General features: G+C 66.3%; 45 protein-coding genes (1 of these 45 running past the window's edge). 26 read left to right on the top strand and 19 right to left on the bottom strand.

What is annotated here, in order from left to right:
- On the top strand, window positions 1-265 hold the end of the coding sequence (locus KRR55_RS09145) for an acyl-CoA dehydrogenase family protein (protein ID WP_217388785.1). It extends 974 nt beyond the left edge of the window; only the last 265 of its 1,239 coding nucleotides appear in the window; its start codon lies off the left edge, out of view; its stop codon occupies window positions 263-265.
- Between the two features lie 22 nt (window positions 266-287).
- On the opposite strand, the gene KRR55_RS09140 is transcribed toward KRR55_RS09145, so the two are convergent.
- Window positions 288-1,085 carry a GNAT family N-acetyltransferase gene (locus KRR55_RS09140; RefSeq protein WP_217388784.1) on the bottom strand — a complete coding sequence of 266 codons (798 nt, stop codon included), beginning with the start codon at window positions 1,083-1,085 and terminating at the stop codon, window positions 288-290.
- Window positions 1,086-1,355: 270 nt separating this feature from the next.
- Between KRR55_RS09140 and KRR55_RS09135 the strand changes: the two genes are divergently transcribed.
- The 9 genes from KRR55_RS09135 (at window position 1,356) to KRR55_RS09095 (ending at window position 13,694) form a co-directional block, all read left to right on the top strand.
- Window positions 1,356-2,729, top strand: coding sequence for a helix-turn-helix domain-containing protein (locus KRR55_RS09135; RefSeq protein WP_418888832.1), 1,374 nt, complete (start codon window positions 1,356-1,358; stop codon window positions 2,727-2,729).
- A 105-nt stretch (window positions 2,730-2,834) separates the two neighbouring features.
- A complete protein-coding gene (locus KRR55_RS09130) occupies window positions 2,835-3,731 on the top strand; it encodes a universal stress protein (protein WP_217388782.1) in 897 nt (298 codons plus the stop codon).
- A 58-nt stretch (window positions 3,732-3,789) separates the two neighbouring features.
- On the top strand, window positions 3,790-5,253 hold the full coding sequence (pdxR, locus tag KRR55_RS09125) for a MocR-like pyridoxine biosynthesis transcription factor PdxR (protein ID WP_336245075.1): 1,464 nt from the start codon (window positions 3,790-3,792) through the stop codon (window positions 5,251-5,253).
- 142 nt (window positions 5,254-5,395) lie between these two features.
- Entirely contained in the window at window positions 5,396-6,577 is a 1,182-nt protein-coding gene (gene alr / locus KRR55_RS09120) for an alanine racemase (RefSeq protein WP_217388780.1), read from the top strand.
- Between the two features lie 165 nt (window positions 6,578-6,742).
- Window positions 6,743-8,137 (top strand): aspartate aminotransferase family protein, encoded by a 1,395-nt coding sequence (locus KRR55_RS09115; RefSeq protein ID WP_217388779.1) that lies wholly within the window; start codon window positions 6,743-6,745, stop codon window positions 8,135-8,137.
- 22 nt (window positions 8,138-8,159) lie between these two features.
- On the top strand, window positions 8,160-9,173 hold the full coding sequence (locus KRR55_RS09110; protein WP_217388778.1) for a phosphotransacetylase: 1,014 nt from the start codon (window positions 8,160-8,162) through the stop codon (window positions 9,171-9,173).
- An 81-nt stretch (window positions 9,174-9,254) separates the two neighbouring features.
- Window positions 9,255-10,811 carry an APC family permease gene (locus tag KRR55_RS09105; RefSeq protein ID WP_217388777.1) on the top strand — a complete coding sequence of 519 codons (1,557 nt, stop codon included), beginning with the start codon at window positions 9,255-9,257 and terminating at the stop codon, window positions 10,809-10,811.
- A 123-nt stretch (window positions 10,812-10,934) separates the two neighbouring features.
- A complete protein-coding gene (locus KRR55_RS09100; protein WP_217388776.1) occupies window positions 10,935-12,017 on the top strand; it encodes a YeiH family protein in 1,083 nt (360 codons plus the stop codon).
- 213 nt (window positions 12,018-12,230) lie between these two features.
- On the top strand, window positions 12,231-13,694 hold the full coding sequence (locus KRR55_RS09095; protein WP_217388775.1) for a protein adenylyltransferase SelO: 1,464 nt from the start codon (window positions 12,231-12,233) through the stop codon (window positions 13,692-13,694).
- 70 nt (window positions 13,695-13,764) lie between these two features.
- Here KRR55_RS09095 and KRR55_RS09090 read toward each other — a convergent pair whose 3' ends face one another.
- The 5 genes from KRR55_RS09090 to KRR55_RS09070 all read right to left on the bottom strand — a co-directional run bounded on the left by KRR55_RS09090 (window position 13,765) and on the right by KRR55_RS09070 (window position 18,481).
- On the bottom strand, window positions 13,765-14,232 hold the full coding sequence (locus KRR55_RS09090; protein ID WP_217388774.1) for a 2'-5' RNA ligase family protein: 468 nt from the start codon (window positions 14,230-14,232) through the stop codon (window positions 13,765-13,767).
- A gap of 98 nt (window positions 14,233-14,330) precedes the next feature.
- Complete coding sequence (locus KRR55_RS09085) at window positions 14,331-14,753, bottom strand: DUF1801 domain-containing protein (RefSeq protein WP_217388773.1); 423 nt, start codon at window positions 14,751-14,753, stop codon at window positions 14,331-14,333.
- 160 nt (window positions 14,754-14,913) lie between these two features.
- Complete coding sequence (locus tag KRR55_RS20650) at window positions 14,914-16,632, bottom strand: cobaltochelatase CobT-related protein (protein WP_217388772.1); 1,719 nt, start codon at window positions 16,630-16,632, stop codon at window positions 14,914-14,916.
- Between the two features lie 17 nt (window positions 16,633-16,649).
- Complete coding sequence (locus KRR55_RS09075; protein ID WP_217388771.1) at window positions 16,650-17,636, bottom strand: AAA family ATPase; 987 nt, start codon at window positions 17,634-17,636, stop codon at window positions 16,650-16,652.
- 5 nt (window positions 17,637-17,641) lie between these two features.
- The gene (locus KRR55_RS09070; RefSeq protein WP_217388770.1) at window positions 17,642-18,481 is read right to left on the bottom strand and encodes an IclR family transcriptional regulator; all 840 of its coding nucleotides are present in this window, start codon (window positions 18,479-18,481) and stop codon (window positions 17,642-17,644) included.
- 191 nt (window positions 18,482-18,672) lie between these two features.
- Between KRR55_RS09070 and xsc the strand changes: the two genes are divergently transcribed.
- Together xsc and KRR55_RS09060 are read left to right on the top strand one after the other, a co-directional pair.
- Window positions 18,673-20,478: a sulfoacetaldehyde acetyltransferase gene (gene xsc, locus KRR55_RS09065; protein WP_217388769.1), complete on the top strand. Its 1,806-nt coding sequence runs from the start codon at window positions 18,673-18,675 to the stop codon at window positions 20,476-20,478.
- 179 nt (window positions 20,479-20,657) lie between these two features.
- On the top strand, window positions 20,658-21,995 hold the full coding sequence (locus KRR55_RS09060) for an NAD(P)/FAD-dependent oxidoreductase (RefSeq protein WP_217388768.1): 1,338 nt from the start codon (window positions 20,658-20,660) through the stop codon (window positions 21,993-21,995).
- Between the two features lie 76 nt (window positions 21,996-22,071).
- On the opposite strand, the gene KRR55_RS09055 is transcribed toward KRR55_RS09060, so the two are convergent.
- The 3 genes from KRR55_RS09055 to KRR55_RS09045 all read right to left on the bottom strand — a co-directional run bounded on the left by KRR55_RS09055 (window position 22,072) and on the right by KRR55_RS09045 (window position 27,645).
- Window positions 22,072-24,537, bottom strand: coding sequence for a TOTE conflict system archaeo-eukaryotic primase domain-containing protein (locus tag KRR55_RS09055; protein ID WP_336245074.1), 2,466 nt, complete (start codon window positions 24,535-24,537; stop codon window positions 22,072-22,074).
- Between the two features lie 60 nt (window positions 24,538-24,597).
- A complete protein-coding gene (locus KRR55_RS09050; RefSeq protein ID WP_217388767.1) occupies window positions 24,598-26,388 on the bottom strand; it encodes an NAD(P)-binding domain-containing protein in 1,791 nt (596 codons plus the stop codon).
- A gap of 96 nt (window positions 26,389-26,484) precedes the next feature.
- Window positions 26,485-27,645: a GAF domain-containing protein gene (locus KRR55_RS09045; RefSeq protein ID WP_254456040.1), complete on the bottom strand. Its 1,161-nt coding sequence runs from the start codon at window positions 27,643-27,645 to the stop codon at window positions 26,485-26,487.
- A gap of 162 nt (window positions 27,646-27,807) precedes the next feature.
- Between KRR55_RS09045 and KRR55_RS09040 the strand changes: the two genes are divergently transcribed.
- On the top strand, window positions 27,808-28,377 hold the full coding sequence (locus KRR55_RS09040) for a histidine phosphatase family protein (protein WP_217388766.1): 570 nt from the start codon (window positions 27,808-27,810) through the stop codon (window positions 28,375-28,377).
- 139 nt (window positions 28,378-28,516) lie between these two features.
- Entirely contained in the window at window positions 28,517-29,716 is a 1,200-nt protein-coding gene (gene lhgO / locus KRR55_RS09035; protein WP_217388765.1) for an L-2-hydroxyglutarate oxidase, read from the top strand.
- A 98-nt stretch (window positions 29,717-29,814) separates the two neighbouring features.
- Here lhgO and KRR55_RS09030 read toward each other — a convergent pair whose 3' ends face one another.
- Window positions 29,815-31,059, bottom strand: coding sequence for a hypothetical protein (locus KRR55_RS09030; protein ID WP_217388764.1), 1,245 nt, complete (start codon window positions 31,057-31,059; stop codon window positions 29,815-29,817).
- Window positions 31,060-31,181: 122 nt separating this feature from the next.
- The gene (locus KRR55_RS09025) at window positions 31,182-32,429 is read right to left on the bottom strand and encodes an exonuclease domain-containing protein (RefSeq protein WP_217388763.1); all 1,248 of its coding nucleotides are present in this window, start codon (window positions 32,427-32,429) and stop codon (window positions 31,182-31,184) included.
- A gap of 218 nt (window positions 32,430-32,647) precedes the next feature.
- Here KRR55_RS09025 and KRR55_RS09020 point away from each other — a divergent pair, with 218 nt between their 5' ends.
- On the top strand, window positions 32,648-33,901 hold the full coding sequence (locus tag KRR55_RS09020) for an APC family permease (protein WP_217388762.1): 1,254 nt from the start codon (window positions 32,648-32,650) through the stop codon (window positions 33,899-33,901).
- A 262-nt stretch (window positions 33,902-34,163) separates the two neighbouring features.
- Here KRR55_RS09020 and KRR55_RS09015 read toward each other — a convergent pair whose 3' ends face one another.
- The 3 genes from KRR55_RS09015 to KRR55_RS09005 form a co-directional block, all read right to left on the bottom strand.
- Window positions 34,164-35,945, bottom strand: coding sequence for a BCCT family transporter (locus tag KRR55_RS09015; protein ID WP_217388761.1), 1,782 nt, complete (start codon window positions 35,943-35,945; stop codon window positions 34,164-34,166).
- 273 nt (window positions 35,946-36,218) lie between these two features.
- The gene (locus KRR55_RS09010; protein WP_217388760.1) at window positions 36,219-36,890 is read right to left on the bottom strand and encodes a response regulator; all 672 of its coding nucleotides are present in this window, start codon (window positions 36,888-36,890) and stop codon (window positions 36,219-36,221) included.
- Between the two features lie 10 nt (window positions 36,891-36,900).
- Window positions 36,901-37,158, bottom strand: coding sequence for a hypothetical protein (locus KRR55_RS09005; protein WP_217388759.1), 258 nt, complete (start codon window positions 37,156-37,158; stop codon window positions 36,901-36,903).
- Between the two features lie 215 nt (window positions 37,159-37,373).
- On the opposite strand from KRR55_RS09005, the gene KRR55_RS09000 reads away from it, so the two are divergent.
- The gene (locus KRR55_RS09000; RefSeq protein ID WP_217388758.1) at window positions 37,374-38,510 is read left to right on the top strand and encodes a sensor histidine kinase; all 1,137 of its coding nucleotides are present in this window, start codon (window positions 37,374-37,376) and stop codon (window positions 38,508-38,510) included.
- Window positions 38,511-38,956: 446 nt separating this feature from the next.
- On the top strand, window positions 38,957-39,580 hold the full coding sequence (locus tag KRR55_RS08995) for a malonic semialdehyde reductase (protein WP_217388757.1): 624 nt from the start codon (window positions 38,957-38,959) through the stop codon (window positions 39,578-39,580).
- An 86-nt stretch (window positions 39,581-39,666) separates the two neighbouring features.
- Here KRR55_RS08995 and KRR55_RS08990 read toward each other — a convergent pair whose 3' ends face one another.
- Together KRR55_RS08990 and KRR55_RS08985 are read right to left on the bottom strand one after the other, a co-directional pair.
- Window positions 39,667-40,746, bottom strand: a complete 1,080-nt coding sequence (locus tag KRR55_RS08990; RefSeq protein ID WP_217388756.1) for a hypothetical protein — start codon at window positions 40,744-40,746, stop codon at window positions 39,667-39,669.
- 161 nt (window positions 40,747-40,907) lie between these two features.
- Window positions 40,908-44,285 (bottom strand): DEAD/DEAH box helicase, encoded by a 3,378-nt coding sequence (locus KRR55_RS08985; RefSeq protein WP_217388755.1) that lies wholly within the window; start codon window positions 44,283-44,285, stop codon window positions 40,908-40,910.
- 138 nt (window positions 44,286-44,423) lie between these two features.
- On the opposite strand from KRR55_RS08985, the gene KRR55_RS08980 reads away from it, so the two are divergent.
- Both KRR55_RS08980 and KRR55_RS08975 read left to right on the top strand, forming a co-directional pair.
- Window positions 44,424-44,843, top strand: a complete 420-nt coding sequence (locus KRR55_RS08980; RefSeq protein WP_217388754.1) for a hypothetical protein — start codon at window positions 44,424-44,426, stop codon at window positions 44,841-44,843.
- A 386-nt stretch (window positions 44,844-45,229) separates the two neighbouring features.
- Window positions 45,230-46,507 (top strand): NAD(P)/FAD-dependent oxidoreductase, encoded by a 1,278-nt coding sequence (locus tag KRR55_RS08975; RefSeq protein WP_217388753.1) that lies wholly within the window; start codon window positions 45,230-45,232, stop codon window positions 46,505-46,507.
- 381 nt (window positions 46,508-46,888) lie between these two features.
- On the opposite strand, the gene KRR55_RS08970 is transcribed toward KRR55_RS08975, so the two are convergent.
- On the bottom strand, window positions 46,889-47,743 hold the full coding sequence (locus KRR55_RS08970; RefSeq protein WP_217388752.1) for an SDR family oxidoreductase: 855 nt from the start codon (window positions 47,741-47,743) through the stop codon (window positions 46,889-46,891).
- A complete protein-coding gene (locus tag KRR55_RS08965) occupies window positions 47,740-48,369 on the bottom strand; it encodes a uracil-DNA glycosylase family protein (protein ID WP_217388751.1) in 630 nt (209 codons plus the stop codon). The genes KRR55_RS08970 and KRR55_RS08965 overlap by 4 nt, the downstream gene beginning before the upstream one ends.
- A 113-nt stretch (window positions 48,370-48,482) precedes the next feature.
- On the opposite strand from KRR55_RS08965, the gene KRR55_RS08960 reads away from it, so the two are divergent.
- The 7 genes from KRR55_RS08960 to KRR55_RS08930 all read left to right on the top strand — a co-directional run bounded on the left by KRR55_RS08960 (window position 48,483) and on the right by KRR55_RS08930 (window position 56,941).
- A complete protein-coding gene (locus KRR55_RS08960; protein WP_217388750.1) occupies window positions 48,483-49,034 on the top strand; it encodes a nucleoside deaminase in 552 nt (183 codons plus the stop codon).
- 108 nt (window positions 49,035-49,142) lie between these two features.
- On the top strand, window positions 49,143-50,732 hold the full coding sequence (locus KRR55_RS08955) for an AMP-binding protein (protein WP_217388749.1): 1,590 nt from the start codon (window positions 49,143-49,145) through the stop codon (window positions 50,730-50,732).
- A gap of 196 nt (window positions 50,733-50,928) precedes the next feature.
- Window positions 50,929-52,767: an SH3 domain-containing protein gene (locus tag KRR55_RS08950; RefSeq protein WP_217388748.1), complete on the top strand. Its 1,839-nt coding sequence runs from the start codon at window positions 50,929-50,931 to the stop codon at window positions 52,765-52,767.
- Between the two features lie 279 nt (window positions 52,768-53,046).
- On the top strand, window positions 53,047-53,784 hold the full coding sequence (locus tag KRR55_RS08945) for a DsbA family protein (RefSeq protein WP_217388747.1): 738 nt from the start codon (window positions 53,047-53,049) through the stop codon (window positions 53,782-53,784).
- A gap of 18 nt (window positions 53,785-53,802) precedes the next feature.
- Window positions 53,803-54,696, top strand: coding sequence for a cytochrome c biogenesis CcdA family protein (locus KRR55_RS08940; protein ID WP_217388746.1), 894 nt, complete (start codon window positions 53,803-53,805; stop codon window positions 54,694-54,696).
- Between the two features lie 146 nt (window positions 54,697-54,842).
- Window positions 54,843-55,190 carry a LexA family protein gene (locus tag KRR55_RS08935; protein ID WP_254456049.1) on the top strand — a complete coding sequence of 116 codons (348 nt, stop codon included), beginning with the start codon at window positions 54,843-54,845 and terminating at the stop codon, window positions 55,188-55,190.
- A 476-nt stretch (window positions 55,191-55,666) separates the two neighbouring features.
- Window positions 55,667-56,941: a Y-family DNA polymerase gene (locus tag KRR55_RS08930; RefSeq protein ID WP_217388744.1), complete on the top strand. Its 1,275-nt coding sequence runs from the start codon at window positions 55,667-55,669 to the stop codon at window positions 56,939-56,941.
- Here the strand turns inward: KRR55_RS08930 and KRR55_RS08925 are convergent.
- A complete protein-coding gene (locus tag KRR55_RS08925; RefSeq protein ID WP_217388743.1) occupies window positions 56,938-57,219 on the bottom strand; it encodes a hypothetical protein in 282 nt (93 codons plus the stop codon). The two genes, KRR55_RS08930 and KRR55_RS08925, sit on opposite strands and share 4 nt — an antisense overlap.
- Between the last annotated feature and the right edge of the window lie 452 nt (window positions 57,220-57,671).

The raw sequence follows: 57,671 nt of genomic DNA, 5'->3' as shown, positions 1-57,671 counted from the left end.
AGCCAACGATGCCGCGGAATTGGCCTCGGCCCAGGCGCAGGTGGCGCTCACCCCGTTGGTGCTCAACGCGGTGACCCACGCCTTTGACGCCCTGGCCGCCTCGGCCACCAGCACCACCAAGAACCTGGACCGCCACTGGCGCAACGCCCGCACCGCCGGCAACCACAACCCCTGGGTCTACAAGGCCCGGCTGGTGGGCGACAGCGCCGTCAACGGCGTGGCCCTGCCGCGGGTCTGGGCCATCGGGGCCTCGAAAAAGGCGTAGTCGGGAGCAGTGGCCTGCCGGCTCAGCGTGACCAGTTATAGGGGGTGGTTGTCGAGACCTTGAGCAGGCCGGAGCGTTCGAGGATGGGCCGCGAGTACTCCGTCGAGTCGCTGTGGACCAGCGTCTTGCCCTGGGCCAGCGCCGACCGCGCCCGTGCCGCGGTCAGGGCGCGGTAGATGCCGCGCCCGCGGTAGGCCGCGAGGGTGGCGCCGCCCCAGACGCCCACGAAGTCGGTGTCCGGGACGGGCTCGAGCCTGCCTGCGCCGACCATGCGCCCATCGGTCTCGGCCACCCACAGCTCCATGCCGTCGTTGCGTGCCAGGCGGTTAAGAAGGGCATCGGCAAGCCGGGTGTTGGCGGGGTTGCCGAATGCCGCCTCGACCATCGTGCACATGGCGCGAACATCAGCTTCGCCGGTGATCCGCCGCAGTCCCACCCCGGCCGGGGTCGGGACGTCGGCACATAACCCCTCCAGGGCCCCGATCATGATCGATTCGGTTTCCCCGGGCAGGAATCCATGGGCCAGCAGCGCCTCGTGCAACCCCGGCGCATGGTCGTGTCCCCGGCTCTTCCACTCGACGCCGGCGATTTTCGGATCCTTGCGGTAATGGTCCAGCGCCCGGCCAACGAGTGTGGCGACCCCGTCTTCGTCAAGGGATCCCAGATCCCGGTACGTGATGAAGCCGCGCCCGCCGGCGAATGTCACCAGCCGCAGGGTCTCCAGCCTCGCGACCCGGATAGCGCTGGGCGTTTCGGCGTCGGTGCGGAGCTGGTCGTCGTAGGCCTTGAGGTACTTCGCGTGGTCGGTCACCGGTTTCATGCTGTCAGCGGCGTGTATTCGGCGCAACCCCGGGCGAAGACCACGAACCTGAAAATTGCCCAAAGCGCATGTTTGGCGTTTCCGGATCCTTCTGATCGGACATAGTGCTGGGAAGATCTTTACTTCTTCGCGTACCCTGAAAACGTGAGCACCCCCACATGGAGCCGGCCCGCTACGCCGGAAAAGAGCGCACTGTCGCCGGAGGACGCCGAGCAGCTGGACATCATTTCCCTCGGCCGGCGGATCCGCCACCTGCGCAAGGCCAAGTCGATGACCCTCGATGACCTCTCCGAGGCCGTCGGGACCGCGCCCAGCCAGCTGTCGCTGATGGAAAACGGCAAGCGCGAGCCCAAGCTCAGCATGCTCAAGTCCCTGGCCGCGATCTTCGGGGTCGGGCTGGACGAGCTGCTCGGCGCCGCGCCGCCCACCCGGCGCGCGGCCCTGGAAATCGAGCTGGAACGCGCCCAGCGCGGTCCGCTCTACCAATCCCTCGGACTGCCCAAGGTGCGCATCTCCTCCCGCCTGCCCATGGACGTGCTCGAATCCCTGGTCGGGTTGCAGGGCGAGCTGGAGCGGCGGCTCAACGAGCAGTCGGCCACGCCCGAAGAGGCCCGCCGCGCCAACGCGGAACTGCGCGGCGAGATGAAGGCGCGCAACAACTACTTCCCGGCGATCGAGAAGGAGGCCGCGCGCGTGCTCAAGGCCATCGGCCATGCGTCCGGCCCGCTCTCGCACCACCAGGTCGCCGACATCGCCTCGCACCTGGGCTTTTCCCTGCACAACGTCTCGGACCTGCCGCACTCCACCCGCTCGGTCACCGACCTGAAGAACATGCGGGTCTACCTCACCCAGTCCCAGCGCTCGGAACATTCCACCCGCTCGGTGCTGCTCCAGGCCTTCGGCCACCACGTGCTGGGCCATGCCACCCCGGGCGACTACGCCGAGTTCCTGCGCCAACGCGTGGCCACCAACTACTTTGCCGCCTCCCTGATGATGCCGGAAAAGGCCACGGTGGAATTCCTGCAGCGCGCCAAGAGCGCCCGCGAGCTGGCCGTCGAGGACATCCGGGACGCCTTCGCCGTCTCCTACGAGACCGCCGCGCACCGCTTCACCAACCTGGCCACCGAGCACCTGGGCATCACCGTGCATTTCCAGAAGGTCCACGAATCGGGCATCATCCACAAGGCCTACGAGAACGACGGCGTGAACTTCCCGATGGACCACATGGGCGCCATCGAGGGCCAGTCGGTGTGCAGGTACTGGACCAGCCGCGAGGTCTTCGACGTGGCCGACCAGTTCAGCGCCTACAACCAGTACACCGACACGGTCGCCGGCACTTTCTGGTGCACCGCGCGGACCGAGCGTTCAAACACCGGCAAGTTCTCGCTGAGCATCGGGGTTCCCTACGTGCACGTGAAGTGGTTCCGCGGGCGCGACACCACCGAGCGCTCGACCTCCACCTGCCCGGACGAATCGTGCTGCCGCCGCCCGCCGCTGGAGCTGCAACGGCAGTGGGCGGGGCAGGCATGGCCCAGTGCCCGTGCCCAGACGCACCTGTTGGCCGCCATGCCGCAGGGGGCGTTCCCGGGCGTGGACGAGACCGAAGTGTATTCCTTCCTGGCGCAGCACTCGATGGACAAATAGTGTGCCGCGTCACAGGGGCGTCATTCTTTCTGCCCCCGCCGCGCGAACTGGTAGTCATGAGGTGAACATCCCGCACCGACTCCCAGTAAAGGGGGAACCCACGCCATGAGGTATGTCGTTGGATGCACCGAGGACAAGCGCGGCCGCGAGGCCATCTCGCTGGCCCTGGCGCTCTCCCGGTCCTTGGCCGCACCCCTGGGCGCCGAGATCGAGCTGGTCCACATCATCCCCGGCGTCCCGCCTGCCCAGGCCGTCACCCGCAACGAGCGCGTGTACCAGGAGTTTCTCCAGCAGGCCGCCCAAAAATGGATGGACCGGGCGTTGGCGCTCGTGCCCTCCAGCATGGTGGCGCGGACCCACATCCGCTTTGCCGCCTCGATGGCCGAGGGCCTGCTCGAGGCGGTGGCAGCGTTCAAGGCGGACCTGGTGGTGGTGGGTGCCGCCAGCACCGGGCCGCTGCGCCGGTTCACCGTGGGCTCCGTGGCCAACGCCCTGCTGCATTCCTCGCCGGTTCCGGTGGCCTTGGCGCCCTCGGGCTACCTCCCGCCCCGGGAAATCACCCGCATCACCTGTGCCCTGGGCACCCGCGCCGGGGCGGATTCGGTGCTGGAGGCAGCAGTGGATTCCGCCGCCATCCGCCACGTTCCGCTGCGGCTGGTCTCCCTGGTGGCCATGGACGGCGAGAAGCACCACGGCGACCGCATCGAGGCGGCGCGCGCCCACGCCCGGCAAACACTGGAGACGGCCGTCGCGGGCGTGCGGAACCGGACGATCGTCACCGCCGACGTCGCCCAGGGCCGCTCGACCGAAGCCGCCGTCGACGCCCTCGACTGGGACGAGTCCGAGATCGTCCTGCTTGGCTCCAGCCGGCTGGCGGAGCGGAGCCGGATCTTCCTGGGATCCACCGCGAACAAGATGCTGCGCGCCCTGCCGGTGCCCATCGTGGTCGTCCCGCGCTTCCATATCCAGGTCCCGGCGGGCGCCAACCATGGGCACGTCTAGGGCCCGGCCCCCCGCGAACCGGGAAACCCGGCGGCCTCGGCCGGAAGCGCGCGACGGGGTGCGGGCGCCCATTGCGGTCTCCACGGAGTCCGGCGAACCGCTCTACCGGCAGCTGCGGCAGGCGCTGGAGCACCAGATCCTCGTCGGCACCCTGGTGCCCGAGCAGCCGCTGCCCTCCTCGCGCGAGATGGCCCGCGAACTGGGGCTCTCGCGCAACACCGTCAACTCCGCGTACCAGGAACTGCTCGCCTCGGGCATGATCGAGTCCCGCTCGCGGCGCGGCTACTTCATCAACACCCGGATGCTGCACAACCGCGCACTCGACGGCGCCGCCGCCACGGCCGAGGGGACGTCCGTCGACTGGTCCCGGCACATCCGCCCGCGCGAGGACGCCGGCATGCCCGAGATCACCAAGGTCCGCAACTGGTCCACCTACCCCTACCCGTTTGTGGCAGGGCAGGTCGACGAGCGCGATTTCCCGCGCCTGGCCTGGTCGCGGGCGCTGCGCGACGCCCTGGATCCACCGCACCTGTTCTATTCGCTGCGCGACTCGGTGGACGAGGACGACCCGTACCTGGTCGAGGTGCTGTGCAAGCGGGTCCTGCCGGCCCGCGGCATCCAGGCGGGGCCGGAAAACATCCTGATCACCGCCGGTTCCCAGCAGGGCCTGGACCTGTTGGCGCAGACCATGATGGGCCGCGACACCGTGGTCGGGGTCGAGAACCCGGGGTACGTCGATGCCCGGCACACCTTCGCGCGCACCGGGGCCACGCTGCGTCCGCTGGCGGTTGACGACCACGGGCTGGTGCCTCCGGAGCGGTTCGGGGACCTGGACCTGCTCTACCTCACGCCCAGCCACCACAGCCCCACCAACGTCACCCTCTCGGGCAGCCGGCGCCAGCAGATCCTGGCCGGGACCCGCGAGGCCGGCGCACTGGTCATCGAGGACGACTACGATTCCGAGTTCCGCTACCGCGGCAAGCCCACCCCGGCGCTGAAGGCCCTGCCGAACTCCGGGCACGTGATCTACCTGGGGTCCTTCACCAAGTTCCTGGCCCCCGGGCTGCGCATGGGCTACCTGGTCGCGGAGGCGGAGCTGATCACCGAGTTGCGCAACCAGCGGCGCTACAAGATCCGGCACATCCCCGGCCATCCGCAGCGCGCCATGGCGCTGCTGATCGAATCGGGCCAGTACCACCGCACGATCTCGCGGCGCCGCACCCAACTGCAGCGCAAGTGGCAGGTGCTCACCGAGGCGCTGGAGGAATTCGTGCCCTGGAAGGTCGTGGCGCCCCCGGGCGGGGTCAGCATCTGGATCACCGGACCCGCGGACCTGGACTGCGTGCAGTTGGCGGCCCGGGCGCTGGAGGCCGGGGTCGTCATCGAGCGCGGGGACGTCTTCTTCGATGACCCCGGCGCCAACCGCAACCACTTCCGCCTGGGCTTTGCCGCCATCAAGCTCGAGGCCATCCGCCCGGGCATCAAGGAGCTGGGCCGCGTCATCGCCAGGCTCGCCGGCTAGCGCCGTCCCCCTCCAGCCCGGCCGGTGGACCCATTGAACCCCACCCGATCTGGATCTGTGCCCCGCAGCGTCCCTGCACAACAGTAGAACCTAACGCGGGCACCTCGCCGCGCGCACCCATCCCCACGACAAGGAAGTCGCCATGAATCTCTCCGGCACGCTCGAAAACAACCACGCACCGGGCCCGCTGGCCGCACCCGGGACGGTGCCGCAACGGGCCGCCTACATTGAAACCGCTGCCATCTCCGCCAACGTGCGGGCGCTGCGCAAGGTCGCCGACGGCGCCAGGCTGCTGGCGGTGCTCAAGGCCGACGGCTACGGCCACGGCATCGTGCCCGCTGCCCGCGCGGCCCTGGCCGGGGGAGCGGACTACCTCGGCACCGCGGTGCTCGAGGAAGCCTTCGCGCTGCGCGCCGCGGGAATCAGCGCCCCGCTCTTTTCCTGGCTGGCCGCCCCCGGCGCCCCCTATGCCCGGGCCATCGCCGAGGACATCGAGCTTGCCGCGTATTCGGTGGCGCAGCTGCGGGAGATCGCCGCCGCCGCGCAGGACGCCGGGGCGGCGGCCCGGATCCACCTGAAGATCGACACCGGCATGTGGCGCGGCGGGGCCACCATCGGGGACTGGCCCGCGCTGTGCACCGCGGCCCGGGAGCTGGAGGCCGCCGGCCGGATCCGGGTGGCGGGCATCTGGTCCCACCTGGCCTGCGCCGACGAGCCCGGACACCCCTCGGTGGCGGCGCAGCTGCGGGTCTTCAGGCAGGCCATCGACGCGGCGCGGTCCCTCGGGCTGGACCCGGGGCTGTGCCACATCGCCAACTCCGCCGCCACGCTCGCGACCCCGGAGGCCCACTTCGACATGGTCAGGACCGGCATCGCCGTCTACGGGGTGAACCCGCTGCCGGTTTCGGAGCGCGGCACCTGCCCGGCGCTGCGCCCGGCCATGACCCTGGGCGCTGCGGTGGTGCAGACCAAGCGCGCCCCGGCCGATGCCGGGATCTCCTACGGGCACACCGAATCCACGCAGCGCGAGACGACGCTGGCGGTCGTCCCGCTGGGCTATGCCGACGGGGTCTTCCGCAGCGCAAGCTCCGCCGGCCCCGTCCAGGTCGGGGCCGGGCGCTACCGGGTGCTGGGCCGGGTCTGCATGGACCAGTTCGTCATCGACGTGGCCGACGACGACGTCGCGCCCGGCGACGCCGCGTTGCTCTTCGGCCCCGGGGACGCCGGGGAGCCGCATGTCGAGCAGTGGGCACAGGCCTCCGGGACCATTCCCTACGAGGTGCTGACGCGCGTGGGGACCAGAGTGCCGCGGATCTACGTGTAGGGGCGCATCTGGTACCTAGAAAGTGACGCCAATTTGGGTCTGGGAAAGGGCCCAGCACAAGGGCAGAGTGATACACACCACACCGCATCGTCGGATGGTGCGGGGATCCCCGGGTCGAGAAGACACCCGGGGCCCTGACAGGAAAACTTTGAATGGAGGGGTCTCGTGACCAACTCAGATATCCGCAATCGTGCACAGCGGCATCTCTACCCGCACTTCACCGCAGGCCAGGTGTGGAACGACCCGAACCTGCCGATCATCACCCGGGGCGAGGGAAGCTACCTCTTCGACGAGGACGGCAACAAGTTCCTCGACGGGCTGGCCGGGCTCTTCTGCGCCAACATCGGCCACGGCCGGCAGGACATCCCGAAGGCCGCGTACGAGCAGATGTCGCGTCTGGCCTACTGGACCAACTGGGGTTCGGCCCACCCGGCCGCGGTCGACGCCGCCACGCTCATCGCAGGGCTGGCCCCGGGCGACCTCGACGTCGTGTTCTTCGTGAACTCCGGATCCGAGGCCGTCGAGTCGGCCATCAAGTTCGCCCGCCAGTACCACCGCGGCCAGGGCGAACCCGAGCGCACCAAGATCATCGCCCGCAACATGGCCTACCACGGCACCACCCTCGGAGCCCTGGCCGTCACCGGGATCCCCGCCTACAAGGAGGCCTTCGGCACCCTGATGCCAGGAGTCTTCCACGTTCCCAACACCCTCGGCGAGGTCGTCCCCGAGGGCGGCTCCGCCGCGGACCTGCCCTCCATCCAGGCCATCCGCGAGGTGATCGCCCGCGAAGGCGCCCACACCATCGCCGCGCTCTTCGCCGAGCCGGTGCAGAACTCCCGCGGCGCGCTGGTCCCGCCGGCAGGCTATTGGCAGGAACTGCGCTCCATTTGCGACGAGCACGGCATCCTGCTCGTTGCCGACGAGGTCATCACCGGCTTCGGCCGCCTCGGCGAGTGGTTCGGCAGCATCAAGTACGGCGTGGTCCCGGACCTGATCACCTTTGCCAAGGGCTCCACCTCCGGCTACGCGCCGCTGGGCGGGGTCATCATCCGCAAGCCGCTGGCCGACGCCATGCTTGCCTCGCCGCTGGCCGGCATGTTCACCCACGGCGCCACCTGGGGAGGCCACCCGGTCTCCACCGCGGTGGCGGTGGCCAACATGACGGCGCTCAAGGAAGAGGATGTCGTCGGCAACGTCCGGAGCCTGGAACCGTACTTCCAGAACGGCCTGGACAAGATCGTCTCGGCGCACACCAGCATCAAGGAATATCGCGGGACGGGGTTCTTCTACGCCATCGAGCTCACCGGAAACCGGGAAACCGGGCGCGAACTCACAGCCGAGGAATCCAAGGACCTGCTGACCCGGGTCATGCCCAAGGCCATGCGCGAGGTCAACCTGATCACCCGCCCGGACAACCGCGGCGCCACCATGCTGGTGCTTTCCCCGCCGCTGGTCGCGGACCAGGACGTGCTGGACGACCTGCTGGAGAAGGTCGACCACGTGATGGGCGCCGCCGACAGCTACCTCAAGTCGCCAGCCGTCACCTTGGCCGCGGTCTAGGATCCGGGGAGGAAACCGTCCCATGGCCATTGCAACGGTGAGACCCGCGGGCGTCGACGAAAACATCCTGGCCCGATTCCTGGCCGGCCCCGCCGCCGGCTCCCGCGGACCTGTCATCCTTGCCGATGGGCATGATCCGCGGGCCATCGCCGCCGCCGGCGTGCTGAACGAGATCGGCGTGCCCGCCATCCTGGTCGGCGGGCACGAGCGCATCAAGGTGATGGCGGTCCGGGAGGGCCTCACGCTCACCGGTGCGACCACGGTCATGGACGTGGCCGAACTGCGCGAGGGCGCCGCCGGGGCCCACCTGGCGGCCAGGGTCGCGGGCCTCGGCCCCGCCAAGACCGCCGGGTGGATGGAGGACCCGCTGTTCCTGGCGGTCGCGGCGGTCCCGGCGGGACTGGCCGCGGCCGCCGTCGCCGGGGCCACCCGCCCCACCGCCGACGTGCTGCGTGCGGCACTGCGCGTGGTGGGCACGGACGCGGGCAACGGCACCATCTCCTCCTCCTTCCTGATGCGGCTGGCCGACGGGCGCTATGTGGGATACGGTGACTGCGCCGTCATCCCGACCCCCGACGCCGGGCAACTGGCGGACATCGCCCGCGCCACGGCACGGACCTTCGGGATCCTCACCGGCGAGGACCCGGCGGTCGCCATGCTCTCCTTTTCCACCGCCGGGTCCGCGGAGCACGAAACCATTTCCACGGTCCGCGCGGCAACCGCCCTGGTCCGGGCGGCCGAGCCGACGCTGAGCATCGACGGGGAACTGCAATTCGACGCCGCCCTGTTGGAATCGGTTGCCGCATCCAAGGCCCCGGGCTCAACGGTGGCCGGACACGCAAACGTCTTCATCTTTCCCAACCTGGCGGCCGGAAACATCGGGTACAAGATCACCCAGAGGCTCGGCGGCGCCCAGGCCTACGGACCGATCCTGCAGGGGCTGGCCGCCCCGGTCAACGACCTGTCCCGCGGCGCAAGCGTCGCGGACATCGTCAACGTTTCACTCATCAGCATGATGCAGTCCCAAAAATCTTGACCCACCGGTCCGCCCCCCTTCCGGGGTGACAGGTCTTCGCAAGCGGTGGCATCGCCGCCACCACCCGAGAACGAGGTTAAAATGAAAGCCACAACAGACAAGACGGTGGTAACGCCCATGGCAGCGGCAACGCCAGGTCCGGACAGCGGCCAGCCCGAGCGCATGGAAAAAACACTCAAGGCCCACTGGGTCTGGGCCATTGCCCTGGGTTCCGCGGTGGGCTGGGGCGCCTTCATCCTGCCCACCGACTGGCTGGCCATGGGAGGGCCGCTCGGAGCGATCTCCGGTTTCCTGATCGGCGGCGCACTGATGGTGTTGATCGCCGTCAGTTACGGCTTCCTGATCAAGTCGTTCCCGGTCTCCGGCGGCGAGCTCGCCTTCGCCCTGGTCGGCTTTGGGCGCACCCACGCCTTCTTCTGCGGCTGGTTCCTGACCCTGGGCTACACCTGCATCGTGGCGCTGAACGCCTCGGCGCTGGCGCTGCTCTTCCGCAAGCTCATGCCCGACGTCGTGCAGCAGGGCTACCTCTACACGGTGGCCGGCTGGGACGTGTACATCGTCGAGATCTTGATCTCCATGACCGCGCTGGCGGTCTTTGCCTACCTGAACATCCGAGGCACTGCGCTTTCGGGCCGCATCCAGTTCATTGCCTGCGTCATCATGCTCGTCGCGGTGGCCTGCATCCTGGTGGCCGTCGTCGCCAGCCCGCAGGTGGTCTTCTCCAACGCGGTTCCTGCCTTCCCGGAGGGCGTGAACCCGGTCGCGGCGATTGCCGCGATCGTCGCGATCGCCCCCTGGGCCTTCATTGGGTTCGACAACGTGCCGCAGGCGGCCGAGGAATTCGACTTCCCGCCGGCCAAGGCCATGAAGCTGATCGTGCTGGCACTGCTTGCCGCCGCACTGCTCTACGCGGCCATGATCGCCGCGGTCGCCATGGCCGCCCCGTGGGAGGCCCTCGTGGCAGGCGATTCGGCCTGGGGCACCGCGGACGCGCTGACAGGAGTGCTGGGCGGGTCCGGCCTGCTGTTGCTGACCATCGGCATCACCATGGGTGTGAGCACCGGCCTGAACGGCTTCTACGTCTCCGCCAGCCGCATCCTGCTGGGAATGGGCCGGGCGCAGATGGTCCCCAAGATGTTCGCTCGCCTGCACCCCAAGTACAAGACCCCGTACGTCGGCGTTATCTTCGTCGGAACCGTCTGCCTGATCAGCCCGTGGTTCGGCCGCGCGGCACTGACCTGGGTCGTTGACATGTCCGCGGTGGGTGTGACGGTCGCCTACCTCTATACCTGCCTGTGCGCGTTCAAGATCTTCCGCCCGACCAACTCCATCGAGCGCCCCGGAGACCTCGAAGGCACCCGCTCGACCTCCAAGAAGGTGCTCAGTGCGCTGGGCGCCATCACCGCCCTGGTCTTCATGGCGCTGCTGCTCGTCCCCGGGTCCCCGGGCATGCTGGGCAAGGAATCCATGACGGCGCTGGCCGTCTGGACCCTGCTGGGCGTCGTGTTCTTCCTGATGCGCCGCAGGCACAACAAGACCCTGTCCGACGAGCAGGTCGACATCCTGGTGCTCGGGGCCCCGCGCCCGGACGGCACCAAGCTCAAGTCCGGGAGCCGGGCGGCGACGCCGGGAGCCTGACAAGAGGGCAGAATAGGAACCGTACCCAACACCTTGTGCGCGGTGCGGCCGCACTCCCCGGCGGCAGGAACCCGGGGCCCGCGGCCGCACCGCGGCAAGGAAATTTTCGAAGGAGCCACCTTCATGGTGCATCAAACACACGAGCCTGCCGTGCAGCCCCCGGTCGAGACCGGTTCCGCGGCGCCCTCCGGACGCATCCGCGCCGGGATCTCTAGCCATTGGGCAGGATTGGCCGCCTGCGCCGTGGTGGTCCCGCTGTCCTTCCTGGTCCACCTGCTTGTGCCCTCGATCCCGGTGATGACCACGGCCGTGGTGCTGGGCATCCTGGCCGCCAACCTCCCGGGGACCGGCAGGTTGGTGGAAGGCCCCTGGAAGAAGGGGCTGGGATTCGCCGGGAAGAAACTCATGCGCGCAGGCATCGTGCTGCTGGGGCTGAAACTGAGCATCGTCGACGTGCTGGAGCTGGGCTGGGCGACCTTCGGGGTGGTGGTGCTGATCGTGCTGCTGGCCTTCGGCGGGACCTATCTGCTGGGCAAGGCGTTCCGGCTTCCCGGGGACCAGCCGCTGCTGGTCGCCACCGGCTTCTCCATTTGCGGCGCCTCGGCCATCGGCGCGATGAGCGCGGTGCGCAGGTCGCGGGACGAAGACACCGTGATCCCTGTGGCGCTGGTGACCCTGTGCGGAACGCTGGCCATTGCCGTGCTGCCGTTGCTCGCAGGTCCGCTGGGCCTGGGCCCGGAGGCCTTCGGCCAATGGGTCGGCGCCTCGGTGCACGACGTCGGACAGGTCGTGGCCACCGCGCAGACCGCAGGAACCTCGGCACTGGCCATCGCCATCGTCATCAAGCTCACCCGCGTGCTGACGCTGGCCCCGATGGTCGCCGCCGCAGGCATCATCGGCAGGCGCAAGGGCCGGGCGGACGGCGGGGAAGAGGGGCTGAAGCTGCCACCGATCGTCCCGCTGTTCATCATCGGCTTCGTGGCGTTGGTGGCGGTGCGCTCGATCTTCGACGTGCCGGTGGAAGTTCTGGAGGTGGCGACAATCGTGCAGGACGTGGTCCTGGCCGCCGCGCTCTTCGGCCTGGGCTCGGCGGTGCGGATCCGCCAGCTCTTTGCCTCGAGGGGTGCCTCCCTGCTTATGGCGCTGAGCTCCTGGGCACTGATTGCCGGACTCGGCTACGCGGGAGTCCTGTTGCTGCAGATGTAGGGCACGGGCTGCGGCTCGATCCACGCCGCGGGGACAGGGAGGCAAGGGCGCGTGCGTCGGCTCGGTTTGCCGGCGGGGGCGTCCTTCCCCGTTTTCCGGTGTGGTGGCGCGCCGTTGCCGAGCGCCCGGGGGCCGCATTGGGCACAGCGCTCGGTGGTGGCAACCATCGGTCTTTCCGCACCTGCGGCCAGATGTCGAAGGTACCCTTGAAAGATGAGCGTCGACGCAACATCAACCGTCATCCTGGACGGCCAATTTGCCCGTGAACTTCCCGAGCTGGCCGTTCCGTGGCAGGCCGGACAGGCTCCGGATCCGCGACTGGTCGTGCTCAATGGGCCGCTGGCCGCCGAGCTGGGCCTCGACCCCGAGTCCCTGGGCAATGCCGAGGGCCTTGGGCTGCTGATCGGCACCGCGCTGCCCCATGGCGCCACCCCGGTGGCGCAGGGCTATGCCGGCCACCAGTTCGGCTCCTACTCGCCGCGTCTGGGCGATGGCCGTGCGCTCCTGCTCGGCGAGATCGCCGATGCCGAGGGCCGCCTGCGGGACATCCACCTCAAGGGCTCGGGGCGCACGCCGTTTGCCCGCCGCGGTGACGGCCTTGCCACCCTCGGCCCGATGCTCCGTGAATACCTCATCAGCGAGGCGATGCACGCCTTGGGCATTCCCACCACGCGCTCCCTGGCCGTGGTGGCGACGGGACGGCCGGTGAGCCGCGAGACCATGCTGCCCGGAGCGGTGCTGACCCGGGTGGCCAGCAGCCACCTGAGGGTGGGCAGCTTCCAATATGCCCGGGCCATGGACGACGAGGCCCTGCTGCGTCGACTGGCAGACCATGCGATCGCGCGCCACCATCCCGGAGCGGCGGAGGCGCAGAACCCCTATCTCGCCCTGTTCGAGGCGGTGCTCGCGGCACAGGCAGCGCTGGTGGCCCAATGGATGCTGGTGGGGTTCATCCACGGCGTCATGAACACGGACAACATGACCATCTCGGGGGAGGGCATCGACTACGGCCCGTGCGCCTTCATGGACGTCTTCGATCCGGCCACGGTCTACAGCTCGATCGACGAAACCGGGCGCTACGCCTACGGCAACCAGCCGCTCGTGGCGCAGTGGAACCTCGCCCGACTCGCGGAATCACTCCTGCCCCTCTTCCACGAGGACCAGGAGCAGGCCGTTGCCCTGGCACAGGAATCCCTCGGCACCTTCCACACCCGGTACAGCGCCGCGTGGCTGGACGGAATGAAAGCCAAGCTCGGCCTGGCCGACGGTCTCGACGATGAATCAGCCACCTCACTCACCGGGGAATTGTTCACCCTCCTGCAGGAAGGCCGCGTGGACTACACGTCCTTTTTCCTGAGCCTGGGCAGGGCCGCGCGGGGTGACGCCGGGTCCGCGCGCTCCATGTTCCCCTCCCCGGCAGCGTTCGACGCCTGGGCGCAGCGCTGGCGGGCACTGGAACCGGACGCGGACCTGATGGACCGGAGAAACCCCGTCTACATCCCGCGAAACCACCTCGTCGAGGAGGCGCTCGCTGCCGCCGTCGACGGCGACCAGGAGCCGTTCTCGCAACTTCTGGCAGCGCTCACGGCACCCTTCCAGGAGCGTCCCGGCCTCGAGCGGTTCGCCGCCGCGGCCCCGGAGGGCTTCGGCCCCTACCGGACGTTCTGCGGAACCTGAGCCTGAAGGCGGACCATACCGGTCATGCCCCGGCTCAATGCCGTGGCGTCGGGCCGCGGCGGATCCTGTTCTACGCCGGTTCCCAGACGGCCAGTACCCGCCGCAGCCGAGGATCATTGTCCGGACGCATGTCCACCAGCGCTGCCTGCCGGATCTGGACCCGGTCCCCGGGCCGCAGGCGGGTGTCGGCATGGGTGACGTGCGGGCGGTAATTCGGGCCGTTGTGCCGTGCCCCGGGCAGGTGGACCTGCTCTCCCAGGGCCTCCAGCGCGGCGGTGTGAAGCCGCTGCAGGGCCGGCTCCGGTTCCACCAGCGAGACCGGCACCGACCCGTCGCGGCCGAACTGCGCGTCCGGGCCCACGCGCACGCCAAAGCCCAGCCGCGCCGGCAGCACGCCATCGAGCCGGGCGCGTACGACCTCGGCGCTTTCCCGCGTGTCGAAGCGAACCAGGGTGATATGCAGCGGCCAGCCGGACCGGGGGAAGACCAAGCCGGCCCGCGCCGGAACGACAAAGGCAACAAGAACGTAGACACCCATGGTTCAGGATAGGCCCATGGCCACGGCGGGACCACGGGCAGGCAGCCCGTGGCCGGTTCCTGTTCCGAGCGCCGCGGCCGTTGGGGATCTTCCGGTGTTCAGCGCCCCGGGGGCCGGGTCTCGGCGAGTGAGTGTTCCAGAAGTTGGCGCAGTGCGCTGCGATCCACCCCGGTCAACCGTGTGAGGTACAGGCAAACCTTGCTGGCACGGTGCTTGCCGAGCCGGGCCATCAGGTCGGGCCAGCGCTGTGAAAAATCGTTGACGAGGTAGATCGTGTGCTTCGTCGGGCCCGGCGCGAAGGCGAGCACGGGGGAGCGTCCCCCGCGTCCGCTCTCGTAGCGGTACTCGTACTCTCCGAAGCCGATGATGCGGCCCGCCCACACGACGGGCTGCTCGCCGCTGATCTCGCCGAGCAGCTCGAGCAGTTCCTCGGCCTCGGCGCGACGTGGCCCCGTGGTCCGGTCAAGCACCTGGGCAACAGGAAGGTCCGACGGTGACATTGCGGGCGGCTTCGCTGCCATGGGTCTCCTCGCGATGGTGGTGGACAACCCCAGCGTACCGCCGGCCCGGTGAAGACCCCCAGTGCCGGCGCCCCCCGGACCGCGGCGGCCAGGCACCCAAGGCCGCCGGCCGTGGAGAGTGGTGGCGTTGGCCGGTGCGCGTTGCTTGGTTCTCGCGCGATCAGCGCGTGGCGCGCAGCGAATGTTCCAGCAGGACCAGGAGGTCACGCACTGTTTCCGAACCGCCCAGCCGTTGCGCATCCAGGATGGTGCTGCGCCTGAAATAGGGGCTCATGTCCAGCCCCAGGCCCAGCCCGACGACAGTTGCCCGACCGGCCGCCTCGGCCTCGTGGAGCACGTTTGCGAGATCGTGCTGCAGGTAGTTTTCGTCGTTGGCGTTTGCCGTGGCACCATCCGCGGGACTGCCGTCGGAGACCACCACCAGGATCCTGCGCCCTTCGCTTCCGGCCTCAAGGCGGCCCAGAGCCCAGCGCACGGCCTCCCCGTCAATGCCCTCGCGATACAGGGTCGACTTGAGCATGGCGGCAAGCCCCAGGCGCCCGGTGCGCCACGGGGTCGCTGCATCCTTGAAGACCAGGTGGCTGAGTTCGTTGAGCCGCCCGGGGTGCTGCGGGCTTCCCGCGCGGCGCCAGTCCTTCAGCGCCCGGCCGCCGTTCCACGCCCCGGTGGTGTAGCCGAGCACCTCGCAGGGCACGTCGATGCGCTCCAGCGCCCGCACCAACACGTCAAGGAACGCCGCAAGTCCCTCCGAGTGTTCCTTCATCGAGCCGGAGCAGTCCACCAGGAACGTCAGCGTCGCCGCGGCGGAGGGTTCGAACCGCTCGGTCTTGAAAAGCCGCCGCTCGGTGGGGGAGGCAATGAGCTGGCCCAGCCGGGTTGCGTCGAGCAGCCCTTCCTCCGCGCCGGAATCGTGGCCGGAGCGCTCCGGAACGCAGAGCAGTCCCTGGAGTTTCCGGGCCAGCATCGCCACATTCACCGCCTCCGTGCGCACCCGCTCGGCGACGCGTTCGCGGTAGCCGCGTAACAGCTCCTCGCGCACCAGCGCGGTGGCCGGGGACACCTTGTCATGGGCACAGGTGAAGACCGCGTAGCCGTTTGCGGCTCTGGCCAGCGTACTGCTGGTTCCGGTTCCCAGGGCCCCGATGGCAGCGGCATCGTGCTCGACGTCAACCAGCAGGGAGAAGTCGGCTGCCGTCGATTGCCTGGCCCTGGCCGTTGTGCGGGCCGGTGCCCGGGACTCCAGGGCACTGACGGCCTCGGCGACGAGATCGGCGACCAGCAGTGCGTGGGGGGCGAAGTCGGCCTGGCTGCGCTTGTGCCGGCGAAGGGGCGGGAGCAACGGGCCGAGGGTCGAGGACAGGTTCGCGCGGGTCGCCTCGATCAGGTCCTCGGATTCGTGGACCACCGGCTCGCCGCTGATCCGCGAGCGGGTCACCTGGAAGATCGTGTAGAGGAGGATGCCCAGGGCGGTTTCGGTGAGGCCGGAGGCAAGGTATTCCTTGGACCAGGCGACGTGCCGGGCCCGGAGGTTGGCGGTGACCCCGGGCAGGGTGGCCAGGGATTCGCAGCGGAATTGTTCCAGCACCTCAAAAACCAGCCGGGCGCTGGGGGAATGCGGGAGCAGGGCCAGATGCGCGGCGGTGTCCGAATGCAGCGCGCGCAGGGCCATCCCGTCGGCGGCGCCGCGAAACGACTCGAAGGCTGCCCCCGCTGCCGGCGGAAAGAGGTGCGGGGCATTGAACGGAAGCACGTCGGTGCCGCGGTAGGGGCGGGAACCGAGCAATTCAAGCCGCGGATCGGCGCCGAGGGCACGCAGGGACGCGGCGCACAGCTCCCTGATTTCCTGGGCGCGGCGTTCAGTGGCCTGGGCTGCACTCACGGGGTGCCGGGTCTGTCCTAGGCCCCGACGGGAACGAGCGCGTAGGACTCGTCGAGTTCGGTGGCCAGGGCGCGCTGGTAGTACTCGGAGACGATAAAGCGCTCTGCCTCGTCGCACTTGTTGACGAAGGAGAGCCTGAAGGCCAGCGCCGGATCACGGAAGATGGAGACATTTTCCGCCCAGGTGATCACCGTGCGGGGCGACATCAGGGTGGAGATGTCCCCGGCGGCGAAGCCGTCGCGGGTCAGGTTGGCAACCTCCACCATGGAGCGGATCAGGTCCTCTCCTTCCGGGGTTGCCGCCAGTGCGGGGACGCGGGCGGCAACGATCGCGACCTCCTCGTCCACCGGAAGGTAGTCGAGGGCGGCGACGATGTTCCAGCGGTCCAGCTGGGCGTGGTTCAGGCGCTGCACCCCGTGGTAGAGGCCGTTGAGGTTTCCCAGTCCGACGGTGTTTGCCGTGGCAAAGAGCCGGAAGTGCGGGTGCGGGCGGATGACGCGGTTCTGGTCCGGCAGGGTGAATCCGCCGTCGCGCTCGAGCAGCCGCTGGATCACGAACATGACATCGGGCCGCCCCGCGTCGTACTCGTCGAAGACCAGGGCCATGGGCTGGACCATGGCCCAGGGGACCACGCCCTCCTGGAACCTGGTGGCCGGGGAGCCGTCCTGGATCACCACGGTGTCCTTGCCGACCAGGTCCAGGCGGCTGATGTGCCCGTCGAGGTTCACCCGCATCAGCGGCCAGTTCAGCCGGGCGGCAACCTGCTCGATGTGCGTGGACTTTCCGGTGCCGTGCAGGCCCTGGATCATGACGCGGCTGTTGTGGGTGAAGCCGGCCAGGATGGCCAGGGTGGCATCCGGGTTGAATCGGTAGGCGGGGTCGAGGACGGGGACGTGCTCGGAGGTTTCGGTGAATCGGGGGACCCGCAGGCCGCTGTCGATGCCGAAGATCTCGCGGACCGGGACCAGCTCCTGCTGCGGGAGGGCGGCGGCTTCATGGTTCATCTGCCTCACCACCCCACCGCCATGGGCTCGGACTCGGGGGAACCCAAGTCCGCATGGTCTTCGATGCGCGAAATGCTCTCGGCGGCCCGGCGCAGTGCAGGCAGCAGCTTGAGCAGGTCGGCCGAGCTCTTGCGCATCATGGGCGCCTGCACCGCGACGCAGAGGTTCGAGCGCCCCGCAGGGTTGGGAACCAGCACGGCGAGGCAGACCAGCCCGTCCAGGTATTCCTGGCGGTCTTCGGCGTAGCCGTCGATCCGGATCCGGGCCAGTTCGGCCTCGATTTCCGCCTTGTCCGTCAGCGTGTGGGCCGTGAAGCGCTGCAGCGGCCCGGTGGCCAGGACGCGTTCGCGCTGGGTGGGCCCAAACTGGGCAAGGATTAGCTTTCCGCTGGCCGAGCAATGCACCGGAACCCGGGAACCGGGCCCCAGGTGCACACGCAGGGGCTCGTTGGTCTCGACGCGGTCAAGGTAGATGACCTCGTTTCCGGACAGCGCGGTGATGTTGCAGCTCTCGCCGATCTCGTCGACCAGTCCCCGAAGGATGGCGTGCCGGGTGCCGTGCCGGGTGTCGTTGAGCAGCACGTCCTCTGCCATGCGGCGCATGCGCGAACCGGTGCCGTAGTGCCGGCCGTCGGACTGCCGCGTGAGCAGATTGGCGCCCTCGAGCTGCTGGAGCATGCGGTGCAGCGTGGGCTTGGGCAGGCCGGTCTGGTCCACCAGCGACTGCAGGGTGAAGAGCTGGTCGCGCGTGGTGATCAGCTCAAGCAGGGCGAAGAGGCGCAGGGCCGGTGTCTCCCCCTGGACAGCGCCCGCGGGCCCGAGATCCGGTTCCGTGAGATTTTCCATGATCGATCCAATCTGCCGATGTGCGAAGTTTCATTAAATCGTATCAGGACGAAGAATAAATGGAATAGAAGCTTGACGGATGTGAGATGTGTCGCATAGCTTTGACATCAATCCCGTTTTTGGGAGCAGTTTGAATCATTTTTTGAGACTTTGCGTGATCGCGACGTCTTGATCCCCGAAGGAGACTAGTAATGACTGAAAAGGCCACATCCCGCGAGGTCGTCAAGGGCGCGCAGAAGATGACGTCGTCGGAAGCCTTCGTTGAGACGCTGGTGTCCAACGATGTCACCGACATCTTCGGCATCATGGGCTCTGCCTTCATGGACGCCATGGACATCTTCGCCCCGGCAGGCATCCGCCTGGTGCCCGTCGTGCACGAACAGGGCGCTGCCCACATGGCCGACGGCTATGCCCGCGCCTCCGGCCGCCACGGCGTGGTCATCGGGCAGAACGGCCCGGGCATCTCCAACTGCGTCACCGGCATCGCCGCCGCCTATTGGGCCCACAGCCCGGTCGTGATCATCACCCCGGAGGCCGGAACCAACACCATCGGCCTGGGCGGTTTCCAGGAGGCCAACCAGCTGCCGATGTTCCAGGAATTCACCAAGTACCAGGGCCATGTCACGCACCCGAACCGCATGGCCGAATTCACCGCCCGCTGCTTCGACCGCGCGATGAGCGAAAACGGCCCGACCCAGCTGAACATCCCGCGCGACTACTTCTACGGCGAGTCCATCACCGAGATCCCCGCCCCGCGCCGCGTCGACCGCGGCGCCGGCGGCACCAAGTCCCTCGACGAGGCCATCGAGTTGCTCAAGACCGCCAAGAACCCGGTCATTGTCTCCGGCGGCGGCGTGGTCATGGCAGACGGCGTCGAGGAAGCCAAGGCCCTCGCCGAGCGCCTCGGCGCACCGGTGGTCAACAGCTACCAGCACAACGACTCCTTCCCGGCCAGCCACCCGCTTTGGGCGGGCCCGCTGGGCTACCAGGGATCCAAGGCCGGGATGAAGCTCATCTCCCAGGCGGACGTCGTGATCGCGCTGGGTACCCGGCTTGGCCCGTTCGGCACCCTGCCGCAGTACGGCCAGGCCTACTGGCCGACCGAGGCCAAGATCATCCAGATCGATGCGGACCACACCAAGCTCGGACTGGTGAAGAAGATTGCGGTCGGAATCACCGGAGATGCCAAGGCGGTTGCCATTGAGCTCTCCAAGCGCCTCGAGGGCATCGAATTGGCATCGGATGCGACCAAGGCCGAACGCGCAGCGAACATCAAGGCCGAAAAGGAAGCCTGGGAGCAGGAGCTCTCCGAGTGGACCCACGAGCAGGACGAGTACTCACTCGACGTGATCGCCGAGGCAGAAGGTGAAGAGGGCAACTGGCTGCACCCGCGCCAGGTGCTGCGCGAACTGGAAAAGGCCATGCCGGACGACGTCATGATCTCCACCGACATCGGAAACATCAACTCCGTGGCGCACAGCTACCTGCGCTTCGAGAAGCCGCGCAGCTTCTTCGCACCCATGTCCTTCGGCAACTGCGGCTACGCACTGCCGACCATGATCGGGGCCAAGGCCGCGGCCCCGCACCGCCCGGCCATCGCCTACGCAGGCGACGGCGCCTGGGCCATGAGCATGGGCGAGGTCCTCACCGCGGTCCGCCACGACCTCCCGGTCACCGCGATCGTCTTCCGCAACCGCCAGTGGGGAGCGGAGAAGAAGAACCAGGTCGAGTTCTACAACCGCCGATTCATCGCCGGAGAGCTGGACAACGGCGAGTCCTTCGCCGAGATGGCCCGCAGCATGGGTGCCGAGGGCATCGTCGTGGACAAGCTGGAAAACGTCGGGTCGGCACTCAAGGAAGCCCTGAACAACCAGATGGTCGACGGCAAGACCACCGTCATCGAGATCATGTGCACCCGCGAACTGGGCGACCCGTTCCGCCGTGACGCGCTCTCCACCCCGGTCCGCCACCTGGAGAAGTACAAGGACTACGTCTAAACCGCAGTTCCATCCGCACGACCCCCCGTGGCCGGGGGGAGTGCGCCGGAGGGTGGGCACACCCTCCGGCGCACTCCCGGCCACCCCCCAGACATTGAACATCGGCAATTCGGCCGGGCACCCCCGCGGACAGCGACGTCCGCCCCGGGGGCGCGGCAAGCAAGAGAGTGGAGCGTGAAATGAGCACAACGAGTCCGGAACACGTGGTTGTCATCGGTGCGGGCATGGTGGGCCTGTCTACGGCCTGGTACCTGCAGGAACGCGGGGTCAAGGTCACCGTGCTGGACCGCGACGGCGTGGCCGCGGGTTCCTCCTGGGGCAACGCGGGGTGGCTCACCCCGGCGCTGACGCTTCCGCTGAGCGAACCCTCGGTGCTCACCTATGGCCTGAAGACCATGTTCGACCCGGCCTCCCCGCTTTACATTCCGCTCTCCGCCAAGCCCTCGCTGATCCGCTTCCTGCTGGGCTTCGCCCGGCATTGCACCCCGGGCAAGTGGCGCGAGGCCATGGCGGTCTTCAGCGAGATCGGGACCACCGGGTTGGACGCCTTCGACGAGATCTCCGAGGCCAGTTCCATCGGCAGGATCGGCAAGGCTGGCTCGGTCAACGGGCCCGGCGCCCCGGGCAACGACGGCGGCACCGCCACCCTGGGCACCGGCGTGGTGGAACCCACCCGGCCGGCCGAGCCCTTCCTGACCGGCTTCAAGAGCCTCAAGGACCGAGACGGGCTGCTCCATGAATTCGAGGGCATCCGCGCCTCCGGCGGCGAGGTCGAATTCGACCTGCTGGGCGCCGAGGACATCCGGGCCATGGAGCCCACCTTGGGCGACGGGGTCAAGGCCGGCGTCGCGATCCACCACCAGCGTTTCATCAACCCGCCCAAGTTCATGGACTCCCTGGCCGATTCGGTCATTGCCCGCGGCGGAGAAATCGTCACCGACTTCGAGGTGGCCGACGTCCGCGAACACGCCCACGGCGTCGAGGTCGTGGACGGACAGGGCCGGATCCAGGGCGCCGATGCGGTGGTCATTGCCACCGGCGCCTGGCTGGGCAAGCTGGCGCGGAAGTTCGGCGTCAGGCGCGTGGTGCAGGCCGGGCGCGGCTACTCCTTCACCGTGGTCCCCGAGGTCATGCCGACCCACCCGATCTACTTCCCCGCCCAGCGCGTGGCCTGCACCCCGCTGGGGGACAGGTTCCGGGTGGCGGGGACCATGGAGTTCCGCGACGCGGACCACCCGCTGGAGCCCAAGCGAATCGAGGCCATCGTGGCGGCCGCCTCCCCGCTGTTCACCGGCATCAACTGGGAGGACCGCCAGGAGGAATGGGTAGGGTCGCGGCCCTGCACCACCGACGGCCTGCCGCTCATCGGCGCCACCCGCTCCCCGCGCGTGCACGTGGCCGGAGGCCACGGCATGTGGGGCGTGGCGCTGGGCCCGCTGACCGGCAAGATGCTTGCCGCCTCGATCACCGGGGGATCGACCCCGGCCGTCATGCGGCACTTCAACCCGTTGCGCTAGGTGGCGACCCGGCGCAACGACGGCGGCGGCGCGCCGGACATCCCTTGGTGACGGGGATGGCCGGCGCGCCGCCCACCTACCCGGACGCCTTCCCGGTGCCGGGCGCCGCGGAAAACCCCAGCTCCCGGTATCCGGCGGAGCGCTTGTCGTAGGCACGGGCGATCACCGGGGTCAGCACATCGATGTAGTCGTGCACCACCGCGGTATCCTTGCCCGGGTACGGGCGGGTAACGCGACCCGCATACTGGACGAGCCGGCCCTTGAAGGAAACCGGCGCGGCCAAAAACAGGGTGTCAAGCCGCGGGCAGTCAAAGCCCTCGCCGATCAGCGACCCGGTGCCCAGCACCAGCAGGGGCTGGTCGGCCGGGGCGGAGTTGATCCGGGCGATCGCCTCGCGCCGTTCCCCGGTCTTCAGCGAGCCGGTGAGCTCGATGGGCTCGAGCCCGGCGGCCCGCAGCCCGTCGGCGAGCAGCTGCAGGTGGCGCTTCCAGGTGGAGAGGACCAGGATCTGCCGGCCCTGCGCGTGGGCCTCGGCGACGTCGCCGACGACCTGAGCCAGGCGTGCCCCGTCCTCGATCAGCACCTTGTAGATCTGCGCGATGCCGCCGGGCGCGCTCGGGTCGATGTCCCCGGCAAAGTCGAACGCGGTGTCGTGGAGGCGCAGCCGCAGGGCCGGGGCGGGGTGTTCGGCGGCGCCTTGGGGCAGTTCCCCGTGGCGCGGCGCGGCGAATTCATGGGTGAAGGTGCCCAGTTGGTGGAAGATCAGCTCCTCCAGCCCGTCGCGCCGGTACGGGGTGGCCGTGAGCCCCAGCCAGGAGCGCGCGGGGATCTGGTTCATGACCTGGCTGAAGGCGGCGGCCGGCACGTGGTGGCACTCGTCCACGACCACGAACCCATACCCGGCGGTCAGCTCGGCGACGTTCTTGCGCCGGGCCAGGGTGGGCAGCAGCGCCACGTCGATGCGGCCGGTGGTCTTGGACTTACCGCCGCCGATCTGGCCGGATTTCTCGCCGAGGAACGTGAGGATCTCTCCGCGCCACTGGTCCGCCAGCGCCTTGCGGTCCACCAGCACCAGGGTGGAGACCGATTTTGCCGCGATCAGGGCACAGGCCATGACGGTCTTCCCGCTGCCCGGTGCCGCGACCAGCACCGCGTGGGTGCGGGCCCGCAGCGCGTTGAACGCCCGCTGCTGCTCGGGGTGCAGGGTTGCGGTGAAGGCGAAATCCCCGGGCTTGCCGGCGACGCGGTTGTCGGTGAGCAGGAGGCGGCTGCCGGCGGTTTCCACCAGCTTTTCCAGCATGGGCAGCAGCCCGCGGGGCAGGATGAGGTCGCCCTCGAGGGTTTCGTCGTAGCTGGTGAGGAAGCGCGGGATGCCCCAGGTGGAGCGCCGCTGCCGCTGGCGCTCGTGGAAGTCGGGGTTGGGCAGGGCCGCCGCGTGCTTCAGCGCGGTGACCATGGCAGGGCCCAGGTCCGTGGAACGCAGCGTGATGCGGGCACCGATCACCGCGTTGACCAAGGGTGCCGGGCGGGGGGAGATCTTGGAGGAGGCCGGCACCTCCAGGCGCGTCTTGCGCCCGGTGACGGGTGCCGGCAGGGCCCGCAACAGCGACTTCAACTCGCCCGCGCTCACCCGCCCGAGGCCGGAGAGATAGGCCCACTGGTCCTCATAGGGTTCCAGCGTTGCCGTGTCGAGGAAGAGCGTGGTCCCGTGCCGGCGGCGCTTTCCACTGAGCGGGGCGGCGATCAGGTTGCCCATGCCCTTGCCGGTGTGCCTGTCCTGGGAGGGGAAGAGCCGGTCATAGCTGCGCAGCGACATTGAGCCCCTGATGCCCATGGCCTCGTGAAGCAGCGCGCTGGCCAGCCCCCGCGCGGACTCGGCCGGAACCTCCTGGGCGAAGAAGATCCACACATGAGCGCCGCGCCCGGACTGGGAGACCTCCAGGGCGGCGGGGATGTTCCGGTGGCGCGCGGCCTTGAGGTAGGCCAGCGCATCGAGCATCGCGGCGTCCCCGTCGAAGTCGGCGGCCACGAAGAAACAGGTGTCCCGCGCCGTCAACGGGTAGAGCCCGATGTGCTGCCTGCCCCGCAGGTGGCCCTCGACCTCGCTCGGGGTCAACTTCGTGTAGGCGGCGGATTCCCGGTCCATCCACTTGCGCCAGCCCCCGGGAACGGCCGGCACCCAGCCGGCCTTTCCCTCGGCCGCATTTTCCCAGCGCAGCGCAAAGACGTCGGTGCGGGTGCGGAACAGATCCATGTAGAGCCGGATCTTCTCGGCTTCCGGGGAACCGGCGGTGACCGGGCCCGAGGGGCGCAGCGCGAGTTCCCCCTGGGCCGGGGCCGCCGCCCGCGCCTCGGAAACACCCAGGGACAACAGCTTGCGCAGCCGGGCGTTGTCGATGCGCAGTTGCTCAAGCTCGCGCCGCACGCCGGCAGCTTCCCGGGAGCTGTCGTGGGCGTGGGTGTCGGCCGGTGCCGCGCCCTGGACCGATTCAACATCCAGCGGCAACTCCGGCTGGGCTGGATCGCGTTGCGTGGGGCTCACACCACCATTGTGCCCCGGTGCCCCGACAGTCCGCGGGAAATCGGGGCACCGGGACCGTCTTCAGGAGGTGTGGTGCGTTTCGGCCAGCGCGTAGACCGGGGTGTCGATTCCCTCGAATCTTGCCTTGAGCTGCAGCGCCAGGTACTTGGAATAGTGCCGGGACTGGTGCAGGTTCCCGCCGTGGAACCACAGGTTTTCCTGCCGCGTCGGCTTCCACATGTTGCGCAGCTCGCCCTGCCACGGGCCCGGGTCCTTGGTGGTGTCCGAGCCCAGGCCCCAGCACTTGCCCACCGCATCGGCCACGTCCTGGGAAATGAGCTTTGCCGCCCAGCCGTTCATGGACCCGTAGCCGGTGGCATAGACCACCGCGTCCGCCGGCAGCACCGTGCCGTCGGTAAGCACCACCGAGTCCTCGGTCAGGTGCGCCACGTCGCCGTGGGCCAGGGCGATGGACCCGTCGGCGACCAGTTCGGAGGCGCCGATGTTGATGTAGTAGCCCGAGCCGCGGCGCAGGTACTTCAGGAACAGCCCGGAGTCGTCGTCGCCGAAGTCCAGGTCGAACCCGGCGTCGGCGAGCCCCTGGTAGAAGTCCGCGTCGTCGGCGCGGATCTTCTCGAAGGCGGGGCGGTGGAATTCGGGCAGCACCTTGTACGGGATGGAGGCGAAGATCAAGTCGGCGGTCTCGTGGTCGATGCCGTTGGCCAGCGCCTCCTCCGAGTACAACGGGCCCAGCACGGTGTTCATCAGGGACTCCGAGCGCACGATGTGGGTGCTGGAGCGCTGCACCATCACGGGCCTGGCGCCGTTGTGCACCAGGTCCGCGCAGATGTCGTGGGCGGAGTTGTTGGCGCCGATGACCACCACGTCCTTGCCGCGGTACGCCTCGCCCCCGGGGTGCGTGGAGGAGTGGTGCTGTTCCCCGGCGAACGCGTCGCTGCCCTCGAAGGAGGGGATGTTGGGGATCCCGGACATGCCGGTGGCGATGACCACGTGCGCGGGATTCAGCGTGTGTTCGCGGCCCTCCCGGATGAGCCGGACCGTCCAGGTGCCGGTGGCCGCGTCGTGGGTGGCGGAGGTGGCCTCGGTGTTGGACCAGTAGTCGAGCTCCATGAGCCGGGTGTAGTGCTCCAGCCAGTCGCCCATCTTGTCCTTGGGGGTGAACACCGGCCAGTGGTCGGGGAAGGGAATGTAGGGCATGTGGTCGTACCAGACCGGGTCGTGCAGGCACAGCGAGTGGTAGCGCGATCGCCACTGGTCGCCCGGGCGGGGGTGCTTGTCGATGACCAGCGCCGGGACGCCCAGGCGCTTGAGCCGGGCGGAGAGGCCGATGCCGCCCTGGCCGCCGCCGATGACCAGCACGTAGGGCTGTTCGGCGATTCCGAATTCCGCCTCGCGGCGGGTGCGCTTGTCCAGCCAGTTCTCGCTTGACATCTCCGACCCGTGGTCAGCCCCGCGTTCGCGCAGCGCCCCCGCGGGTTCGGGGAACTCGCGCAGGCCCTGCGCGGTGGAGAGCAGCGTCCAGCACTTGCCGTCGCGCAGCCGCAGCAGCCCCTTGCCGTCGATCGACTTGTTGGTGAAGGTGTACCAGGCCTCGATCACGCCGTCGCCCTCGGTGGCGGAGACCACGGCCAGGTTCCGCGGCCAGGCGTCGGGCCCGACCCCGTCGAGCATGTCCTTGATCTGTTCACGGCCCTCGGAGGTGTGCAGGTTCCAGGTCAGCGCGGACAGGTCCCGCCAGTAGGATTCCTCGCCGAAGAGGGCAGCCGCCGCTTCGGTGTTGCCTGCCTCCAGTGCACGTTCCAGCTCGCCGAGCCATTGCCCTGCCACGGTGCCGGCGTTGTCTTCAGTCATGTCCGTCTCCTTCGAAAGCGTGTTGCGATGGAGATGATGCTATGAGCTGGGTCACAGTTCCGCGAGGGTTGCAAGAGGTTGCAACGCCTGGCGGCCTCAGGCGCTGAAGCCGGCCGGCAGGCCGAGGCGGTAGGGCCTGGACTCAACCAGGCCGCCGAGCCTGGCGCGCAGCCGCGACAGCTCGGCACGCACAGTGACGGTGGTGGTGACCCCTGGAAGCCGCTCCATGAGGCCGTGTGCGTCCAGGCCGGAGGGGTTGGCAACCAACAGCGCCAGGATCTGCCCGTGCCGCTCGCTGAGGCGGATCTCGGTTCGCTGCCCGTCCTGGACGACGACGGCAACCGGCGCGGGGGCGAGAGACAATTCCAGTCGGGCGTCGGAGTCGCGGTTGCCGCCGTGCAGCAGCCAACCCCCGGGGACCTCCGCGGCCACCACCGCCCCGAGTTCGGGCAGCCAGGCACCTCCCGCGCACAGCGTCCCGGGCAACCGCAGGCGGGTTCCCACCCCGAAGCCCGCCGAATGCGCCACCCAGCCCTGCGCATCGACCAGCACATGGCGGCCGGCCGGGGCGGGGACCGAGCCCGCCAGCAGATGCAACTCGCGGTCGTGCCGCGCGGCCAGCAAGCCGGTTGCCTCCCGCGCGGTTGCGCTGACCAGTGCCAGGGTGTGCGGATGGGCGGTGCGGTAGGACCCGGAGAGCGTGATGGCGCCAAGCACCTGGCCGGTGCGCTCCTCGATGATCGGGGCGCTGGTGCACACCCAGGTGTGTTGTTCCTCCCGGGCGTGCTCGGGGCCGAAAATCTGCACCGGGGTGCGTTCGGCCATGGCGGCACCCAGCCCGTTGGTGCCGACGTCGGATTCCCTCCACCGCGCCCCGGCAACAAAACCGATGTCCTCGCTGCGCCGGCGAATGGGGGAGGGCCCTGCAACCCACAGGACGTACCCCTCGTCATCGCTGATGACCAGCTCGTTGCCGGCATCCGCGGCCAATTGCAACAGGCGGTCCTCAAGCATCGGCACCAGGCCGGAGAGCACCGCCGCGCGTTCCCTGCGGTCTCCGATGTCTTCGGAGCCCAAAGGCCGGATGGCCGGGTTCTTCAGCGATTGCCGCTGCCACGAGCGGGCCACCACGGGACGCACCGGTCCGGGGATGGTCTCGGTGCTGGCCCAGGTCCGGTGCAGGGGCACCAGGGACCGGGCTTTGGCTGCCGGATCCTCGAATGCAGCCAGTGCGGCTTCCAGCCGATATGCGCCCATGTGTCACACCTCTCAACCATTAGAGGATCGCACGGAAACAGGGCCCTTGGACAGGGCCGGCAATTGAGGCGCCACCGCTCCGTGCCTCGAGGGTGGCCGACAACCTCCCGAAACGGGAGTCATAAGTAGGCGGTCCGGGCATGCACACACGAGAATGGAGGAATGAGACTCGGATTCATTCGCCATGGACAAACCAACTGGAACGCCGAAGGCCGCCTGCAGGGCTCCAGCGACATCCCGCTCAACGACGTGGGACGCCAGCAGGCCCGCGACGCCGTGGCGGTGCTGGGCACGGACACCTGGGATGCGATCGTGAGCTCCCCGCTGTCCCGGGCGCGCGAAACGGCAGAGATTATCGCCGCCGGCCTGGGCATCGAGTTGGGACGAAGCTATGACGCGCTCATCGAGCGCGATTACGGCCAGGCCGAGGGCATGCAGGACGGCGAATGGGAAAAGCTGTGGCCAAACAAGGACGGCGGCGGAATAGAGCCCCTGGAATCCGTCGTGGCCCGCGGCCGTGCCGCAATCGACCAGATCGCTGCCGATTTTCCGGGGAAGAACGTTGCCGTCGTTTGCCACGGAACGATCATCCGCTACACCCTCTCCGCGCTCGCCGGAGTCCAATTCGACAGCATTCTCAATGGCTCCGTCTCGCTGAGCGACAATGTCGACGGTCCATGGACGGTTCGCAGCGTCAACGGGGAAACGATTGGATCCCCGCTCGCCCAGTAACCGACCCGCTCGCGGCCGGCCGCAGCCGTTGCCGGGAAATTGTTTCAAATCGCCGTGGTCAGCTGAATCGCAACATGAGACGATTCGAAGATGAAGGCCAGGGTGAAATTCGCGGAGCCGCGGGGGAGCGGCCGATTCGATGACTGAACGAATCGGGATTGTCGGTGCCGGCATCGTTGGACTTGCCATTGCGCAGGCCTTGGCGCGCACCGGGGATTTTGACGTCACGGTCCTGGAAAAGGAAGCACGGGTGGCCACGCACCAAACCGGACACAACTCCGGGGTCGTGCATGCCGGGCTGTACTACCAACCGGGCTCGCTCAAGGCCGAACTCTGTGCCAGGGGTCGTGCCCAGATTCGCGAGTATTGCCGGGAACACTCCCTCCCGTATCGGGAAACCGGAAAACTGGTCGTTGCCTTGAATGGTGACGAGGTGCCTCGTCTTGACGAGATCGAACGCCGCTCCCGGTTCAATGCCGTGCCCGGCCTGGCCCGCTTATCCGTGGAGCGGCTGCGCGACATCGAACCGCATGCCGCGGGAGTGGCAGCACTGCATTCCCCGCATACCGCCGTGGTCGACTATGCGGCCATTGCCGAAACAATGGCCAACCAGATCCGGAAGGCCGGCGGCAGGGTGCTGCTGAATCAGGAAGTCACGGCCGTTCAAACTTCCGCCGGCGCGTGCCTGGTCTCAACCGCCGGAACCACGCACGCCTTTGACCGGCTGGTGGTTTGCGCCGGCCTGCATTCCGATACGATCGCCAAGTTGGTGGGCGCCTCGGATTCGCCCCGGATCCTGCCATTTCGGGGCGAATACTGGTCGTTGGCCCCTGAACGAAATGAGCTGGTCAGGGGCATGATCTACCCTGTTCCGGATCCGGCCTTTCCGTTCCTCGGGGTTCATTTCACCCGGGGGGTTTATGACGAGATCCATGTGGGGCCCAACGCCGTACCTGCACTGGCCCGCGAGGGATACTCCTGGGGCAGGATTTCGGTTCGCGATACCTGGGAGTCCTTGCGCTGGCCCGGGGCAGGAAAGCTGGCCAGGGACCACTGGAGAATGGGCGGAAAGGAAATCGCGGCCTCGGTTTACAAGCCGTTGTATTTCAAGGCGGCCCAGGCCTTCATCCCGGAGCTGAGGCCTTCGGACCTGACGCATCGGACCACCGCGGGCGTCCGCGCCCAGGCTTGGGCCAGGGACGGGTCCTTGCTGGATGATTTTGCCGTGGACCAGGTAGGTCCGGTCACCGTGCTGCGCAATGCCCCGTCGCCGGCGGCAACCTCCTCCATGGCGATTGCCGAGCATGTGCTTTCAAGGTACCTGGGTATCCAGCCTTAGTCCCTCGGCCTCGGGATGGACGCACGTCGATGGCCAGCCAACGGGACCACCCGCGGAACCCCAGAATGTTCGAAGGCCAATAGCCGGGGCCGCCAGGTTCACGACGGGGGATTCCCCGTAAATTCAGGGTCCTCGTCATTTCGGTCCTCGAAGGTGTACTCGACCACGGAAGCGTTCGCGAGCTCCAGAACCAACGGCTTGCATAACACCGGCGGGATCGTGAGCTTTGCGTCGATTCTCACGAGCCCTTCATCGCGAAGTTGCTCCAGGTTTTGCCAGGCAACCTCGATGGTGTCGGGGGTTCCCCGCGGATCGAAGTTGTTCAGGCCGCGGATCGGGTGCCTAAGAACCTCGACACTGATCGGTTCGACGGCTGCCTCCAGCAGGAAATAGCGGGTCAGGTAACCCATCTCCGGGTCGATGTAGCGATCGTCGACTTCCACCGATACGGCTCGGTACATCTGTTGCGCGACGCGGCGGACCACATTGACCAGATTTGCGGCAGGATCGTCGAGGAAGTCGATGGCCTCCTTGCTCGGGTAGGCGCGAGTGGCACTCAACTCGATGAGTCCCGCACCCACCAGGGCATCCCAGTACAGGCCCAGCCGGGCCACATTCCGTGCCGATCTGAACCGAACCGGCCCGTTTTTGGACGGTCCACCTATGGGTGTCGGCGAATCGTCATAAATAGCATGGATGTCGAGGGCTGCGGCTGCCTCTTGTACATGCTTCCGGTTCAAGATCTTCGCACCTGTAATTCCACGCTTCGGACCGAACCACCGCAAGAAGGACTGCACTCTGCCGGCGAGCGCCAGGTCCTTGATCCCCGCCATGGCTTCTTCACGGGTGAGCCTCGGCACCCTGATCAAGACACTTTGCAATTCGGGGATCGCGGAATAATCCGGTTCGAACTTGGGGAAGTTGAAGCAGCTGAAGTAGGTTTCGACCCGCTGGAATTCCTCATGGGTGCCCGTCCATGTTCCCGTGGCGTGCAAGAACTCAAGGTAGGCACCCAAGACATGGGTCATTTCCAGGAAATCGTTGGTCTTCTTGCCAAACATCAAGTCATCAAGTGTTGCCGCAAACGCCGGAAGGTTCAGGAACGTGATTTCACGACTGCTGTTGACGCGCGCATAGTGTTCCAGAAAGGCAACGATCCGTTCCCGGAGCTCGGAACCATGGGTATCGAACCGACGTTCCTCGCACCACGCGTCAAACGCCGGGAGGACGCGCGGTAGTTCGCGGCGGATCCGAAGCCGGTCGATGCTCACAACTGATGAATCGGCCGCCTCGCCCGTTGACGGTTCGACCTTGTCGGCTGATTTCGGATCTTTGGGAGACATCTTTTTTCCGCACAGTTTGAGCCTCTTGGCGGTGCCTGCAACCAAGGCATCGCCGCTGATGACTTGAGCATACTAGCGAGCCCAGATCGAGAGTACAGTTGGCGAATATTTCTGAAGCGCTGTCAGTTGTCCGGTATGTGGAGCAGGCGGCCCCAGAGGTAATCCTCGCCGACGACCGGTATGCCGTAGGAGCGTGCCTTTCGTGCCTTGCCCGAGAGGCTGTCCGGATCGGCCGCCACCAGAAGTTTGACCTTCTTTGTTACGGCTCCGTGCGGCCTGAACCCGGCTGATTCCAGCTCGGCTTCGATGGCGTCACGCGGCCGGCTCATGTCTCCGGTCAGCACGATTAGGTCGCCGGGTTCCAGGAACGCCGTGGAGGCGGCCTCCGATCCAGGAACATGCGGTGTCGTTTCCTGTCTCCTTTGGGAGACGGCCTCGAGCTGTTCGCCAGGAATGCAGAGCACCTCCGCGATGGTTGTCAGGTCATTGAGTTCCTCATCGGTGAGAACGCCATCGGACCATGCAACTTCCGACACCGAAGCGAAATAGCGCGCGTGCAATTCCCGGACGGTGGCCTGGCTGATTCCCAGTTCATCGGCCAGGGCAACCAGCGCTGACTGTTCGTGGGCGGAAAGGTATCGGTCAAGCAGCGCCCGGTCAAGCAGCGCCAAGTAGTCCTGATGCTCGACGGGCCCGGAGACTTCCGGCAGGCGAACCACAATACGCTCAACAAAGTGCGTCTCCCTGGAATCCGCGGATGAGCGAAGCGCCGGTGCCAGAAGTCCGGACGGAGGAGACGGCCGCCAAGCTGTTGTCGCGGCCTCCGACAGCAGGAAGTCCCAGTCGCCAAGATCGGGGTCCAGCTCCATGTATCGGGAAAGAAGCACCGCCGCGGCTTCGGCGTCGTCCCCGGCGCTGTGGGCGTGATGCAGCTCGATACCGAATGAATCACAGCAATCCTGCAGGGAACGCCCGGCGCCGGGCAAATACTCGTGCGCCATCTGCATCGTGCACAGTCCGCGGGGTAGAAAGAACCCAGGAAGTGCAAGCCCCGCGCGATGGAACTCGGCGCCGAGGAATCGCGCGTCAAAGCGAAGGTTGTGGGCGACAACGAGGGTTCCGGAAAGACGCCAATCAAGTTCCTGCGCAATGTCGCCGAAGCGCGGCGCACCAAGGATGTCCTTGGCGCGAATCCCATGGATAGATTGCTTGCCCAGATCACGCTCCGGGTTGATCAATGTCTCCCATCGATCCAGGATCGTGCCGGACCTGTCCATCGTAATCACCGCAATCTCTGCAATGCGGTCGTGGTTTCCCGGGAAAAGTCCCGTGGTTTCCGTGTCAATTACTGCGAAATGTCCCAACGCCATGCGATTCCCCGAATCTTGCCATATCCAACGATCCCTTCTGAGACTATGCGAACCACCCTTGGATCATGTACAGGAGAACGACGTGTTGTGGACAGCCACCCTTGCCGCCGAAATCGCCGGGTTCGTGCAGGTTTCCGGGGGCGGGAGCGCGTGCATGGGCGCGTCCGATGTTGTTGGGGCGTCGCCCAACGTTAATCTCGATGGAGTAAGAGTTGAGAATGCGAAGCCTGAGTGGAGAAGAAGTGAGTCCAAGCCTTCAACGTCGGTTAGGCACCAAAGACGCCGTCATGATCGGGCTGGGTGCCATGATCGGAGCCGGGATCTTTTCCGCGTTCACCCCCGCGGCCTCCGCCGCCGGTTCAGCCCTTCTGGTGTCCCTGTTCTTGGCCGCTGCGTTGGCATACGCCAACGCACGGTCCAGCGCCCAACTCGCGGCACGCTACCCAACCTCGGGCGGCACCTATGCCTACGGACGCGAAGTGCTCGGCCCGTGGCCGGGTTTCATCGCGGGTTGGGGTTTCGTGGTCGGCAAGACGGCTTCGGCAGCGGCCATGGCATTGACCTTCGCAACATACACGGTTCCCGAACCCTGGGTGAAGCCCGTTGCCGCGCTGGCGGTGGCGGTGCTTGTCGGAGTCAACTATCTGGGAGTTACACGCACCGCGGCCGCTGCAAGAGTCATTGTCACCGCGGTGTTGGCGCTCCTGGCCGTGGTCTTGGTGGTGATCCTGGCCGGCACCCATGTGCCACCGGCCTATGCGGCAGGGGACAGCATGGGCCTCCTCGGCGTCCTGCAGGGAGCAGGGCTGCTGTTCTTCGCCTTCGCCGGATATGCACGCATCGCGACCCTGGGCGAGGAAGTGCGGAACCCGACAAAGAGTATTCCCCGTGCCATTGCGATCGGACTGGGCATAGTCGTGGTGCTCTACACGGCGGTCGCCCTGGTGCTCCTCACTGTCCTGGGCGCCGGCGGCGTTGCGCAGAGCGCCAAGCCGCTGGCGACCGCACTGGGGGATTCCTGGGCCCTGCCGCTGGTCCAGATCGCCGCGGCGTTGGCATCCCTCGGGGCGTTGCTTGCGTTGATCGCGGGAATCGGACGCACTGCAATGGCCATGGCACGGGAGCACGACCTGCCCCATCCCTTGGCTGCCATCCACCCGAGGTTCGCCACGCCGCACCGCGCCGAGTTGGCCGTCGGTGTCGCGGTGGTTTTGCTGATCATGTTCTTCGACCTGCGAACTGCCATCGGATTCTCCTCGTTCGGCGTGCTGGTCTACTACCTGATCGCCAACATCGCGGCGGTCAAGCAGCCGCGGGACGAGCGTCTGAGCCCTGTCTGGTTGGGCATAGCCGGGGCCATTGGCTGCGTCGTGCTCGTTGCCACGCTTCCGCCCAGCGCGGTCATCGGGGGACTGGTCATGTTTGCGGTGGGCCTCGGCTATCGCGCCGTTCGGCTGCGCGTCGGTTCCTGACGGCCGATCTTTGCCCAGAGGGCGCAAGGCCGGGGGACCTGTGGCATGTGCCTGCACGGCAGGGGAGACTGTGAAGGGCAGACGGCAAGGGATGCATAGGCAAGGTTCAAAGACATCTGCAATGAGCTGTCGGGTGTTGCCTATCAGCAAGGGCAGTAGATACCCGCAGCCGCCCGCTGCATGACTTGAAACGCATTCTAGGTGTTGGGTTCCCATCCATGGATGGGAACCCAACACCTCGAATTTGCAAAGGCCGAGACGGCTAGCTGGTGCCGCTCGGCGGCTGCTCTGGTTGGCTGCCATCGATTCCTGGCCCACCAGCGTCAGGGGCCGCTTCCGTGCGTACCCGGCCTGCAGAAACCCGGGGATCGGCTCGGTGTGCTGTCGGAACGGCCCGCCGCAGCCGCGCAGTGAAGTTCCGCAGATTGATCAGCTGTGAATCCTGGTTCGGGGCTTCGACTTCCAGGCCGTAGAAATCGCCGATGTGGTCGACGAACGCCATTCGTCGAGCCTTTTCGTAGACTTTCACTTCACGAGAGAACGCCCGATACGTCGCCCAACAGATTAGGATCAGCACGAGGCTGAAGGGCAAGGCAATAATGATCGCTGCCGTCTTGAGTGCCTCAAGGCCACCGGAGAGCAACAGGGAAGCTGCCAAGAGGGAAGTCGCCAGCGTGAAGAAGATGCGGATCCAGTTCTTCGGCTCCACGTCCCCGCCGGTGGCAATCATCCCCATGACCAGAGCACCCGAGTCGGCAGAGGTGACGAAGAAGATGACGATCATGATGATCGCACCCACCGTCAGCACGGAGCCGGCGGGCAATTGATCGAGCATGGCGAATAGTGCGCCCTCGGTGTCAATTGAACGGTCCGGGGCGATAAGATTCCCCGTGCCCTCCAGCTGGCCATGCAGGGCGATCCCGCCCAGGACGGAGAACCAGATCATCGTGACAACTGTGGGGACCAGAATGACGCCGGCAACAAACTGGCGTACCGTGCGCCCCCGCGAAATCCGGGCAATGAAGATTCCCACGAACGGGGCCCAGGAAATCCACCAGCCCCAGTAGAACGTGGTCCACGTGCCTTGCCAGATCTCACCCTCGGTGCCGGTGAAGGCGCTGACGTTGAAGGACATCGCGAGGAAGTTCTGCAGGTAGTTGCCGACCGACTGCACGAAGTTTCTCAGCAGGAACTGCGTCGGTCCTACTATCAGCAGGAAGACCACCATCACACCGGCCAGGATCAGGTTGGTGTTCGAGAGCCACTTCATGCCCTTTCCGACTCCCGAAAGCACGGAGAAGAGCACCAATGCAGTGACCACTGCGATGATGACGAGGTCGATGAACTGTGAGGCCTGGATCAATCCGGCGCTTTGCAGGCCCGCGCTGATCTGCAGGACGCCCAACCCCAAGGAGGTTGCCACGCCGAAGATCGTTCCAACCAGGGCGACGACGTCAATGAGGTTTCCGAGTCCGCCATGGACCTTGCGGCCCAGCAGTGGCTCAAGGGTCCACCGGATCGAAATGGGTCGGCCACGTCGATGAATCGCGTAGGCCAGTGCCAAACCGATGACCACGTAGATCGACCAGGCATGGACGCCCCAGTGCAGGAATGTTTGGGCCTGGGCCTGTTGGGCGAGCTCTGCAGGAGAACCCGAAGCGCCGGGCTTGGGGGAGGCGAAGTGGCTCAGCGGCTCGGAGACGCCGTAGAAAACCAGCCCGATGCCCATGCCGGCGGCAAAGAGCAGCGAGAACCATGAACCGAGGGAAAACTCCGGCTCGTCGTCGTCCTTGCCGAGCTTGATTTCGCCAAACTTCCCAAACCCGAGCCAGAGGCTAAACACCACAAAACCTGTGGCGATCAGGACGTAGTACCAATTGAAGTAGCCAATGATCTTGGACTGGACGGAAGCGAAGACTGCCTCGGCAAGGCTTGGCATGGTCATCGCGAAGGTGGCAAAAACAATGATGATGATGGCCGCGGGCCAAAAGACCCATCGGTGAACCCTGGGGGTTGCGCTCGCCTTCGTCAGTTCAGTTGTCATTTTCCGAGCCTATTCGATAGGCGGGGGCGATTAGCAAAAAAGGTGGGTATTCCCACCTAGTTTGCAAATGATTGCCGATCCGTGAAAGCGACACCATTTACTAAAACATACAAGTTTTCGCCATTCGCGGTACAGGCCTCCACTGTTCGGTCCAGACGTCAAGCCAACGTTCGGCGGGGAAAGACAGTGTCGTTCAAGGGAGGTCGTCGACCAAGGTCCACGTGCCGGCTGCGAGGACCCAATCGGGTCGATTGGAAGGGGGTGGCCCGGCGGTCAATCCATATGTAGTTCGACAAGGCCGTACTGTGCTGCTCGGATTAGGGCCTGAACCCTGTCCCGGACGCCAAATTTTGCCATCACACGGCTCAGATGGGCCTTGACGGTGGCCTCGGAGACATGCAACTCGGCAGCAATTTCCGGATTGTTATAACCTCGAGCGAGCAGTTGCAGGACTTCCAATTCTCGTTCGGACAAGGGCATGGGGCTCTGTCGGCTAGCGCTAGTCGGTTTAATGTCGTAGCCATTTCGGACTGCGCGGATGAGGTCCTGCGATACCGACGCCGAAATGGCGGCGCTGCCGTCGTGCACCGCCCGAATTGCAGCAAGGATTTCCGTGGGTTCTGCGTCCTTGACCAAGTACCCAGCGGCCCCGGCGCGTAGGGCCGGGACCAAATATTCTTCCGAGGAGAACGCGGTTATGGCCAGCACGCCAATATCCGGGTAGTTCGTGGTGATGATTGCGGTCGCTTCAACCCCGTCCATGCGAGGCATCTGCATGTCCATGAGTATGACGTCAGGGCTGTTGCCCGCGCAGAAATCCACGGCTTCTATGCCGTTTGTCGCGTCCCCAAGCCAGTGGAACCCCGGGGCGGCTTCAAGAATTATTTTGAGGGCTTGACGCATGAGGGGTTCGTTATCAACCACGAGAACTTGGATATCAGTCACGGTTTCGAGTCTAGTGACCTTTGGCGAAATCGGCGCAGGGGCTGACCGACTTCAAAAGTTTCACTAAAAGTATCTGTTGACTTAATGAAATAGATGCAAGAATAGGCCTCATGACTCGCAAAACTCGTATTTTCGCCGCTGTTACCATGTCCGCTGCCTTGTTGCTGCCGGCCGCCATTCCTGCCCAGGCAGCCACGGCTCCCGGTTCTCTGTCCCAGGGCAGCTCAATGCCAGTTGCTTCACCTGCTGGCGCTTCAGATGCGTTCAACGACTGGCTGTGCCGATACTTCGGTGCAGCATGCCCTAGGTAGAAAGGGGGACTCAAAAGAATGAGTCCTCTCTATGGGTGAGAATGGATCGGTGAACCGATTCGTTTCTGCCCCCGACGCTACTAGTGAGCAATCTTCCTCCACATTGGGGAGGAAGATTCTCCTAGTTGCGAGCGGCGTTGTCGCGTTATTGCTAATTACGGACATTGTCAGCTTGATCAGTGAGTCCGATCCCGTAAAGTTCCATGATCGTGCAATCGAAGTCTTCGTCAATGCGGCTTTCGCTCTTGCGCTCGGACTTTTGTGGGTTCGCACGCGATATGCGGTCTTTGTTTCCATCGTGGCAATGACGCTGGCGGCTTTCACCGGCGCCTATTTGGTCGCGCTTCTTATTGTTCCTCTCTTGGTTGGAATAGTTACCCTGACGGAGACTCGTAAGTTCTCGTTCCGGTATCTATGCATCACTGGCCTGTGGCCAATCCTGATCGTCGTCGTCAGGTCCTACGACGTGGGCTTCTTGATCATCATCATTCCCTTGGTCGCCGCCGCTTACCTCGTAGCCCTTTTCGCGCGGAAGTACCAGGAACAGCGCGAAGCCGACAGGAAACGCATTGAGGAGCTGCGCCGCAAGCAGCAGGAAGCCGTCGAAGCCGAGCGCAAGGCCATTGCCAGGGACCTGCACGATATCGTCGCCCATGACATCACGGTGATTTCCATGCAGGCCAAGGCTGCCGGCTTTTCCGGGGACCCGGCGGTTGCCCAGGCCGCGCTCAAGGTCATCGGCGCCACGTCGAAAGAGGCCCTCCAGGACCTGCGCGTCATGCTCAATGTGCTGCGATCCGACGGTCCGACGACCCGTGTGGACGGCTCGCTCGTCGATCCTGCGGAGAATGCTGCCAGTAGCCTGGAAATTCTCATTGGCGTTGAAATCTTTGCCGAGAGATTGGTCGACCTTGGCCATCCAACGAAGACCATGGCCGACCCGAAGCTTGCCGGCTTGCCCCAGTCTGCCCAGGCCGCACTTTACCGGGTCCTGCAGGAATCCACGACGAACATCGTCAAGCACGCCGAACGGGATGCGTCGTGCCGCATTGAGGCCCTCGTCGTCGGTGACAGGGTGTGGCTGGAAGTCGCCAACAAGTTGCCCCGACACGTTGTGGACCAGGGGTTTGACAGTGGTGGGCACAGCTCCGGAATCGTGGGCATGTCAGACCGCATGGCGGCGTTCGGGGGGACCCTCTCTGCCAAGCGCGTCCGCGGCGACTGGGTGGTTCGCGCCGAGCTGCCGGCCGCCATCATCGACGGGGGCCAGAAGTCTCCCGAGGAAGTATCCGAACCTTCCGATCATTAGTGAGGCTACCTCACCAAGTATGGTCAAAGGTCTAATGTGGAGCGACTGCTCTCATGGATACAGTAGGTACTACATCGGCTGCATAGCCGATTGATGAGTTCTCGGAGCGTTTTGCGAGTGGCGTTTCAGGGACTCATTTCCAGCACGCCGGACGACGCCAGCCCCGCAGACCAAGCCCCCAAGTTGGTCAGCATCAGGAATCGCGTCAAATGCTTTCCCCCAAGGAGCATTTGATAATCAAGATTCCGCGGTCGCTACTACCCCAAGAGTAGCCACCATCGGCGTCGTCGGGCGTGCTGATGTTTAAGCACGAAAGGCCCCCTTGCGGGCTTTCCGGGCCATCTCCCGTGATGCGGCTCACGGGACGGCGGGGAATGTCGCCGCCGGCCGTGGTGGTTTTGCCCTAGTAGGTAACCACTGACAAGCCGCAAGGAGCACACCCCCGCATGAGCGTAGAGACCGCCTCGACCGTGTACGAACAACTGTCGATCGATGCAGAAACCGCCGACAAGCTATTCCTTGAAGCGCGAACCGCCAACACCTTCTCGGACGAGACCGTCTCCGACGAGACCCTGGACGCCATCTACGAGCTCACCAAAATGGGTCCGACGATGATGAACAACCAGCCGTTGCGCATTACCTGGATCAAGAGTGCCGAGGCCCGCGAGGCAGTCGTCGCCCAGATGATGGAAATGAACCGGCCCAAGTCCCTGGCCGCCCCCGCACTGGCCGTGTTGAGCTACGACGCCGACTGGCACGAGCAGTTCCCGGTGTTCTTCCCCCACGCATCCGAACGCAAGGCAATGTTTGACGAAGATGCGGCCATGCGCGCCGAAGTCGCCAAGAACAACGCCTGGATGCAGGCCGGCTACTTCATCATGGCCGTCCGCGCCGCCGGCCTGCACGCCGGGCCCATGGGCGGCTTCAACGCCGCCGGCGTGGACACCGTCATCAACGCGGACACCGCCAACCACGCCTTCCTGATCGTCAACGTGGGCACCCCGGGCGAGAACCCCTGGTTCGACCGTCTGCCGCGCCTCGACATCGAAACGGCAACAACCAGCATCTAGGTCGCCTCCATTTCCAAATAGCAATTCGCCGTTGGGTGGGGACGTGCATGGCACGTCCCCACCCAACGGCGTCTTAAGCGGAAAGACTAGGCCAGGATTTCCTCGGCCACCCGTGTCAGCGCACGTTCCAGGGGAGCACGCAAGACGCGCGGCACCCGAACGTGCTTGCCGATGCGGACCAGTCCCTCGGATTCCGCGGCGCGGAGCAGCGACTCGGCAGCGGGGACGGTCCTTGCAAAGAGCGGCTGCAGATGGGCTTGCTCCGGCTCAAGCTCCCCGGGGGCAGGAACCGCGAACGCGACTTCGGTGCGCGGGGGATTCGCCGATCCGGCCTTGCCCAGCAACGCGGCAGCCATTTGCGTCACGGTGTTGTCGTTCTCGGGTCCCACCGCATGGAGCAGGATGTGGGCGTAGAGCCCTTCGGCAATCAGGTCCTTCACTCCGCGGGCGCTGAACCCCGAATCGGCATGCAGCGCCTCGCTCACCACCGGGGTCGGCACCGCCTTGCCCCGCTGGTTGGTCAGCAGGCCGGCCCGCAACAACGCATTCCAGTAGGCATCCAGCTTTGGCAGCTGCGCGAGGGTGGCGACAGCGGCTTCGGCCTCCGGTTCCCAAGGCAGCCGCACGGCCTCGGCCCCGGGGTCGTGCTGGACCTTGAGGCCCACGGCCGCGGCGGCCGCGACCAGGTCCGCATCCAACAATGAGCCATCCGGCCGCACTTCGCGGCCCTCGCCAACCCAGGCCAGCAATGCCCGAGCGGTGGAAACCATGGGCAACTTGGCCCAGCGGGAATCCGCGCCGGCTTCATCAAGCTCGGGGACCACCACGGGGGACTCGCCGCCCTGGGCGGAAATCAAGTCGAAGACCGACTTGAATCCCTCCACGGAGCCGGACCAGCGGCCACTTTCGGCCAGGAATAGCACGAATTCCCGCAGCATTGAGGCGCAGGCAACGGCAACCTCGTCACCGATGGCGCGCAGGTCCCCGAACTGGATTGCCAGCGCCTCGTGGTCGAGTTCGGATGCCGCAACCTTGCCGCGCAGCCGCGAGTGGACGGTCAGCAGGGTCACGAGCCCTTCGATGCCGGCCTCCGTGTCGGCCGCGTCGTGACGCTGGTTGAAGAAGGCACGCAACTGGGCCAGATACGGACGCATCGCGGTACGCACTTGGTTCTCAAACTTGGATGCGCCCGCGCCCGAACTACGGGCGGGGTGCCCTCCGCGCGACTTGTTGCTGGCAGGCTTCGATTTCGACATATTGGTGTCGTCCCCCTTTGATGCTTGGAAATCCGTGGATGCTGTGGAAAATTCTTTCCGCCGGTGCAGGCTTACTCCGCAAAGAGCGAGCGCACGTCGTCGGCGCTGATCGCGGAGGCGAAGGCAGCATCGTCATCGAGCACCGCGGTGAAGAGCTTGGCCTTCTTGTCCTTCAGCGCCATGACCTTTTCCTCGATGGTGTTCTTGGAAACCATCCGGTAGACCATGACGTTGCGCTTCTGCCCGATGCGGTGCGCGCGGTCGACCGCCTGGTTCTCCGAGGCGGGGTTCCACCACGGGTCCATCAGGAAGCAATAGTCGGCCTGTGTGAGGTTCAGCCCGAATCCGCCGGCCTTCAGCGAAATCAGGAACACCTGGACCTTGCCGGAGGTGAAGGACTCGATGACCTTGGCGCGCTTGGTCGTCGAGCCGTCCAGGTAGGCATGCTCGATCCCCGCCGCGGTGAGCCGGTCGCTGGCCTTGGACAGGAACGAGGTGAACTGGCTGAAGACCAGCGCGTTGTGGCCCTCGGCGGTGAGGTCCTCGAGCTGCTCGAGCAAGGCGTCGAGCTTGCTGCTGGGAACCGAGGCGTACTCGTCGTCGATGAGCGAGGCGTCAAGGGCCAACTGGCGCAGCTTGGTCAGTGAGGAGAACACCGCGAAGCGGTTCTTGTCCATGTCCTCGAGCATGCCCAGCACCTTCTGGCGCTCGCGCTGCAGGTGGCGCTGGTAGATGACCCGGTGCTTGGGGTTCAGCTCCAGCTCCAGGACCTGTTCCTGCTTCTCGGGCAGGTCGGTGGCCACCAGTTCCTTGGTGCGCCGCAGCATCAGCGGGCGGATCCGGCGCCGCAGGCGCCCCAGCGCCTCGTTGTCGCCGTCCTTCTCGATGGGCTTGCGGTAGGTCTCGTCGAAGCGCTTGAGCGTGGGGAAGAGTCCGGGTGCGGCAATCGCAAACATCGACCAGAGCTCGGAGAGGTTGTTCTCCATGGGTGTGCCGGTGATGGCGAGCTTGAAGGGCGTCGGGAAGTCGCGGGCCTGCTTGGATGCCTGCGTGGCGGGGTTCTTCACGAACTGCGCCTCGTCCAGGATCAGCCCGGAGAACCTGGTGGCGGCGTACTCGTCCTGGTCGATGCGGAACAGTCCGTAGGAGGTGATGACGATGTCGACCTCGGCGGCGATCTCGTGGGCGGGGACCCCGCCGCGGCGCACCGTCTCGGTGATGTAGACGCTGCGCAGGTCCGGGGCGAAGCGCTTGGCCTCGGCCTCCCAGTTGGAGACGACGGAGGTCGGGGCCACCACGAGGAACGGCGGCATCTTGCCCGCGGCCGGATCGTGGTTGTCCTTGGCATGTTGGATCAGGGCCAGGGTCTGCAGCGTCTTGCCCAGTCCCATGTCATCGGCCAGCACCCCGCCGAGCCCGTTGTCGTAGAGGAAGGAGAGCCATTCGAAGCCCTCGCGCTGGTAGGGGCGCAGGGTGGCGTCGATGCCGGCGGGCAGCGGTGCGTGGGCAACCGTGAGGATGTTGCTCAATCCCTCGGAGGAGGCCTTCCAGGCCTCGGAGGCCTCGACATTGGTGGCTATGTCCTTGAGGTCTTCCCAGAGCGAGGCCTGGTGCTTGGAAATCCGGATGGTGCCATCGCTGGTGGAGTCCGAGAGGGCGCGGGCCTCCTCGATGAGCCGGCGCAGCTGTTCGTATTCCGGGCGGTCGAGCGCGAAGTACTTGCCGTCGGGGAGCATCAGGTATTCGTCGCCGTGGGCCAGGGCCTGGAAGAGCTCGGTGAACGGGACGTTGTTGCCGTCGATCCGCACCTCCACGCCGAGGTCGAACCAGTCGTTGGTTTCGGTGTTCCCGGCCGAGATGGTGATCAGCGGGTCGGCGGTGAGCTCCTCGTAGTCCAGCGCCTCGCCCTCGATGGCCACCTCCAGGTTTTCCATCGCTTGGAGCGCCGGCAGCGCCGCGGCGGTGAAGCGTGCGGCGTCGACGCCGGAGATAACAATGGGGCTGTCGTCGTTCCGCACCTGGTACTGGCTGCTGCCGAAGGCCGTGCCCAGGGCTCCGGGGAAATCGGCCAGGGCCGCACCGGCCTCGCGCTGGAGCGCAAATTCGGCCTTGGAGTCGCGCTCGATGCCGGAGCCCGATGCTGCGACAAGGGGGACCTTGGTGTCGCCGTAGGCAAAGCACCACCGCAGCTCGAGGCCGGGGACGCCCGCCGATTCGTCCTTGCGTTTGCGCGAAGTCTCCGGCCTGCTCAGGATGTGCTTGATGCGAAGCTGCATCTTCGGCGCCAGCGACATCGGCACCTCGACGGAGCGGTCGAGGGAGGAGAGCTCGGTGGCCTTGGCGAGCCTGGGCAGGTACTCCTGTTCGAAGCTGTCCCGGCCATTGGCCGGAATCACGACCTTCTTGTCGGTTCCGAGCAGGCCGGTGACCAGCGCCGGGATCTTGGCGCGGGTCGGTGCCAGGTGCAGGTTGAGGTGTTTCATCCCCTCGGTGGCGTCCCACCAAAAGACGCCGTGGTCGGAGACTGCGCCGATAAAGTCGGTGTTGAAGTCAGGGGGCAGGACGTCGAGGGAGGGCCGGATCCGCAACTTCCCGCCCTCGGAGGCGACGTCGGTGCGGATGGTGACGGGCTCGTGCACCTTCACCGCGGATTTTGCGGACGGGCCGCGCAACTCGATGCCCAGTCCGGGGGCCTGGGCAAGGTGGTTCCACAGCATCGAGCTGAGGAAGTCACCGGCGGACAGGTGCGTTCCGTTCCAGGCGGCAAAGGAGTTCAGCTGCAGCAGGGTGCAGAACCATTCCACCTGGTCCGCGTCGTAGGTGTAGTCGAAGGGCAGCACGGGCACGCCGCCGGCGCGGGTGTAGCGGAAGTGCTGCCATGCAAGGTTGCCGGAGACCCAGCGGCCCTTGTCGTTGAGCTGGACCGGGCGCAGTACCAGTTCGAGCTTGGAGGTATGCGGGATGTCCCCGTTCTTGATTTTCTGCAGTGCCGCGGCCTGGTACCGGTGAAGGGTCCGGGGCCGGAGCTCGAACTGGACGCCCAGGTTGCGTTCCTCGGTTTGGTCGGGTGCTGCGATGCCGTCGCCCATCAGGGAGTCCAGTGTGCGCTCCCAGGGGGCGCGGGTATCGGGTTCCTCGAAGTTCGTTTCATCCCACATATAGGCCAACAGGGCGGCGGCTGCGTGCTTGCAATTTGCGCCGACGGGGCAGGTGCAAATCCCGTGCTGGGGCATGAGGAAGCCGTGGCGGACCTGGGAGTGGACCGCGGTGCGGTAGACCATGCCGCCCGATCCCAGGACGCTGGCGCGCACAATGCTCATCGGGGCCACCCAGCTGACGTCCAGCACCCTGCCCTGGGTGGCGTAGGCAGCTCCGCGGTCAAGGCTGAGGGGGCCGACAAGCTCCCGGATCAGCGTGGTCGACGAAAGCACTGGAGCAACGGGAGGCATGGAAATAGTCTAAAGGGGGCCGACCATGCATCGGAGCCAAAACGGCCACTGTGCACCTGTCGGCTGAATGCGCAGGGCGGTGCCGGAGAGAGACCCGCCGGCCCGACCGGCGGGTGGTCGAGGAAGGTAGGGACAGGCATGCGGAAAACCTGGTTCACGGCGGACACGCACTTCGGCCATGGGCGCATCATCGAGACCTGCAGCCGGCCCTTTGCCGACAGCGCTGAAATGGACGTTGAACTCATCCGGAGGTGGAATCTTGCCGTGGCACCGGCGGACACCGTGTGGGTGCTGGGGGACTGGGCGTTGGGCGACAAGGCCCGCGGGCTTGAAATCGTCTCGGAGCTCCAAGGCACCGAGCACCTCGTTGCGGGTACCCATGACGCCTGCTGGCCCGGCAGGATCGGGGCGGAAAAGTACGTGAAGAGATTTCTTGATGCGGGCTTTGCCAGTGTCGGCGCATTCGCCCGGGTGAAGCTTCCGGCCACCGGGGAGAACGCGCAGGGGCGCAAGGTGCTGCTGAGCCACTTCCCGTACCGGGGGGTCGCACGGCGATGACCGCTATTCGCAATTCCGCCTGCCTGACGAGGGGCAATGGCTGCTGCACGGGCATGTTCACGGCGCCTTCCTGGCCTCGGGCCGGGGCATCAACGTCGGAGTCGATGTACACGGATTCGCCCCGGTCTCGGCCTTGGCCCTTGCCCAGAGGATCGATTCGATCGAGGATGTAGGCACGGCTTACCCCTGCTGACGGGTCAGAAACCCGCACTCGCCAAGGCTTGGGGCAGAAAAAACGGAATAGTTCTCAATCGGCCGCATTTAATGCAATCCATGGCGTGTAGTGGCCTGCGTCACCGATGAAAAGTGAAGTCCCGTTGCTTCGCGTGGCATTCAACGCCAAAGTTGAGATCCAGAGTTGGAAATTCTTGAACGGAGTGTGAACCATGGCCAGCGCAGCGACGCCTGAGCATGTTGTAATCGTCGGCGCCGGGTTTGTCGGGCTGTCCGCTGCCTGGTACCTGCAGGAAGAAGGCGTCAAGGTCACGGTGGTCGACCGCGGTGGCGTTGCCTCCGGCGCCTCGTGGGGAAATGCCGGATGGCTGACCCCGGCGCTGACCCTGCCGATCGCCGAGCCCTCCATCTTCTCCAGCGGGCTGAAAATGATGATGGATCCGGCCTCCCCCTTGTATATTCCGCTGAAGGCCAATGCCAACCTGCTCCGCTTCCTGATCGGGTTCACCTGGCACAGCACCCCGAAGAAGTGGCAGGAAGCCATGCGCATCTACTCGGAACTGGGCACCACCGGCCTGGATGCGTTCGACGAGATCGCCGAAGGCACCAATGCAGGACCGGGCGTTCTCGAGAAGACCAAGCCCGCCGACCCGTTCCTGACCGGATTCAAGACCCTCAAGGACCGCGAGGGCTTGCTCCACGAGTTCGACATGATCCGCAAGACCGGTGGCAACGTCGAGTTCGACCTGCTCACCGGCGACGAACTGCGCGCCATCGAGCCGACCCTTTCCGATGACGTGGCTGCCGGCGTGGCCATCAAGAACCAGCGCTTCCTGAACCCGCCGAAGTACATGGATTCGCTGGCCGAGTCAGTGATCGCGCGCGGCGGCGACATCGTCGGGTCCTTCAACGTCACCGACATTCGCGACAACGGAAGCTCCGTCACCGTCATCGGTTCCGAGGGACGCTCGATCACTGCCGACCACGTGGTCATGGCCACCGGCGCCTGGCTGAACGACCTGACCAAGAAGTTCGGCGTGAACGTCGTCGTCCAGGCCGGCCGCGGCTACTCCTTCACGGTCCAGCCCGAGGTCATGCCGACCCACCCGATCTACTTCCCGTCCCAGCGCGTGGCCTGCACCCCGCTCGGGGACCGGTTCCGCATCGCCGGGACCATGGAATTCCGCGACGCCAACCACCCGCTGGAGCCCAAGCGCATCGAGGCCATCGTGGCCGCGGCCGCCCCGGTCTACAAGGGCATCAACTGGGAAAACCGCAAGGAGGAGTGGGTCGGCGGTCGCCCCTGCACCGCCGACGGCATGCCGCTGGTCGGCGCCACCCGTTCCCCGCGCGTGCACGTCGGCGGCGGACATGGCATGTGGGGCGTGGCCCTGGGCCCGCTGACCGGAAAGCTGATCGCCGCAGGCATCCTCGGCAAGGAAAAGCCTTCCGTGGCACGCCACTTCGACCCCCTGCGCAAGGGCTTCTAGTCCCGCAAGCGGCAAAACCATCGGAACCCCGGCGGTCGGTGCGGGCTCGGCCCCGCACCGACCGTCGGGGTTCCGGCGTGAGCGGGGCAGACTGGCCAATAGGGAAGGCCTGAGGGCAAGGAGCCGAGGCCTGAATCCTGCTGAACGCGGTGGCCCCGGAACGGTCACCAGCCACATGGCGAGCGAGGCGCCCGGCACCGCAGGGGGGGGCGCCAGCTGGCCTGCCTGCGCGCCCGACGGTCGGGCAAAACACGGACACCACCGGCCAGGCGACAGACAGCGACGGCGGCGCCAATGACGCCCCGCGCGTGGACCATTTCTGGTGCAGTCAGCGATTCCCCGGGCATCGATGCCCGGGTGTCGACGGCGTCCGAATTCGGCTCAGGGGTGGCGCACGCCTTGGCCCGCAAGCACGCTCGCGTAGCCTTCGCGGTAGGTCGGGAACGTGAACTCAAAGCCGGTGGAGAGCAGGCGGGCATTGGACAACCGCCTGTCGCCGCCGCGATTCACCCGGGCGGCACCGGTCCCGGGGCGGGGTACGCCGAGGCTTTCGGCGAGGAATTCCTGGACCTCGGCCAGGCCCGCCGGCTCATGGTCGACACCCAGATATAGCTGCGCGGGCGTGGGGTCCATCGTGCACAGGTGCACGATGGCTGCGGCCGCGTCGTCGCGGTGGATCCGGTTGGTCCACACCGTTTTCTCCGGGGTGCGGGCGTTGCCGCTGCGCACCTGGGTGATCAAGTGGTTGCGGCCCGGCCCGTAGATGCCGGACAGGCGCAGGATGACGGGCGTTGCGGCGCTTGCGCGCACCAGTTCCTCGGTCTCGGCCAGGATCCGGGCGGTTGCCGTGCCGGGGGATATCGCGGTGTCCTCGTCGACCCAGCCCCCGGCGGCATCGCCGTAGACGGCGGTGGAGGAGACCAGCAGGAAGCGCCGGGGGGAAACCCCGTCGCGCGCCAGGGCGTCGAACGCGCGCCGTGCCGCATCCAGATAGGTGCGGCGGTAGGCGGCTTCGCTGCGCTCGGGCGCCGCGGGGGTGAACACGACGATGTCGGTGTCGGGGTCAATCGCCGGCAACGCGATGGCGTCATCCGACAGGTCGACCCGGCGGGTGGCAAAGTCAGTGGGCAGCACTTCGGGCCGTCGGCGCCACGCGGTGACGTGGTGACCGGCGGCCCGGAAGCGCAGGCCCGCCTCGGTGCCGAGATCCCCGGCACCGAGAACGAGGACCTTCATTTGGCGGCTGGACGCAATCCGGCCCGCGCCATGGCGTCGGCGTAGGCCGCAACCATTTCGTCGAACCACGCCTGCTGCTTTTCGGCCGAACCCAGGAAGGCACGGTCCGCGGTGGAGCGCACTTCATAGATCTTGATGCCGCGCTGGTTGATGACCTGCTGGCCGCCGGCCTTGATCCAGGCCTGGACCAGGCGCTTGGCCTCGGTCCCGTGGGCCACGATCGCCGAGGTGCGGTACGCGATGCGCATGAGCTCCTTGAGCGGTCGGATCCCGGCCTTCACCTGGTCAGGGGTCAGCTTGGTGCCGCCATCGGGCAACTCCCACGGAAAGACGTTCCACGGGATGCCAAAACGCGGCTCCAACCCGGCAGCCTCATAGACTGCAGCGAGTCGTGCCGCGGTGGGATCGTCGTTGCGCAGGGACAGGAAACCCGAAGACGATCCGGGGCCCGGCGCGATTTGGAGCGAGATAACCCGAGCCTCATCCACGTCGTGCACCGGGTCGATGAGCGGAACCCGGGAACCGGGCTGCTGGTCCTGCAGCTTGCGACATAGTGCCGTGAGTTCGGCGACGGAATCGTCCTCCACCTTGCTCAACTGTTCTTCAAAGTACTCGGATTGGCTCATTATTCACCTTTCGCCCTCCCGTTGAGCCTACGCCGATTACCAGCCGCGCGCATTCCGCCCTTCACCGGCATGCCGGGGTGGGCAATCCCGCGACCGTGTCGCATGATGGGCACATGGGATTGACGCGCCTGGACATTGACCACTTGACCCGCTGTGTTGAGCTTGCCGAGGAGGGCCTCGAGGCGGGCGACGAGCCCTTCGGGTCCATCCTGGTCGACGCCGACGGCGAGGTCCTGTACGAGGGCAGGAACCACGTTGCAGGCGGTGATTCCACCGCGCACCCCGAGCTGGCCATTGCGCAGTGGGCCCTGGGGAACTTGGAGCCGGAGCGCCGGGCCGCGGCCACGGTCTACACCTCCGGGGAGCACTGCCCGATGTGTGCCGGAGCCCACGGCTGGGCCGGGCTGGGCCGAGTGGTCTTCGCCGCCTCGGCGGCCATGCTTGATTCCTGGCACCGGGAATGGGGTGTGGCTCCCGGGCCCTTGGCCGCATTGCCCGTGAACATGGTGGTGCCCGGCCTCCAGGTAGACGGGCCGGCCGAGGAGCTGGTGCCGCGAATCCGCTACCTGCACTTCCAGGCCTTCCAGGAATCGCGGAGCCGACCCGCTCCCGCCAAAGGTGCAGGGGAAACGACACAAACGGTGGAACCCGGTGTCGGATTGTGAAACTTGGTTCCGAAACCTTAGTCTGTTGCATGGCAAATGTCGCCCGCGTCACACGCCGCCATGGCAGCTGCGACCGGGGAAATCGATGAAGACCGGAATGAGGACCACATGGGCGTGCAACCACTGGCCAACCACTCGGAACTGACGCCCCTGCGATTCCTGCAGCGTTCGGTGGAGGTGTACCCGGGCAAGGAAGCCGTCGTGCACGGGGCGCGAACCTACACGTATGCGCAATTCGGGGCGGAGGTGCAGCAATTCGCCAAGGCGCTGGCCACACGCATTGCGCCAGGGGACCGCGTCGCGGTGTTGGCACCGAACATTCCCGAGATGCTCATCGCCCACTATGCCGTCCCGTTGGCCGGGGGCGTACTCGTGGCCTTGAACACCCGGTTGTCGGCCCGCGAGCTCGGCTACATCATGGAGCACTCGGCCGCGAAACTGCTCTTTGCCGACTCGGAGCTGCTCGGCGCCGCGGCGGCGCTGCGCGCAGAGGTCCCGACCCTTGAGGCGCTCCTTGAGATCCAGGACACCGAATTCACCGGCACCCGGCCCGAGGTTGCGGTGGACGGAACGTACGCGCAGTTCATTGCCGGGGGCACCGGGGCTGAGATCGGCTACGCGGTTGCCGACGAGCGGGCGCCGATCACGCTGAACTACACCTCGGGAACCACCGGCAAGCCCAAGGGGGTGCTGTATTCGCACCGCGGCAGCTACCTGAACTCGCTGGGGGAGGCCTTCCATCAGGGCTTTGACGCCCGCACCCGCTACCTCTGGACCCTGCCGATGTTCCATTGCAACGGCTGGTGCACGCCGTGGGCGGTGACCGCCGCCGGCGGAACGCACCTGTGCCTGCGCGCGGTGCGCGAGGAATCGGTGTGGGACGCGATCGACGAATTCGGCGTCACGCACCTGTGCGGCGCCCCGACCGTTTGCTCCATCATCGCCGACTCGGCCCGTGCCCATGTTTTGGAACGCGGCCTCAGGATCACCACCGCCGGGGCCCCGCCCTCGCCGGCGATCATCCGGAAGCTGCAAAAACTCGGCATCGAGGTCGTCCACGTCTACGGCCTCACCGAGGTCTACGGGCCCTATACGATCTGCGAACAGCAGGACGCCTGGGACGAACTGGACGACGAGGAAAAATCCCAAAAGGTCGCCCGGCAGGGCGTGGGCATGGTCCAGGCCGAATCGGCGCGCATCGTGGACGCAGAGATGAACGACGTGCCCGCGGACGGGGAAACCATGGGGGAAATCTTGCTGCGCGGCAACAACGTCATGATCGGCTACTACCGGGACGAGGAAGCCACCGCCGCAGCATTCGCCGGCGGCTGGTTCCACACCGGGGACCTGGGCGTCATGCACCCCGACGGATACATCCAGCTCAAGGACCGCGCCAAGGACATCATCATTTCCGGCGGGGAGAACATCTCGACCATCGAGGTGGAGCAGGCCTTCGCCAGCCACCCGGAGGTCCTTGACGTGGCCGTGATCGGCGTGCCGCACGAAAAATGGGGCGAAACCCCGGTGGCCTACGTGATTCGGGCCAGCGGCTCGCAGATCGACGCGGCGGCGCTGCAGGCCCACGCCCGCACGCAACTGGCGGGCTTCAAGGTTCCCAAGGCGATTCACTTCCCACAGGATTTGCCGCGCACCTCCACCGGCAAGGTGCAAAAGAACGTGCTGCGGCAAAACGCCTAGCGAAGCCGCGCGTTGGCGCGTTTCCGCAGTCGGCCGTCCCGGTAAAAGTGGCACCGGGGCGGCCGGTTTTTTTAAATCCCGACTGTCACACCCGTGACATTAGCAACTCTAGCCACATAGGGTGTACCCAAGCGAGTACTTATCCACAGGGATTGATGTCTCACGGGTCAATTCCTCTGTTGAAGGAGTAACCACCATGAGCGCCCAACCACTACTTTCCCTGCGGATAGCAGCGGCGACGTTCGGTGCGTCGATGGCCGTGGGTGGCCTTGCCCCCGCAGTGACGGCAGCGCCGATACCCACCGCGGTGCCTCCGGTGCATCTCGTCGTCGCGAAGAAGCCCGTTGCCCCGCGCGCGCAAGCCACCACGACCCTTCGAACGACCGCAAACCTGAACCTGCGGCAGCACGCCGGTGCCCATTACGACTCGTTGGCCGTGCTCACGAAGGGCACCGCGGTCACGCGAACAGGGCATGCCAAGGGCGTCTGGTGGGAGGTGAAGGCCGGTTCGCGGACCGGATGGGTCAGTTCCGTTTATCTGGCGAAGACCGCCGACAAGTCTCCCGCGCCCCAGACGGTTGCGGGTTATCGAACCAGTGCGAACCTGAACCTGCGGGAAAACCCCGGCACCCACTCCAAGTCGCTGGTGGTTCTTGCGAAGGGCACTGCGGTCTCCCGGACGGGGAAGTCCAGCGGTGTTTGGTGGGAGGTGAAGGCAGGTTCGCGGACCGGGTGGGTGAGTTCCAACTATGTGACGAAGTCCAACGGCACGGCGCCCACGCCTACGGCACCTGCCCCCACGGCGGTTGCGACCCATCGAACGAGTGCGAACCTGAACCTGCGGCAGGCTCCCGGCACCCACTCCAAGTCGCTGGTGGTTCTCGCGAAGGACACCGCGGTCGCCCGGACGGGGAAATCCAGCGGTGTCTGGTGGGAGGTCAAGGCAGGATCGCGGACCGGGTGGGTGAGTTCCAACTATTTGACGAAGCCCAGCGGCACGGCGCCTACGGCCCCTGCCCCCACGGCGGTTGCGACCCATCGAACGAGTGCGAACCTGAACCTCCGGGAAAACCCCGGCACCCACTACAGGTCGCTGGTGGTCCTCCCCAAGGGCACCGCGGTCGCCCGGACGGGGAAGTCCAGCGGTGCCTGGTGGGAGGTCAAGGCCGGTTCGCGGACCGGGTGGGTGAGTTCCGACTACCTGACGAAGGTCTCCGGCCAGGCACCCGAATCCAACGCGGTCGCCGGCGCCAACCGCTGGGTGGACGGCACCCAACCGATTTATGCCGAGGCCTCGCTTTCCTCCAACCGCCTGGCGGTGCAAACCGGCGGAACCAGGGTCCGGCTGATCAAGAGCTCCGGAAACTGGTCCTACATCGAAACACCGAGCGGCCACGGCTGGATTCCCAGTTCTTCACTGGCCACCAGCGAGCCGAGCAGCAATTCCACCTCGTATCGGTGGACCGCCTACGCCGCCAACGTACGCACCGGCCCCTCAACCTCCTTCAGCACCCTGGGCATCATCCCCGCGAACCAAAAAATGGCCTTTGTGCAGACCGCCGAGGGATGGTCGCAGGTAAAGTCGTCGAAGGGAACGGGCTGGATCAAGAACACGCTGCTGACCAGCGTCGAGTACCGGGAGCCGAAGGAGCTGCAGCCCATGACCCGGTCCATGATCAGCGACGTGAGGGACCGCTTCGGGGACGACATCAGCAGCGTAGGCGGTTCGCGCGCCGGCTCCGTCGGGCACAGCTCGGGGCTGGCCGCGGACTTCATGATCAAGGATTATTCCTCGGACGCAGGCATCAAGGCCGGCGACCGGATTGCCCAGTACCTGGTGGAAAACCACGAGCGGATGGGGATCAGCTACCTGATCTGGCGGGACAAGCTGTGGCTGGCCGAGGACGGCCAGTGGGGACCGTATTCAACCAGCGGCTGGGGCAAGCACCTGGCATCCTCCCGCGGATGGAACGACACCACGCGGCACATGGACCACATCCACGCGGAGATCTCCTCTTCCCGGGCCAACAAATAACCCTGGCCCGCGGCGGGTGACCTCGAAGCGGGATCACGGAAAATACCTGTTCCATGGGACCGTGGACATTTGCCTTCCGGGTGCCGCCCGCGCCCTGTAGTGGGAGCCGGCCGATGATGCACCGACACCAATTCGCCAAGTGCCGCTCACTTCGATACGTTCGAGGGAGGAAGCCACCCCCGCCCATCATCCGCACCGTCAATCCGTCCCGCCCCAAGTGAACGACGGGCCATGACGGGGAAACGAGGGCCCGACCGGGAAGGAACCGGTGTCTCGGACATGACGGAATCCCCTGCAACACCCACCCGGCCGAGACTGCCGTGGTTTTGGATCCTCCCCATCCCGGTGGCCCTGGGACTGGGAATCGTGATTGGCATGCAAATTGCCGCACCGGGCGATGCGTCCCCGGCGGCCGCTGTTGCGCAGCAGGACCCGAGCCCGGTCCAGGCTGAACCCGCGGAGGCCCAGCAGCGGATCAACGTGGAACGGCGGGATGCAAATGACCCCACGGCGGTCGGCGAGCTCGAGGCACCGGTTGTCATGGTCGCCTATTCCGACTACCAATGCGGCTACTGCGCCAAGTGGGCATCCGAATCGTTGCCCACCCTCCTGGACAAGTACGTGGCCGGGGGACAGCTTCGCATTGAGTACCGCGACATCATGTTCTTCGGTGAGAATTCGCGCCAGAGCGCGGAGCTGGCCGTCGCGGCCGGCAAGCAGGGCAAGTACCAGGAATTCCATGACGCGATCTTCGCCGAAGGGGCCACCGCGAAGGACGCAGACTACTCCGCCAAGGGCATTGCGGCATTGGCCGGGCGCATCGGAGTCGAAGCCAAGCAATTCACGGCAGACGCGGCGCACGCCGACACCGCGGCCCTGGTGCAGAAGAACCACGACGAGGCCGGCGCCCTGGGCGTCACCGGAACCCCGACCTTCATCGTCAATGGCCGCCCGTTGATCGGCGCCCAGCCGCTGGAAGTCTTCGTGCAAACCATTGACGAAGAACTCGCCCGCTAGGCCAGGGCGGGGCAAACGATGGACGTCGGGCTCGGATACGCACTGATTGGCGGAATGCTTGGGGTCTTCAGCCCTTGCAACGCATTGCTGTTGCCCGCGTTCTTCGCCACCATCTCCACCTCCCGTGCTAGGTTGCTGGGCTTGGGCACCACTTTCCTGGCTGGCTTGCTCGCCACACTGGTACCGCTCGGACTGGGGCTGGGGTGGCTGGGCGGAACCATTGTTCTCGACCGCGGGCTGTTGCTCAACGGCGCCGGGTGGGTGCTCATTGCCCTGGGACTGCTGACAGCCGGGGGCGGCGGAATCGATTTCACCCGGCTTCTGCCGGGCAAACCCCGCCCCGCGGTCGGGTCCCTGGCCAGGACCTTCGTCCTGGGTTCGGTCTCCGGCGTGGCAGGGTTTTGTACCGGCCCGGTGCTGGGTGCGATCCTCACCCTGGCGCTAACCTCCTCGAGCCCGGCCCGGGGCGGGACGCTCTTGGGGCTCTACGGGGTGGGGATGGTCTTGCCGATCATGTTGATTGCCTTGGTGATCCGCAGGCTGGGCCACCGCTCGGTGGGTTGGATGAGGGGACGCCAGCTCACGGTCGGCAGGTTGCGCCTGCACACGACTTCCCTGTTGATGGGTGCGATTACCGTGGTCGTCGGGTGGCTGATGATCTTCACCAATGGCATGGCGGCCGTTCCGGAGCTGTTGCCCAGGAACATGATTGCGGCGGTGGAAAACGTGGGCAGGCAACTGGACGCAGCTGTTCCATCGTGGGCCTGGACCGCCTTGGTCGGCGCATTCCTGCTGGCCTGGTGGCTCCGTGCCGCAGTGCGCCGCACCGGCGGGCATGCGTCTGCAGGAACAGTGAAGAACGCCGAGGCCGGCGAGATCCCGCGCGGGAATGGCACTTTCGAAAAACAGTAGCGAGACTCCGGATCCGGGGCCTCCGCTGGTAGGCTTGGAGTCGAATCTATGTTCTACGAAAGGTGGGGGCCGTGTTTGGAATTGACTTGCCGCAGCCGCCCGCCCCGCCGCCGGAATCCCAGGGACCGGTCGGCGCGGTCGAAGCCATGGGCTTCCCGTCCCCGGCGAGAGACTACTACGGCGGCGGAATAGATTTGAACCGCCTGCTGATCAGGGACAGGACCTCGACTTTCCTCATGCGGGTCTCGGGCAATTCCATGGCATCTTCCGGGATCAGCCACGGCGACGAGGTCATCGTGGACCGGGCCGTGGCCCCGCGCGACGGTTCGGTGGTCATCGCCGTCCAGGGCGGGGAACTGGTCATCCGTCGGCTCGTCTCCCGCCGGGGCACCCCGGTCCTGTCCAGCGACGAAGAACCGGTTGAGCAAGCCGAGGCCGTCGCCGAGGAAACCACCATCTGGGGCGTCGTCACCCGCTGCCTGCACCATGTGTAAACGCGGGAACGGCATCTGCAGACAGCAATCCCCGGTGCTGCGACAAACCCGGGAACGAAAATCGCCGCACTGGATAACCCCTGCCATCGACAAGAGGACCCCTCCACATGAAGCCACAGCAGGAACGGGATGAAAACCCGGAGCTGCCCGTTGCCGTTCGGGCCAGTGCCTCCTGGAAGCGCCGGCGCCACTGGCCCAGGACCCGATACAGGAGCATCCGGTTCGATGCACGATTCGCCGATGGCCGGGAAGAACAAGACGTCAAGATCGACGCGGTGCTTCAAGGGTGGCGCTACCCCGCAGACGCATGGTGCGTACGCCACGGCGCCGAAAGGGAATGCCCTGAGGAAGGAACCGGGCAATGGGTGGACTATCCCTACGGGCGGCCGCTCTGAACCAGGGAACTTGAGGGTCCCGCTTGTGGAACCGTGCGTGCCATCGGCCGTTGTTTCGCGACTGCACCACCAAGGGACGCCATGACGGAGCGGATTGCGCTGGTGGACGTGAACAACTTCTACGTGTCCTGCGAGCGGGTCTTCGATCCGAAGCTCATCGGCAAGCCCGTTGTCGTCCTGTCCAACAACGACGGTTGCGTGGTGGCGCGCTCGCAGGAGGCCAAGGAACTGGGAATCACCACCGGTGCACCCTTCTTCCAGGTCAAGCAGTTCATCCAAAGCCACGGCATGGCCGTGCGCTCGAGCAACTACGAACTTTACGGGGACATGAGCGCCCGGGTCATGGAGGTGCTCTCGCGCTTTGGCACCTGGCAGGAGGTGTACTCCATTGACGAGTCCTTCCTCGGCGTCCAGGGAAATCCCGACCAGCTCGGGGAGCTCGCGACGCGAATTCGCACGGCCATCGGGCGAGGGGTGGGGGTTCCTGTCTGCGTGGGCGTGGCACCGACCAAGACCCTGGCGAAGTTCGCCAACCACGTGGCCAAGCACAACACGCACCTGGGAGGCGTGTGTTCCATGGATTCAATGGACCCGCGCCTGGTCGCTGACATCCAATCCCGGGTTCCGGTCACCGACCTGTGGGGTGTCGGAGCCCGCACCGGAGCACGGCTTTCGGGCATGGGCATCTCCACCATCGCCGACCTCAAGGCGGCCGACGTGACAGAGATCCGCAAGAAGTTCTCCGTAGTGCTCCAGCGAACGGTCCTGGAACTCAACGGGACCCCGTGCATTCCCCACAACGAGGAACGGGCCGACAAACAGCAAATCATGTACTCGCGGTCCTTCTCCAGCCCCGTGACCACCATCGAGGACATGGTCGAGGTCATGTCCATCTATGCCCAGCGTGGTGCGGCCAGGCTGATGTCCGACGGGCTCTGGGCCACTTTGCTCACCGTCACCGCCGGCACGAGCCGCTTCGCCGGAGGGGAAGCCTCGTTCCCCTCCGTGACGCTCAAACTTCCCTCACCGACCCAGGACCCGATCCTGCTCACCCGTCTGGCCGTCGGTGCCATGCGTGAAATCATGCAGCCCGGCGCTTCATACGTACGCGGCGGGGTGGTGCTCTCCGGGCTGCAACCGGAACCGGGACAAGCCGCCTTCACGCTCTTCGAGGAGGACATCGCGGCAAAACACGTCGGCGACGTACTGGGTGCGGTCAAGGCAAGATTCGGGAACAAGTCCATTGGCCTGGGCTCCGGGGGACTGGCGGTGGAACCGGGCTGGTCAATGAAAAGGGATTACTCCTCGCCCAAATTCACCACCGACTGGGCGGAAATCCCGGTGGTGAAGGCTTAACCCCGGTGTTCACGCACGACGGAGCAAATTTCTTCCGGGCACCCCTGCCAGCTCTTGGAAAAGTACGCCACGATTTCCAGCCCGCGCTCAAAGCGGTATTTCCGGGCGGGTCCGCCGTTCACGGCGCTCGCCGACCGGCGGATGGCCATGAAGAAGAACTCGCAAACCGACTCGTAGTTCCACAGATCCATGGCGGTGTCGACAACTTCGTCGTGGGTCATCCATTCCCGGTCTTCGACCGCGGCCTCGGCAAAATCGAGCACAATCTTCCGGTCCACGTCATGATGCTGCCCGCAGTCACACCACTCAATGCCGCGGGAGGGCATTCGCCAGACATCGGGCACCGGCTCGGTGTCAAAGGGTTCTTGCGGGGCCTGCCGGCGGGCATCGCCCGCCGGTGGCGTACCTTCGGCCGGAGTAGTCCTTGGGAGTGCGTCTGATGCCATCGGTTCCTCCTCGAAGTGTCCTGTGCCCAGCATAGGCCTGCCCGTCGACACCTTCGCGTTGGACCCAGGAAACTGCGCCAAACATCGGAAAGAACTCTTCATGAGAATGTCCCGGCCCGGACCCGGATCACTAGCCCCTAGGGCGTGTCTCCCAATGGTGATTTCTCGAGGGCGGCACTCCAGATGACCACCGCGTGGAGCGCCACCGCCGAGCGGTAGGTCAGGGCGAGCTTGTCGTAGCGGGTCGCCATCCCGCGCCACTGCTTCAGGGCGTTGAAGCTGCG

The organism is Paeniglutamicibacter quisquiliarum (assembly GCF_019084045.1).
GTDB lineage: Bacteria > Actinomycetota > Actinomycetes > Actinomycetales > Micrococcaceae > Paeniglutamicibacter > Paeniglutamicibacter quisquiliarum.
Note: the sequence above shows the minus strand (reverse complement) of the source record. Positions and strands in the feature narration are given on the sequence as shown.

Excerpts from the sequence above, each read along its gene's own strand:
- KRR55_RS09135 (WP_418888832.1), top strand. The coding sequence starts at position 1,356 with ATGACCCTCGATGACCTCTCCGAGGCCGTCGGGACCGCGCCCAGCCAG.
- alr (WP_217388780.1), top strand. The coding sequence starts at position 5,396 with ATGAATCTCTCCGGCACGCTCGAAAACAACCACGCACCGGGCCCGCTG.
- KRR55_RS09025 (WP_217388763.1), bottom strand. The coding sequence starts at position 32,429 with ATGGCGTTGGGACATTTCGCAGTAATTGACACGGAAACCACGGGACTT.
- KRR55_RS08935 (WP_254456049.1), top strand. The coding sequence starts at position 54,843 with ATGGGCTTCCCGTCCCCGGCGAGAGACTACTACGGCGGCGGAATAGAT.
- KRR55_RS09075 (WP_217388771.1), bottom strand. The coding sequence starts at position 17,636 with ATGAACCATGAAGCCGCCGCCCTCCCGCAGCAGGAGCTGGTCCCGGTC.
- KRR55_RS09140 (WP_217388784.1), bottom strand. The coding sequence starts at position 1,085 with ATGAAACCGGTGACCGACCACGCGAAGTACCTCAAGGCCTACGACGAC.
- KRR55_RS09060 (WP_217388768.1), top strand. The coding sequence starts at position 20,658 with ATGAGCACAACGAGTCCGGAACACGTGGTTGTCATCGGTGCGGGCATG.
- KRR55_RS09095 (WP_217388775.1), top strand. The coding sequence starts at position 12,231 with ATGAGCGTCGACGCAACATCAACCGTCATCCTGGACGGCCAATTTGCC.
- KRR55_RS08995 (WP_217388757.1), top strand. The coding sequence starts at position 38,957 with ATGAGCGTAGAGACCGCCTCGACCGTGTACGAACAACTGTCGATCGAT.
- KRR55_RS09090 (WP_217388774.1), bottom strand. The coding sequence starts at position 14,232 with ATGGGTGTCTACGTTCTTGTTGCCTTTGTCGTTCCGGCGCGGGCCGGC.
- xsc (WP_217388769.1), top strand. The coding sequence starts at position 18,673 with ATGACTGAAAAGGCCACATCCCGCGAGGTCGTCAAGGGCGCGCAGAAG.
- KRR55_RS08985 (WP_217388755.1), bottom strand. The coding sequence starts at position 44,285 with ATGCCTCCCGTTGCTCCAGTGCTTTCGTCGACCACGCTGATCCGGGAG.
- KRR55_RS09085 (WP_217388773.1), bottom strand. The coding sequence starts at position 14,753 with ATGGCAGCGAAGCCGCCCGCAATGTCACCGTCGGACCTTCCTGTTGCC.
- KRR55_RS08955 (WP_217388749.1), top strand. The coding sequence starts at position 49,143 with ATGGGCGTGCAACCACTGGCCAACCACTCGGAACTGACGCCCCTGCGA.
- KRR55_RS08930 (WP_217388744.1), top strand. The coding sequence starts at position 55,667 with ATGACGGAGCGGATTGCGCTGGTGGACGTGAACAACTTCTACGTGTCC.
- KRR55_RS09020 (WP_217388762.1), top strand. The coding sequence starts at position 32,648 with ATGCGAAGCCTGAGTGGAGAAGAAGTGAGTCCAAGCCTTCAACGTCGG.
- KRR55_RS08940 (WP_217388746.1), top strand. The coding sequence starts at position 53,803 with ATGGACGTCGGGCTCGGATACGCACTGATTGGCGGAATGCTTGGGGTC.
- KRR55_RS09110 (WP_217388778.1), top strand. The coding sequence starts at position 8,160 with ATGGCCATTGCAACGGTGAGACCCGCGGGCGTCGACGAAAACATCCTG.
- KRR55_RS09045 (WP_254456040.1), bottom strand. The coding sequence starts at position 27,645 with ATGGGCGCATATCGGCTGGAAGCCGCACTGGCTGCATTCGAGGATCCG.
- KRR55_RS09030 (WP_217388764.1), bottom strand. The coding sequence starts at position 31,059 with ATGTCTCCCAAAGATCCGAAATCAGCCGACAAGGTCGAACCGTCAACG.
- KRR55_RS09130 (WP_217388782.1), top strand. The coding sequence starts at position 2,835 with ATGAGGTATGTCGTTGGATGCACCGAGGACAAGCGCGGCCGCGAGGCC.
- KRR55_RS08975 (WP_217388753.1), top strand. The coding sequence starts at position 45,230 with ATGGCCAGCGCAGCGACGCCTGAGCATGTTGTAATCGTCGGCGCCGGG.
- KRR55_RS09100 (WP_217388776.1), top strand. The coding sequence starts at position 10,935 with ATGGTGCATCAAACACACGAGCCTGCCGTGCAGCCCCCGGTCGAGACC.
- KRR55_RS09050 (WP_217388767.1), bottom strand. The coding sequence starts at position 26,388 with ATGACTGAAGACAACGCCGGCACCGTGGCAGGGCAATGGCTCGGCGAG.
- KRR55_RS09015 (WP_217388761.1), bottom strand. The coding sequence starts at position 35,945 with ATGACAACTGAACTGACGAAGGCGAGCGCAACCCCCAGGGTTCACCGA.
- KRR55_RS08960 (WP_217388750.1), top strand. The coding sequence starts at position 48,483 with ATGGGATTGACGCGCCTGGACATTGACCACTTGACCCGCTGTGTTGAG.
- KRR55_RS08945 (WP_217388747.1), top strand. The coding sequence starts at position 53,047 with ATGACGGAATCCCCTGCAACACCCACCCGGCCGAGACTGCCGTGGTTT.
- KRR55_RS08965 (WP_217388751.1), bottom strand. The coding sequence starts at position 48,369 with ATGAGCCAATCCGAGTACTTTGAAGAACAGTTGAGCAAGGTGGAGGAC.
- KRR55_RS09070 (WP_217388770.1), bottom strand. The coding sequence starts at position 18,481 with ATGGAAAATCTCACGGAACCGGATCTCGGGCCCGCGGGCGCTGTCCAG.
- KRR55_RS08980 (WP_217388754.1), top strand. The coding sequence starts at position 44,424 with ATGCGGAAAACCTGGTTCACGGCGGACACGCACTTCGGCCATGGGCGC.
- KRR55_RS09105 (WP_217388777.1), top strand. The coding sequence starts at position 9,255 with ATGAAAGCCACAACAGACAAGACGGTGGTAACGCCCATGGCAGCGGCA.
- KRR55_RS08970 (WP_217388752.1), bottom strand. The coding sequence starts at position 47,743 with ATGAAGGTCCTCGTTCTCGGTGCCGGGGATCTCGGCACCGAGGCGGGC.
- lhgO (WP_217388765.1), top strand. The coding sequence starts at position 28,517 with ATGACTGAACGAATCGGGATTGTCGGTGCCGGCATCGTTGGACTTGCC.
- KRR55_RS09040 (WP_217388766.1), top strand. The coding sequence starts at position 27,808 with ATGAGACTCGGATTCATTCGCCATGGACAAACCAACTGGAACGCCGAA.
- KRR55_RS08950 (WP_217388748.1), top strand. The coding sequence starts at position 50,929 with ATGAGCGCCCAACCACTACTTTCCCTGCGGATAGCAGCGGCGACGTTC.